Source organism: Pseudonocardia sp. TRM90224, from assembly GCF_021245725.1.
Taxonomy (GTDB): domain Bacteria; phylum Actinomycetota; class Actinomycetes; order Mycobacteriales; family Pseudonocardiaceae; genus Pseudonocardia.
The window spans coordinates 1-57,671 of sequence record NZ_JAJGSX010000005.1 but is presented as its reverse complement, the minus strand read 5'-3'; the positions used below and the strand labels follow the sequence as shown (position 1 = coordinate 57,671).

Here is a 57,671-nt window from a genome sequence, read left to right as displayed (position 1 = left end):
CGCCACTTCGAGTGCTACTCCGAGGACCCGCTGCTGACCGGCGCCATCGCCGTCGCGCTGATCCGCGCCTCGCAGGACCGCGGGGTCGGCATGTCCGTCAAGCACTACGTCGCCAACGACTCCGAGACCGACCGCACCCGCTACCGGTCGATCGTCGACGAGCGCACGCTGCGCGAGTGCTACCTCGCGCCGTTCGAGCGCGCGGTGCACGACGCCGGCGTCTGGAGCGTCATGGGCGCCTACAGCGGCGTCGACGCGCTGGGTGCCGCCGCGCCGGTGCTCGAACACGCGCCGCTGCTCACGGGCCTGCTCAAGGACGAGTGGGGGTTCGACGGTGTGGTGGTGAGCGACTGGCTCGCCACCCGCTCGATCGGCGCGGCCGTGCGTGGCGGTCTCGACCTGCAGATGCCCGGCCCCGACGGACCGTGGGGCGAGGGGCTGCTGGCGTCGGTGCGGCTCGGTGCGATCCCGGTCGAGCTGCTCGACGACAAGGTGGCCCGGCTGTTGTTGCTGGCCAGGCGGGTCGGGGCGCTCGGGGATGCGCCTCGGCCCGAGCCGGGGACGCCCGAGCAGGCCGCCGTGTTCCTGCGTGAGATGACCGCGCGCTCGGTCGTCGTGCTCCGCGACGCGGCCGGCCAGCTGCCGCTCGCGGTGCCGGCCGACCGCCCGTTCACGGTGGCGCTGCTCGGTCCGGCCGCCACCGACCCGTTCATCCAGGGCGGCGGCTCCGCCTACGTCCGGCCGGACCACATCGCGCTGCCTGCCGATGCGCTGCGCGAAGCGCTCCCGGCGACCGCCGAGCTCGTGGTGCACCGCGGCGCGCGGGCGCGGCTGAAGCCGCCGCCGCTCGACGTCGCCGACCGCTGCACCGACCCCCTGACGGGGGAGCGCGGGATCCGCGTCGAGCTGCTCGACGCCGCCGGTGACCTGCTGGAGAGCTGCACCGCCGCGGAATGGAACGGGTGGCTGGCCACCCCGATCCGGACGGACGCGGCGACGGCCCGGCTGAGCACCACCGTGCACCTCACCGAAGCCGGCGACCACGAGCTGGGCTTCGGCACGGTCGGCCGCCACGAGGTCCTGATCGACGGGCGGGTCGCGTCGGCGTCCGACGGGCTCGTCGGCGCCGAGGTCATCCTCTCCTCGGTCTACAACCACCCGCCGATAGGCACCGTCACCGTCAAGGTCGACGAACCGGCCGACGTCGACATCCGCGCCGATCTGCAGGTCGTCCACCCCGTCGGGTACGCGTCGTTCGCCCGCGCGCTGATCACCCACCGCAGGCCGGGGCCGTCGGCGGAGAGCGAGCTGGCCGAGGCCGTCGCCGCCGCGGCCGCCGCGGACGTCGCCGTCGTGATGGTCGGCACGACGTCGGAGATCGAGTCGGAGGGCTTCGACCGGACCGGGCTCGGCCTGCCCGGCAACCAGGACGAGCTGGTCAGAAGGGTCGTCGGGGCGAACCCGCGCACGGTCGTCGTGGTCAACGCCGGTGCGCCGGTGCTGCTGCCGTGGCTGCCCGACACCGGCACGGTGCTGTGGGCGTGGCTGGCCGGGCAGGAGTGCGGGACGGCGCTGGCCGACGTGCTGCTCGGCGTCACGGAGCCGGCCGGCCGGCTCCCGTGGACGCTGCCCGCCCGCGCGGAGGACGTCCCCGTGCCCGACGCGGTGCCGCGCGACGGCGAGATCACCTACACCGAGGGCCCGCACATCGGCTACCGCGGCTGGGAGCGCTCCGGCGCCGAGCCCGCGGCCTGCTTCGGCCACGGCCTGGGCTGGACGACGTGGGAGCACGAGCAGGCCGAGGTGACCACCTCCCCGGACGGCGCGACGGTGCACGTCACCGTCCGCAACACCGGTGCCCGCGCCGGCCGCGAGGTCGTCCAGGTCTACGTCGAGCCGCCCGCGCCCGACCCGGAACGCCCGGTCCGCTGGCTCGGTGGCTTCGCCGTCGTCGAGGTCGAGCCCGGCGCCACCGCGACGGTCGCCGTGAACGTCCCGCGCCGCGCGTTCGAGGTCTGGGACACCGCCGCCCGCGACTGGGCACTGCCGCCGGGTGAGCACGTGCTCCGCATCGGCCGCTCCATCCGTGACCTGCGGCTGCGCCGCGCCTGCCCACGTTCGCCCCTGACCCGGCCTGACCCAGTCTGATCAGCCCCATCCCTCGCAAGGAGGCAAGGATGCGGTTCCGCACCTTCCGCGCCGCCGCCGTCGGTATCGCGGTAGCAGCGCTCGTTCTCACCGCGTGTTCCGGCGGTCCGCCGCGCCCGGCCGCACCGACGGGCGGTGGCCCGCTCACGATCGGCATGCCGAACGGGCCGCAGACCAACAACTCGAACCCGTTCCTGACGACGTCCTCCGCGCGCTCGCTCGGGTACGCCTACGCGATCTACGAGCCGCTCGCGCAGGTCAACGCGGTGCGCCCGGCCGACAAGCCGACACCGTGGCTGGCGTCGGAGTGGGCATGGAACCCCGAGTACACCTCGCTCTCCATCACCGCGCGCGACGGCGTGACCTGGTCGGACGGCAAGCCGTTCACGGCCGAGGACATCGCGTACTCGTTCCAGATCCGCAAGGACAACAAGGCGCTCAACGCCGACGCACTGCCCTTCGGCGACATCGTGACCGCCGGCAACAAGGTCACCGTGACCTTCTCGTCGGGGCAGTTCGTGAACCAGAACAAGGTCATCGACGACTTCATGGTGCCCAAGCACATCTGGTCGGCCTTCGCGAACCCGGCGACGGAGCTCAACCAGCAGCCGGTGGGCACCGGCCCGTACACGCTCAAGTCGTGGACGCCGCAGGCGGTGATCCTCACCCCGCGCCAGGGCTACTGGGGCGGCCAGCCGCAGGTCCCCGAGCTGCGCTACACGTCGTACAACGACAACAACGCGCTCACCAACGCGCTGGTCTCCGGCCAGGCGCAGTGGGGCTGGACGTTCATCGCCGACTTCGAGCGCGTCTACATCGCACCCGACCCGGCGAACAACCACTTCGTCGCACCCACCGGGCTCAGCGTCGACGCGCTGTTCCTCAACCACGAGAAGGCGCCGTTCAACAACGTCGCCGTGCGCAAGGCGCTCGACATGGTGATCAACCGGCAGGACGTCTCGACGCTCGCCACCGCGGGCGCGTTCAAGCCGCTGACCAACGTCACCGGCCTGCCCGAGCCCGCCGGCAAGGACTTCATCGCCGCGCCGTTCGCGGGCAAGGGCTACAACGTCGACGTCGAGGGCGCCAAGAAGGTGCTCGCCGATGCCGGCTACACGCTCGACGGCGCCGTGCTGAAGGACCCGGCGGGCGCCCCCGTCGAATTCACGCTCGTCGACCCGGCCGGGTGGTCGGACTACCTCACGACGCTGCAGTTGATCGCCGACGCCGTGAAGCCGCTCGGGATGAACGCCAAGGTCGAGACCATGACCACGGAGGCGTGGACGAACGCGGTCAACCAGGGCAACTTCCAGGCCACGCTGCACTGGACCAACGGCGGCAGCACGCCGTGGGACATGTACTCCAACATGTTCGACGGCGCGCAGTACCGCGCGATCGGGGAGAGCGCGACGTGGAACTTCGGCCGCTTCCGCGACGACGAGTCGACGAAGGCGTTCGAGACCTACGCGACGTCGTCCGACCCGGCCGCCCGTGAGGCCGCGCTCGCGACGCTGCAGAAGACGTTCGTCGAGAAGGTGCCCGCGATCGCGATCATCGCCCGGCCCAACGCCGCGGAGTACTCGACGAAAAACTACGTCGGCTGGCCGTCCGACCAGGACCTGTACTCGTCGCCGCAGCCCACGGGCATCCAGGCGTCGATGATCCTCATGAAGCTCCGGCCGGCGGGGTCGTAAGGCCATGTCCGCTCACGTTGTGGAACCGGTCGTCAAGCCGCCGGGCGAGGTGGTGCTGGAAGGCGTCGGGCTGACCAAGCACTTCCAGCTCGGGCGGGGCACCGCCGGCACCGTGCACGCCGTCGACGGGGTCGACGTCGCGCTGCGGGCCGGGCAGGTGGTCGCGCTCGTCGGCGAGTCCGGCTCGGGCAAGTCGACGGTCGCGCGGCTGCTCGCCAGGCTGCACCTCCCGACCGGCGGGCAGGTGCGCCTGCGCGGCGAGCAGGTGACCGCGCGGCGCGGCAGGGCGTTCCGGGCGTACTGCCGGCGGGTCCAGATGATCTTCCAGGACCCGTTCGCCTCGCTCAACCCGGTCCACACCGTGCGCTACACGCTCACCAGGTCGTTGCGGATCCACCAGCCGCGGCTGCGCGGGGTCGAGCTGGAGGCCGCGCTGCGGTCGCTGCTCGACCGCGTGCAGCTGCAGCCCGACCGGTACGTCGAGAAGTTCCCGCACGAGCTGTCGGGGGGCCAGCGCCAGCGTGTTGCGATCGCGCGGGCGCTGGCCGCCGACCCGGACGTGCTGCTGGCCGACGAGCCGATCTCCATGCTCGACGTGTCGATCCGGATCGGGATCCTCAACCTGCTGCAGGACCTTCGCGACCGGCTCGGCATCGCGATCCTCTACATCACCCACGACATCGCCTCGGCCCGCTACTTCGCCGACGTGATCCACGTGCTGTACGCGGGGCACGTCGTCGAGTCGGGCGACGGCGAGTCGCTCACGCAGCAGCCCGCGCACCCGTACACGCAGCTGCTCGTCCGGTCGGCCCCCGACCCGGAGCAGCTCGGATCGACCGCGCCCACGGGCGCCCGCGGTGAGCCGCCGAGCATGGTGCGGCCGCCGTCGGGCTGCCGGTTCCACCCGCGCTGCCCGTTCGCGACCGACCTGTGCAGCGCGCGGGAGCCCGAGGCGTTCCCGATCGCGCCGGGCCGCAGCGCCGCCTGCTGGGGCTACGCGCCCGACGGCACGGCCGACCGTCCCGATCTCGGTGCCGCGAAGGTGGAGGTCGCGCCATGAGGTTCGTGCTGCGCCGCTGCATCTTCTACCTGGTCACGGCATGGGCCGCGGTCACGGTCAACTTCGTCATCCCGCGCGTGATGCCCGGCGACCCGGTGCAGGCGCTGATCAACCGCTACCAGGGGCAGCTGTCCACCGACGCCGTCGAGTCGCTGTACGCCCTGTTCGGCCTGGATCCGGATGCGAGCATCTGGAGCCAGTACGTCGACTACTGGGGGCGGCTCTTCGCGGGCGACCTCGGGCTCTCTTTCACGTTCTTCCCGACGCCGGTCGCGGACGTCATCCTGCAGTCGCTGCCGTGGACCGTCGCGCTGGTCGGTGTGGCCTCGGTGCTCAGCTTCGCGGTCGGGACGCTGATCGGGGTCATGATCGGCTGGCGGCGCGGCACGTGGGCCGACGGAATACTGCCGGTCACGGCCTTCCTCTCGGCCGTGCCGTACTTCTGGCTCGGCCTGATCGCGATCATGCTGCTGGCCGTCACGTGGCCGGTGTTCCCCACGTCCGGCGGTTACGACGGCGGGCTCGTCCCCGGGCTCTACCCGGAGTTCATCGGCTCGGCGCTCTGGCACTCGATCCTGCCTGCCGGGACCGTCGTGATCTCGTCGGTGGCCGGCTGGATCCTCGGCATGCGCAACATGATGGTGACCGTCTCCTCCGAGGACTACGTCACCGTCGCGCAGGCCAAGGGCCTGCCGGAGCGGCAGGTGATGTTCGGGTACGCCGCGCGCAACGCCGTGCTGCCGCAGGTCTCCGGGTTCGCGCTGTCGCTCGGCTTCATCGTCTCCGGGACGCTCGTCATGGAGATGGTCTTCTCCTACCCCGGCGTCGGGTTCGTGCTCTACCAGGCGACCGGCGGCCAGGACTACCCGCTCATGCAGGGCATCTTCCTGATCATCACGCTGGCGGTGCTCGTGGCGAACATGCTCGCCGACGTCGCGTACGTCCTGCTCGACCCGCGAACCCGACAGGAGGCGTGAGCCGTGTCCGTCATCCCCGTGGACGCCGCCGCGGCGCCCGTCGACCCGGCGGCCGTCGCCGCCACCCGGCGCAGGCTGCTGTTCCTGCGCAACGGCAAGTCCCGGCTCGGCATCGCGATCCTGCTCGGGTTCGCGGTGCTCGCCGTGATCGGGCCGTGGATCGCGCCGTACGACCCGAGCGCGCTCAGCCGCGACGTCCTCCAGGCGCCCAGCGGGGCGCACTGGATGGGCACCACGCACACCGGCCAGGACGTCTTCTCGCAAATCCTCGTCGGCACCCGCGGTGTGCTCGTCGTCGGCATGATCGCCGGCGTCGTCGCGACCGCGCTCGCCGTGCTCGTCGGGGTGAGCTCCGGCTTCCTCGGCGGGCTGGCCGACGAGATCCTCTCGGCGCTGGCGAACATCTTCCTAGTCATCCCCGCGCTGCCGCTGGTCATCATCATCACCGGACAGCTGCCCGACGCCGGTGGGATCACCGTCGCGCTGGTGCTGGCGTTCACCAGCTGGGGGTGGGGTGCGCGGGTGCTGCGCGCGCAGACGCTCTCGCTGCGCAAGCGCGACTTCGTCGAGGCCGCGCGGGCCAACGGCGAGTCGACGTGGCGGATCGTGTGGTTCGAGACGCTGCCCAACCTCACCGCCGTGATCGCGGCGAGCTTCGTCGGCACGGTGACGTTCGCGATCCTCTCGCAGGTCACGCTGGCGTTCATCGGCGTCACGTCGATCTCCGACTGGAACTGGGGGACGATCCTGTTCTGGGCGCAGTCCAACCAGGCGCTCGCCCGCGGCGCGTGGTGGTGGTTCGTGCCGGCGGGGCTGTGCATCGCCCTGCTCGGCACGGCGTTCACGCTCATCAACTTCGGGATCGACGAGTTCGTCAACCCGCGGCTGCGGCTGGCCGGGGCGAGCGCGCGCTCGCTGCGCAGGCGCGGGATCGTGCCTCGGATCGGGTTCACCGCCGTCGTCCGGGACACCGGGTGTCCTCCATCAGGGCCGGCGCTCGACCGCCCCGCGCTCGCGCTCTCGAAGGAGGCGACCCGATGACCCCCGAACCGGTGCTGGAGATCCGCGACCTCGCCGTCGACTACGGGTACGGCGCCAGCCCCGTGCACGCCCTGCGGGGTGTCTCGCTCACGCTGCACAAGGGTGAGGTGCTCGGCATCGCGGGGGAATCGGGGTGCGGCAAGTCGACGCTGGTGTACGCCGCGACCCGGCTGCTGCCGCCGCCCGGCGTGATCGTCGGGGGCGAGGTGCGCTTCCACGGCGACGATGGACCCGTCGACATCCTGCGGATGACCGACCAGGAGCTGCGCGCCGCGCGGTGGCAGGACACCGCGATCGTGTTCCAGGGCGCGATGAACTCGCTCAACCCCGTCTACCGGGTGGGCCGCCAGCTCACCGACGCGATCGCCGCGCACCGGCCCGGGTCGAGCCGCGCCGAGCGGGAGGAACGGGCCCGCGAGCTGCTCACGATGGTCGGGATCGCGCCGGAGCGGATCAGGGCGTTCCCGCACCAGCTCTCCGGCGGCATGCGGCAGCGCGTGATGATCGCGATGGCGATGGCTTTGGAACCGAAGGTGCTGATCCTCGACGAGCCGACCACAGCGCTGGACGTCGTCATGCAGCGCCAGATCCTCGAGCAGGTGATGGAGCTGCGCGACCGGCTCGGCTTCTCGGTCGTCTTCATCACCCACGACGTCTCGCTGCTGATCGAGGTCGCCGACCACATCGCGATCATGTACGCGGGGGAGATCGTGGAGCAGGCGCGGGCGTCGGAGGTGTACCGGCAGCCGCGGCACCCGTACTCGCACGGGCTGCTGCACTCGTTCCCGCCGCTGCACGGGCCGCGCCGGCCGCTCGCCGGCATCCCCGGCTCGCCGCCCGACCTGCAGGCGCTGCCGAGCGGGTGCCCGTTCAGCCCGCGGTGCCCGGAGGCGATGGACGTCTGCACCGACGTCCACCCCGACCTCGGCCCCACGGCCGCCGCCGAACCCGGCCGTCGCGTGGCGTGCCTCTTGCACACTGAGGGACGGACGCTCCCCGCGTCCCTCAGCGTGTAGCCGTGGTCAGGTGGGGCGGGGGACCAGTGCGACCAGCTTCTGCGGGGCGAGGGTGCAGTAGCTGTCGGTCAGCAGCTCGCGGACCTCGGTCCAGTCCGTGCCCTCGTCCAGCTGCATGCCGACGATGTCCGGCGCCCACGGCGGGCGGAAGAACGGGTGGCCGGAGCTGCCGAGCACGTCCAGCTCGGGTGGCTCCGAGCGGAACGTGATCACGCACGCCGGCCCGTCGGTGCCGGCGGCGCGCGCGTAGGCGGGCGGCCAGCCGGCGTCGATCACGACGGCGTGCGCGAACGTCTTCTTCCGCACGCACCAGCGGGTGCCCGTCCAGGCCTGCTCCTGGTACGCCTCCGGGAGGGCGAGGCAGATCGCCCGCAGCCGTTCCACGACGTCGGCGGGCACCTCGCGGCCGGTCATCGACCCAGTACGTGTGCGGCGTCGCGGACGGTCGTGCGGATCCGGTACAGGCTGGTGGTGGCCGTGACGTAGACCGTCCTGCCGTCCGGCCCGCCGAAGCACAGGTTGGCGATCGTCTCCGGCACCATCACGCGTTCGATCCGCTGCCCGGACGGGTCGAAGACCTGCACCGAATCGGCGCTGGAGGTCCAGACGTTGCCGTGCTCGTCGACGCGGAACCCGTCCGGCAGGCCCGGGTCGACCTCCACGAACTCGCGCCCGTTCTTGCACAGCCGCCCGTCGAACACGTCGTAGACGTGGATCGAGTGCCCGCCGGGGCGGTCGGGCGGCCGCACGCCGTCGGGCGGGGAGATGCCGGAGTCGGCGACGTAGAGCAGCGACTCGTCGGGGGAGAACGCGAGCCCGTTCGGCGTCTCGACGTCGATCACCACCGGCACGACGGAGCCGTCGCGCGGGTCGAACCGGAAGACGTAGTGGTCGCGGTACTCCAGGTCGCCGGGATGCCCCTCGGTGGGCTTCTTGATGCCGTAAGACGGGTCGGTGAACCAGATCGTCCCGTCGCTCTTGACGATGACGTCGTTGGGGGAGTTGAACCGCACGCCGTTCCAGCGGTCGACGAGCGTCTCCACCTCACCGTCGCGATCACGTTCGACGGACCGGCCGCCGTGCGAGCACTGGATCACCGATCCGTCCAGGTCGAGCGTGCGGCCGTTGGTGAAGTCGACGCCAGCCTGGTACGTCGTCAGCTCGCCGGTGGCCTCGCTGAACTGCAGGATCCGGTTGTTGGGGATGTCGCTGAACCGCAGCGTCGCGCTCGCGGCCACCCAGACCGGCCCCTCGGCCCAGATCGCGCCCGTCGCGACCTTCTCCAGCTGGGCGCCGGGTTCGAGCAGCTGCGTCATGGTGCCTTCTCCTTCACGACGGCGACCGTCTCGGTCATCCTGGACAGCGGGATCAGGCCGAGCAGGCAGATCGCGGCGAGCACGACGTAGTGCACGCCGAAGCCCCAGGTGTCGATGATCCACCCGGAGATTGGAGCCGCGAGCGCGCCGGAGACGCCCAGCGCCAGGCCGATCATGATGCCCATCGCGGTACCGGCCGACTTGGGGACCGAGTCGATCAGCAGCGCGTAGACGACCGGGAAGGGCGCGTTGCGGAACAGACCCCAGGCCAGCAGCACGATCCACGCGCTGCCCGGGCTGGTGATCAGGATCATCGCGAGCAGCGTGATCGACCACCCGATCACCAGGAACCGGATCGCGAACTTGCGCCCGGCGTGGTCGGACCACGCACCCCACACGACCTGCCCGAGCCAGCCGGTCAGCCCGGAGACGCCGGAGAGGAACGCAGCGAGGGCGAAGCTCATGTCGGCCTCGACGAGCTGCACGGTCAGGAACGTGACGGCGCCGGCCTCGGCCCAGAGGAACAGGAAGATCAGCACGACCGACCAGCGCACGTTCGCGTTGCTCAGCGCCTCCTTGACCGGCGCCAAGACGCTGCCCTCCAGCCGCGTCGAGAGCTCCGGGAGCGGGCGGGTGTAGCCGTTGCGGTCGATCCAGTCGTAGACCCTGGCCTGGTTGCGCGCGGTGCCGACGAACGCCTGCGCCACGATGATCGGGATGCCCAGCAGCGGGATCAGCAGGAACGCCTCGCGCCAGCCCGCGACGCCCAGGACGGCCGCGATGAGCGCCCCGGTGAGGAACTGGCCCAGCGGGAAGCCGGTGTGGTGCACGCCGATCGCGAAACCGCGGTACTCGCGCGGCCACCACTCGCCGACGAGCGCGACGTTCACCGGCTCCGACCCGCCGCGGCTCATCCCCATGGGGATCCGCAGCAGCAGGAACGCGACGAAGCTGCCGGCGAACCCGAACGTCAACGCGCCGCCGAGGATGCCGATCGCCATGGCGACGTTCCAGGTCCAGGTGCGCCGGTAGCCGGTGCCGATGCGGTCCGACAGCCAGCCGAAGAGCAGCGCACCGACGATCAAGCCGAGGAAGAACACCGTGTTGATCGAGCCGGCCTGCGCGGCGTTCAGCTCGAACTCCTGCTGGATGGCCGGCAGCACCGCGGGCAGGATGCCGCCGTCGACCGCCGTCATCAGGATCGCGCCGGTGGTGACGGCCAGCGTCACCCAGGACAGCGGGTGCGCTCGCGGCACCCAGGAGATCTTCGCCATCGTCGGCCCCCCATCGCTGGTGGCGCCATTCTTGGGGGCGGGACGACGAAGGTCAACAGCTCATCAGATATGTGTGCGGGGGTGGTGGCTGGGGGAGGGCAGGAAAGCCACTTTCCTGCCCTGTGAGGGCCGGAAAGTGGCTTTCCTGCCCCCCGGCGGAGCCGGACGAGCGGTCGCGCGCGTCAGCGCGGGTGGTCTCGCTCCCACTGGCGGAACGCCTCCACCGCCGTCGGGAGCGTCATGAACACCTTGTCCTCGCCGATCGTCGCCAGCAGGCCGGCGCGGACGAGCACGTCGCGCAGGTCCTGCTTGACCCGTGCCATCGCGAAGACGACCCCGCGGCGGCGCAGCTCGGCGATCAAGGCGTCGAGCGCGTCGGCCGCAGTGATGTCGATCTCGACGTTCGCCTCGGCGTTGAGCACGAACCAGCGCGGATGCTCGCCGCTCTCCAACGCGACGAGCGCGGAGCGGCGGAAGTCCTCGGCGTTGGCGAAGCACAGCGGCGCGTCGTAGCGGTAGACGACGAGGCCGTCGACCGGCTTCGCGTCGGGGTAGTCGGCGAGGTCGTGCATGCCGGCGACGTCCGGGACGAACCCGAGCACGGCGTCGTGCGGTCGCGCGAGGCGGCGCAGCAGCTCGACGACCGAGACCGCGATCGCGGCGAGCACGCCGTAGAGCACGCCGAAGACGAGCACCGCGACGGTTGTCGTCAGCGCGAGCACCAGCTCGGAGTTGCGGAAGCGCGCGATCCGCCGGAACGCGGCGATGTCGATCAGGCGCAGCGCCGCGTAGACGACGACGGCACCGAGCGCGGCGGCGGGGAACCCGGCGAGCACGTCGCGTCCGAACAGCAGGATCAGCACCACCAGCGCGACCGCGACCAGCGAGTGCAGCTGCGTCCGGCTGCCCTGCGCGTCGCCGATCGCGGTGCGGCTGCCGCTGCTGCTCACCGGGAACCCGCGCACGACCCCGGCGACGATGTTGGCCGCGCCGAGCGCGACCAGTTCGGTGTTGCCGTCGACGGTCTCGCCCTTGCGGCTCGCGAACGACCGCGCGGTGAGCATGTTGTCGGAGTAGCCGACCACCGCGATCCCCAGCGCCGGCAGCAGCAACGCGCTCCAGTCGGCGAGCCCGATCGTCGGGAGGGCGGGCGCCTGCAGACCGGTCGCGGCCTGTCCGACCACTGCGATCCCGAAGCGTTCCTGCATGTCGAAGAGCGCCACCGCGGCCGCGGCGAGCAGCATGCCGACGAGCGCCACCGGCCACCGCGGGAATAGTCGCGCCCCGACCAGCAGGAACGTCAGCAGCACGGCCGCGAGGATCGTCGTCGGGACGTGCAACGCGCCCAGGCCGCCGATGAACGACGCCACCTCGGCCGGCACCGAGTCGCCGTCCACCGGGACACCGGTGACCTTCTCCATCTGGCTGACGATCATGTTGAGCGCGACGCCCGTGAGGTAGCCGACGAGCACGGGCATGGAGAGGAGGTCGGCCAGCGCGCCCGCCCGCGCCACCCGCGCGAGCAGGCAGATCACACCGACCAGCACGGCGAGTCCGGCCGCGAGCATGCCGTACCGGGCCGGGTCGCCCGCCGCGAGTGGCGCCACCGCGACCGCCGTCATGAGCGCGGTGGTCGACTCGGGCCCGACCGACAGCTGCCGCGACGAGCCGATCACGGCGTAGACCAGCAGCGAAGCGCAGATGGCCGCGAGCCCGGCTGCCGCGGGCACCCCGGCGATCTCCGCGTACGCCATCACCTGCGGCACCAGGTACGCCGCGACGGCGACGCCGCCGAGCAGATCGCCGGTGAGCCACGAACGGTCGTAGCGGCGCAGCACTCCGATACCGGGCGCGACCCGATCGAGCGTCACCCGCGGACGCTACCGCGCCGGCGCGGCCCGACGTTTCGGCTCGCCGGGGTGCCTGGAAAGCCACTTTCCCAGCGCCAGGCGCCTGCAAAGTGGCTTTCCAGGCACTGGCGCCGCCGCAGCGAGCTGCTGGGTTTCATCGTGAGACCCGGTACTGTCGCCGCATGAGGCGCACCTCCTTCGCCCAGTGGCCCTGCTCCGTCGCGCGCACGATGGACCTGCTGGGCGACTGGTGGACGCCGCTCGTGCTGCGGGAGGCGTTCTACGGCATCCGCCGGTTCGACGAGTTCCAGAGCGGGCTCGGCATCGCCCGCAACACCCTCACCGACCGCCTCCGCCGCCTCGTCGAGGAGGGGTTGCTGGAGAAGCGGGAGTACCAGCGCGACCCCGTGCGCTACGACTACGTCCTCACCGACAAGGGCCGCGACTTCTTCCCCGTCCTCGTCGCGATGGCGCGCTGGGGCGACACGTGGCTCGCCGACGAGGCCGGCCCGCCGGTGACGTTCCGCCACGAGAGCTGCGGCCACGACACCCACGCCGAGGTCGTCTGCGCCCACTGCCGCGAGCCGCTGCAGGCCCGTGACACCCGTGCGCTCATGGGCCCCGGCTTCCCGCCGAAGCTCGTCGAGCGCCCCGACGTGAAGCGCCGCTTCGCCGTCTGAAACGCGCCACACGCCCGCCGAAACGCGCCACACGCCCGCGGAAACGTGGGACTCGCCCGCGGAAATGTGGGACTCGCGCGCTGGAACGTGGGACTCGCGGCCTCGGTGGGCGTGTCCCGCGTTTCGCCAGGCGAGTCCCGCGTTTCGGTGGACGAGTTCTGCGTTTCGGGCGTTGACAAGGTGGGTCTATCTACACAACTCTGGTGCTCAGAAGCCTGAGACGAGGAGTGTGGCCACGATGGAGTGGACCGGCGCCCGCTACGCCGACACCCCCACGGTCGAGGTGGAGACGTGGGTGGCTGCCAGTCCCGAGCAGGTCTGGGCGGTTGTGTCGGACGTCGAGCTGATGCCGTCGATGAGCGCCGAGGTGCAGCGGGTCGAGTGGCTGGACGGCGCCGCCGGGCCCGCGCAGGGCGCCCGGTTCGTCGGCTACAGCAAGCACGACGCGTTCGGCGAGTGGTCCACCACCTCGCACATCGTCGAGTGCGAGGAGCCCAAGGTCTTCGCCTGGGCCGTCGCCGACGTCGAGCACCCCAGCTCGGTCTGGCGCTTCACCCTCGAACCCCGCGACGGCGGCACCGCGCTGCGCCAGTGGATGCAGATGGGGCCGGGCCGCTCCGGCTTGAGCTACGCGATCGACCGCATGCCCGAGAAGGAAGAGAAGATCGTCTTCGTCCGGCTGCGCGAGTTCGAGCAGGCGATCACCGGCACGCTGGCCGCGATCAAGCAGCGGGTCGAGGGCGCCTGATGCGCACGGCCACCACGATCGAGGCGTCGGGGCGCACCTGGCGCGAGACCGTCGACTTCGTCGTGGAGGCCGAGAAGCTGGGCCTCGACGTCTGCTGGGTCGCCGAGGCCTGGGGTTCCGACGCGCCGTCGGCGCTGGGCTACCTCGCGGCCCGCACCGACCGGATCCTGCTCGGCTCCGGGGTGATCCAGCTCGGCACCCGCACGCCCGTCGCCGTCGCGCAGGCCGCGCTCACCCTCGCCGACATGTCAGAGGGACGGTTCCTGCTCGGCCTCGGCCCGTCCGGCCCGCAGGTGATCGAGGGCCTGCACGGCGTGCCGTTCGCGCGACCGCTCGCGCGCACCCGGGAGACCGTCGAGATCGTCCGGCAGGCCTTCGCCGGGGAGAAGATCGCGCACGAGGGCGCCGCGTTCCGCATCCCGCTGCCCGGCGGCGGCGGCCGCCCGATGCGCCTGTCCACCCGAGCCAACCCGGACATCCCGATCTACCTGGCGACCATGTCGCCGAAGCTGCTGGAGCTCACCGGCCGGGTCGCCGACGGCTGGCTCGGCACGAGCTTCGTCCCCGAAGGCGCCGCCGCCTACTTCACCCACCTCGACGCCGGGCTCGCCGCTGCCGGCCGCACCCGCGCCGACCTCGACGTCTGCCAGGGCGCGGAGGTCGCGTTCGCCCGCGACGAGCACCACCTTGCCGCGATGGTCGCGAGCCGCAAGAAGGAGCTGGCGTTCAGCCTCGGCGGCATGGGCTCGGCCACCACGAACTTCTACAACAGCGCCTACAGCCGGCAGGGCTGGGCCGACGTCGCGGCGCAGGTCCGGGAGCGCTGGCAGGCGGGGGACCGCGAGGGCGCGGCCGCGCTCGTCACCGACGAGATGGTCCTCGCGACGACGCTGATCGGCAGCGAGGAGATGGTGCGGGCCCGGCTGCGGGTGTGGCGCCACGCCGGCGTCGACACCGTCCGGCTCTACCCGGCAGGCGAGACCCTCGACGAGCGGTTGACGACGCTCGCCCGTGCATTGGACCTGGTCAAGGAGTTGTCGTGAGTGAGTGGCACAAGACCGCGTGCAGCCTCTGCTACCTCAACTGCGGGCTGGAGGTGCAGCTCGACGGCCGAGCGATCACGCGCGTCCGCGGCGACAAATCGCATCCGCGGTCGGAGGGCTACCTGTGCCAGAAGGCGCAGCGCCTCACCTGGTACGGCAACCACGGCGACCGGCTGACGTCACCGCTGCGGCGCCGGCCCGACGGCACGCACGAGCCGATCAGCTGGGAGGACGCGCTCGCGGAGATCGCCGAGAAGCTGCACACGATCCGCGACGCCGACAACGCGGCCGGGCGGCCCGGCTCGTTCGCCTACGTCGGCGGCGGGGGACAGGGCAACCACTCCGGCGGCGCGTACGGCACGTCGCTGATGAAGTGGATGAACTCCACGCGCTACTTCAACGCGCTCTCCCAGGAGAAGACCGGCGACTTCTGGGTCAACGCGCAGATGTTCGGCTCGTCGATCTGCCACACCGCCGAAGGCATCGAGGACTGCGACCTGCTGCTGGTGATCGGCTGCAACCCGTGGCTCGCGCACGGCTTCACCAACGCGCGCAGCGCCCTCAACACGATCAAGAAAGATCCCGACCGCAAGATCGCCGTCATCGACCCGCGGCGCACCGAGACCGCGGACGTCGCCGACCTGCACCTCGCGCTGCGCCCCGGCACCGACGCGTTCCTGCTTGGCGCGATGCTCGCGATGATCGTCGAGCGCGGCGGGCAGGACGCGGAGTTCCTCGCCGAGCGCACGGAGGGCTTCGACGAGGTCGCGGCGGCACTCGCGGACGTCCCGGTCGACGAGTGGATCGCGCACGCCGAGGTCGAGCGGGCCGACGTCGAACGGCTCGTCGACATGATCCTCGAGGCCGACGCCGCGGTGGTGCGGGTCGAGCTGGGCATTCAGCAGGGCCGCCACTCGACCCTCAACAGCTACCTGGAGAAGCTGCTCTTCCTGATCACCGGGAACTTCGGTCGGCGAGGCACGAACAACCTGCACTCCTGGCTGCAGCCGCTGTGGGCGAACTCGAAGGGGCAGCGCTCGGAGATCAGCGGCTACGAGTACATCGGCGGCCTGCTGCCGTCGAACACGCTGGCCGAGGAGATCCTCGCCGATCACCCGCACCGGGTTCGCGCGCTGTGGGTCGAGTCGTCCAACCCGGCCAACACCTACGCCGACACCACCGCCGTCGAGGAGGCGATCCGGGCCTGCGAGCTGTCGGTCGTCGTCGACATCGCCTATACCGAGACGGCCGCGCTCGCCGAGTACGTGCTGCCCGCTGCGTCGCAGCACGAGAAGTGGGAGTTCACGCTCTTCAACCTGGAGTGGCCGACCAACTACTTCCACGTGCGGCGCCCGCTGTTCGAGCCGCTGCCCGGCACGCTCGTCGAGGCCGAGATCTACGCGCGCCTGTTCGAGGCGCTGGGTGCGCTGCCCGACGCCGCGACGCTGGCGGCGCTCACCGAGACCGCCCGGACCGATCGCGGGAACCTGCTCCGCGCGGCCGCACCGGTGCTGAAGGGCGCCCGCGAGCTCGCGCCGGTGCTGCTCTACCTGACGCTCGGCGCGACCCTGCCCGATGGCGCCGCGCCGATGGCGCCGCTGTGGGTCGCGTGCCACCGCGCGGCCGCCACGATGACCCGCGCCGTGCAGCGCGCGCTCGACACCTCCACGGAGCCGCCCCAGCTGGGTGAGCTGCTCTTCGAGCGGATCCTCGACGGCGAGAGCGGCACGGCGTTCACGGCGCACGCCGACGACGAGGTGTGGGAGCTGGTGCGGCGCGAGCGCGTGCAGCTGGCCGTTCCCGAGCTGCTGGAGTGGCTCGGCCGGCTCGACCCGGCCGCCGAACGGCCCGATCCGCGGTTCCCGTTCTCGCTGGTCAACGGGCAGCGGCGGAGCCACAACGCGAACCAGATCCTGCGCCCGCCCGCGTGGCGCAAGACCGACCCCGAGGGTGCGCTGCGGGTGCGGGCCGCGGATCTCGCGACGATCGGGGCCGATGCGGGCGAGTGGGTCGCGGTCGTCACGCCGACCGGCCGGATCGTCGCGCGCGCAGAAATCGACGAGAGCCTCCGGCCGATGCAGGCCGCGCTGCCGCACGGGTTCGGCATGTCCTATCCGGACGGCCGCGGCGGGCGGGTCGTCAACGGGCCGCGGATCAACCTGATCACCGCCGCGCGCGACCGCGACCCGATCGCCGGCACACCCCACCACAAGGACGTCCCGGTCCGCCTGGAGCCGGCGACGGAGGCCGAACGCCAGGCGGCCGAAGCGGCCGCCACCCGCACCCGCGAGACCGTCGACAACGACGTCATGGCTGTTGTGAGCGCTAACAAACGACCATGACGTCGTTGTCGACGGTGGCTACGTGAGGCGGACGTCCGTGCCGGCGGCGCGGTACGCCGCAAGCGTCGTGGGGTCGGCGCCGTCGTTGGTGATCAGGACGTCGACGGCGTCGGCGCCGCAGACGGGCAGCAGGCCGGTGCCGGGGAACTTGCCGCGGTCGGCGAGCACGACGGTCTGCTCGGCCGAGCCGATCATGGCGCGCTTCACGGGGACCTCGACGAGGGTGGAGTCCATGACCTGCCCGTCGACGCCGATGCCGCTGGTGCCGAGGAAGAGCCGGTGCGCGCGGACCTCGCGCAGCGCCTGCTCGGTGAGCATCCCGACGAACGAGAGGTAGTTGCGGCGCAGGATCCCGCCCAGCACCAGCAGCTCGACGGTGCTGTCGTGGCGCAGCTCGTCGACGACGGCGAGGCTGCTGGTGATCACGGTGATGCGGCGCCCGCGCAGCAGCCGGGCCAGCCGTGCGGTGGTGGTGCCGATGTCGAGCAGCACGACGTCGCCGTCGCGGACGAGCTCGGCGGCGCCGCGGGCCACCCGCTCCTTGTCGTCGGTGGCGACGGTGGCGACCTCGTCGAACGGCACCGGGTCGTCGTCGGCGATGCAGCCGGCCCCGCCGCGCACGCGCCGCAGGATGCCGCCCGCGTCGAGCGACTGCAGGTCGCGCCGGATCGTCGAGGGGCTCACCCCGAGCCCCTCCGCGAGCGCCTCCACCGACACGAGCCCGGATGAACGGACCATCCGGATGATCTCGCCGTGACGCCGAGCCGGGAGCACGTGCTCACGGTAACGCACCACTCGACTACCAACAATCACCTTCGAGCAGAACTGCGCAGGAACGCGCAGAATTGGTTGCAAAACGGGCGAGAGAGCGGGCACTATCCCCGGATAGTCCGGGGGATGGAGGGATGGCGTGTCCAGCGCACTACGGGAGGCCCAGGACCCGTTCGCGGTGCCGCACGAGGAAGTTCTGTGGGATCCGCTCGTCGATGTCCGCGACGAGAACTGGCCGTCGGTCGACGTGTTCATGTCCGGCACCGTGTTCCTCGACATCGTGTTCACCGGCCTGCCGAACCCGCCGTCGGCCGGCACCGAGGTGTGGGCCGCGGGCATGGCGTCCTGCCCCGGCGGCATCGCGAACCTTGCCGTCGCGGCGTCGCGTCTGGGTCTGCGGACCTCGCTCGCCGCCGGGTTCGGCGACGACGTCTACGCCGATTTCTGCTGGCAGACGCTCGAGGAGCAGGAGCACGTCGACCTCTCCCGCTCGCGCCGGTTCGCCCAATGGCATTCGCCGGTGACGGTCTCGATGGCGGTCGAGCGCGACCGGAGCATGGTCACCCACGGGCACGAGCTCCCGATCGGCGCCGACGAGCTGATCGGCACGCCGCCGTCGTCGCGCGCGGTGCTCACCAGCATCGGCGAGGGCGCCGCCGACCGGACGCTGCCGTCGTGGGTGGAGGGTGCGCGGTGCCGCGGCGCGCTGGTCTTCGCCGACGCAGGCTGGGACCCGACGGGCGCCTGGGACCGCAGCCTGCTCACCACGCTCGCCGGCTGCGACGCGTTCATGCCCAACGCCGTCGAGGCCATGAGCTACACCCGCACCGACAGCCCGCGCGCCGCGCTGCACGCGCTCGCCGAGCACGTCCCGCTCGCCGTCGTGACCTGCGGCGCCGACGGCGCGATGGCGATCGACGCGACGACCGGCGAGGAGGCCGACGTCTCCGCGCTCGTCGTCGACGCGCTCGACCCGACCGGGGCCGGCGACGTCTTCGGCGCGGCGCTGGTGCTCGGCACGATCGCCGGCTGGCCGCTGGAGCACCGGCTGCTGTTCGCGGGTGTCTCCGCCGGGCTCGCCGTGCACGAGTTCGGCGGCTCGCTGGCGGCCCCCGGCTGGGGCGACATCCGCGACTGGTGGCAGGGCGTGCGAGCGCGTGCCGCGGCGGGGGAGCCCGACGCCGCGGGGTTGCGCGGCCGCTACGGCTTCATCGACGATCTTGTTCCGCGGACGCACGTCTGCGGCGTCCGCAGGGCCGCCGCGACGATCGCTCGCCGCTCCGACCTCACCAGGCCGGCCTGAGCCCGCCACCTGCAAGAACCTGCCGAGCCAAGAACTGTCGAGGGAGCTCCTGATGCTTCGCCGTCCCGCTGTCGTGACGCTGGCACTGCTCGCCGTCCTGCTCGCGGCCTGCACACCCGGCTCGGAGAACGTCGGCGCCCCGCCGCCGGCCGACCGGACGGTCCAGACGGACATCGCCGCGCTCGGCCCGGTCACGCTGACCGTCTGGGACCAGGAGGTGCGCGGCGGGCAGAACGCGCAGATGGAGCGGCTGAACGCGGCGTTCCAGCAGAAGCACCCCAACGTCAAGATCGACAGGGTGTCGCGGTCGTTCGAGGACCTCGGCACCACGCTGCGGCTCGCGATCAGCGGCAACGAGGCCCCGGACGTCGTGCAGTCCAACAACGGCCGCTCCGACATGGGCAACTTCGTCGCGGCGAACCAGCTGCTGTCGCTGGAGCCCTGGGCGAAGGCCTACGGGTGGAAGGAGCGCTACCCGGCCGCGGTGGCGCAGTACGTCAGCTACACACCCGACGGCAAGACGTTCGGCGAAGGCAACCTGTACGGGTTGCCGCAGGTCGGTGAGGTCGTCGGAATCTACTACAACCAGGCGGAGCTGACCCGCCTCGGCATCGCCGTCCCGAAGACGTGGGAGGACTTCGAGGCGGCGCTGGCCACCGCGAAGGCCGCCGGCGCGACGCCGATGCAGCTGGGCAACGTCGAGAAGTGGCCGGCGCTGCACGTGCTCGGCATGGTGCAGGACCAGCTCGTCGCCCCCGAGCAGGTCACCACGCTCGCGTTCGGGCGCAAGGGCGCGGCCTGGACGACGCCGGAGAACACGCAGGCCGCGCAGAAGCTCGCAGAGTGGACGCGGGCGGGCTACTTCAACGAGGGCGTCAACGGCATCGACAACGACCAGGCGTGGCAGGCGTTCTCCCGCGGCGGCTCGCCGTTCCTGATCGGGGGCACCTGGCTGGCCGCGGACCTCGAAGCGGCGATGGGCCCGAACGTCCGGTTCATGGCCCCGCCGCCGCGCGCCGGGCAGCCGGTGTCGGCGACCGGTGGCACCGGCCTGCCGTTCACGATCACCAGCGGCAGCGACGCACCCGACGCCGCCGCTGCCTACCTGGACTTCATCACCAACGCCGACGCGATGAAGGTGCTCACCGAGACCGGCAACCTGCCCGTCGTCGAAACGGCCGCCCAGCAGCCCGCGCAGCAGCTGTCGAAGGACGTCTTCGCCGCGTTCTCCGCGGTGTCCGACGGCGGCGAGCTGCTGCCGTACCTCGACTACGCGACGCCGACGATGGGCGACACGATGGGCGCCGCGCTGCAGGACCTGCTGGCGGGCGTGCAGACGCCGGAGCAGTTCGTTGCTGCCGTGCAGGCCGACTACGCGGCGTTCGTCGAGAAGAATGGGTAGCGGGAGCCGCAGCCTGGGGCCTTCGCGGTGGACGGCGCTGGCGTACGTGCTGCCGGCGCTGGTGGTCTACGCGGCCTTCCTGCTCTACCCGCTCGGCCGGTCCGTGCACCTGTCGCTCTTCGACTGGGACGGGCTGAGCCTCGCAACGTTCGTCGGGCTCGCGAACTACGTCGAGGTGGTCACCGACGAGGGGCTGCGGGCCGCGTTCGGCCACGCACTCGTCCTGATCGTGTTCTTCGCCGGGCTGCCGACGGTGATCGGGCTGGCCGTCGCGGCCGTGCTGAACCGGGCGAAGGTGCGCGGCCTGCCGTTCTTCCGGACGGTCGTGTTCCTGCCGCAGGTGCTGGCGATGGTCGTCGTCGGGGTGGCGTGGCGGCGCATCTACGCGCCGGACGGCTCGGTCAACGCCGTGCTGAGCGCCGTCGGGCTCGGCGACCTCGGCCGGGCGTGGCTCGGCGACACCGTGCTCGCGCTGCCGGCGGTCGGCGTGATCGGCACGTGGGTGCAGACCGGGCTGGTCACGGTGCTGCTGCTGGCGGGGATGAGCCGGGTGCCCGGCGACCTGTACGAGGCGGCGCGGCTCGACGGCGCCGGCGCGGTGCGGGAGTTCTTCTCGATCACGCTGCCCGCGGTGCGCGGCGAGCTCGCCGTGGCGCTCACCTTGACGGTGATCGCCGCGCTCAAGACGTTCGACCTGGTCTACATCACCACCGGGGGCGGGCCGGGCAACCGCACGTCGGTGCCGGCGTTCGAGGTGTACAACCGGGCGTTCCGGCTGGGTGAGGTCGGTTCGGCGGCCGCCGTCGGGGTCACCCTCACGATCGTGATCTTCGTGATCAACCTCGCCGTCGCGCGGGTGGGGAGGCAACGCACGTGATCTCCCGGGTGGAACGCGGCGCCAACTACGTGCTGCTGCTCGTCTTCGCGACGTTCGCGCTGTGGCCGGTCGGCACGATCGTCGTGGCTGCGCTGGGCAGCGACGGCGCGCCGGGCGGCTTGGCGAACTTCGCCGCGGCGTGGGAGACGGGCCGGTTCGGCTCGTCGATGCTGACCAGCGTCGCGGTCTCGGCGTTCGTCGTGGTCGTCGCGGGGGTGTTCTCGCTGATGGCCGGCTACGCCTTCGGCACGATGACCGTGCCGGGCGGGACCGTGCTGTTCGCGCTGTTCCTGCTCGGGCTCACGGTGCCGACCGAGGTGATCGTCGTCCCGCTGTACTTCGACCTGCGCACGTTCGGGCTCACGAACACGTTCTGGGCGATCGCGCTGCCGCAGGTCGCGCAGTCGCTCGCGTTCGGGACGTTCTGGATGCGGGCCTACTTCCGCTCCAGCCCGACCTCGATCGTCGAGGCCGCGCGGCTCGACGGCGCCGGCACGTGGCGGATCCTCTGGCGGATCCTGGTGCCCGCCGGTCGGCCCGCGATCGTGACGATGATCGTGCTGACGTTCATGTGGACGTGGAACGAGTTCCTCATCCCGCTGGTGATGGCCAGCAACGGGCAGCTGCGCACCGCGCCGCTCGGGCTGGCGTTCTTCCAGGGGCAGTACAGCTCCGGCTTCGCGCTGCTCGCCGCCGGCGCCGTGATCGTCGCGTTGCCCGTCGTGGTGGTGTACCTGTTCCTGCAGCGCCACTTCCTGCGCGGGATGCTGGACGGCGCCGTCCGCGAGTGACTTCCCCACCGTTTTGCCAACCTGCACGCCCCTGCGGGTGTGCAAGTTGGCAAAACGGTGGGGAAGTTCGGGCTGCGTGGACCCGTGGGCGCGGGCGCCCGTCGTCCTGTCGGAGGTGATCGGTAGGACGGGACGTGCAAGGGTTCGTAGCGGGAGAACGGGGATGCGGATGAACGACCTGCGCGGTGTCCTGCAGGGCCACGTCGACAGCGGCATCGTGCCCGGCGCCGTGGCGTTGGTGGCCCGGGGCGATGACGTCGAGGTCGAGGCCGTCGGCAGCATGGACGTCGAAGGCAGCGCGCCGATGGCCCGCGACTCGATCTTCCGGATCGCGTCGACCACCAAACCGATCTGCGCGGCGGCGGTGATGGTCCTGGTCGAGGACGGCCGGATCGCGCTGGACGAGCCGGTGGACAGGTGGCTGCCGGAGCTCGCCGCACCGACGGTGGTGCGCACTCCGAGCAGTCCGGTCGACGACGTCGTTCCGGCCGAGCGGCCGATCACCGTGCTCGACCTGCTGACGTTCCGCTCGGGCTACGGCTTCCCGTCGAACTTCTCGTTCCCACAGGTCCAACAGCTGTTCACGGTGCAGACCGATGGGCGTGAGGTGCAGCTGCGGCCCGATCCGGACACCTGGATGGCCGCGCTGGGGCGGATTCCGCTGCTGCACCAGCCCGGTGCGGCGTGGCTGTACGACACGAGCGCCGATCTGCAGGGTGTTCTGATCGCCAGGGCGAGTGGCCGGTCGTTGCCGGAGTTCCTCGCCGAGCGCCTGTTCGAGCCGCTCGGCATGGTCGACACGGCGTTCGAGGTCCCGGCGAGCAAGCGGCACCGGTTCACCAGCTACTACAAGCCCGGCGCCGACGGTCGCCTGGAGCTGGCGGATGGGCCGGACGGGCAGTGGAGCAGCGTTCCGGCGTTCCCCGCCGGCTCGGGTGGGCTGGCGGGCACGGTCGACGATTGGCACCGGTTCGCGCGGATGCTGCTGGACGAGGGGATGGCCGCCGGTGGGAAGCGGGTGCTGTCCGCGGAGTCGGTGCGGCTGATGCTGACCGATCAGCTCACCGCCGCCCAGTGCGCCGCGAACCCGTTGTTCCTGGAGGGGCAGGGTTGGGGCTTCGGGGGCAGCGTGGACGTCGAGCCGACCAACCCGTGGAACGTCGTGGGCCGCTACGGGTGGACGGGCGGTACCGGCACGGCCGCGCACGTCGTCCCTTCCGAGCGTGCCGTCCACATCCTGTTCACGCAGCGCGGGGTGGTCAGTCCGGTCACTCCGCAGCCGACGCTGGACTTCTGGCGCCACGCCGCCGGCGGGGGAGCGGCGGAATAGCCCTGGTCACAGCCGGATCAGAGCCGGATCAGGTCGGCCACCTCTTCCGGCAGGCCGGGTGAGGTCAAGGCGTGGCCCATCCCGGGCACGACGTGCAGCTCCGCGCCCGGGATCGCGGCTGCCAGTGCTTCACCGTGGGCCAGCGGGTTGACCGGGTCCTGGTCGCCGTGCACGACCGAGGTCGGCGCGGTGATCGACGTCAGCGGGACGAGCAATGTCGGGTCCTCCAGCCAGACGGCCCGGTGGTGGTTGGCCGCGGCCGCGGGGTCGGTGGCCCGCGACTGCGCCAGCTCCAGCATCGCCCGGGCGGCGGGCTCGTCGAACGGCCGGACCGGCCCGTTGAAGACCCGGAACAAGGCCAGGTCGGACTCCACGCCCGGCGGCAGCCCGGCGGCGAGGTGCGCGAGGAACGCCGGTGCCGGCGGCGGCAGGTCGTCCGGGTCGGCCGGCTCCCCGGCGCGCGCCCGCGCCCAGGCCGGACCCGGATCGTGGTTCATCGGCGAGCTGGACAGCAGGGTGAGGGACCGGACCCGGTCCGGCGCATGCACGCCGAGCCATTGCGCGAGCATGCCGCCCAGCGACGCCCCGGCCACGTGCGCGGAGTCGAGCCCGTGCCCGTCCAGCACGGCCAGGCAGTCGCGGGCCATGTCCCCGATCGTGTACGGGTGGGCGTCGAAGTCGACGGCACCGGACCGGCCGGTGTCCCGATGGTCGTACCGGATCACGCTGACCCCGCGCTCAAGGAGCCGTCCGACCAGCGCGTCCGGGCAGCTCACACCTTGGGCGGCCGATCCCATGACCATGAGGACGGCGGGGCGACTGGCGTCCCCGATCCGTTCGGTCCAGATCCGCAGCGGCCCCGAATCCACGAAGAGCTCATGTGCATCCAACACGCGGGCACGGTAGCGGCGGCGGGCCGCCGGGCGCCGGTGCTTTTCGCCCGGCCCCGAGTTCCCCACCGTTTTGCCTACTTACACACCCAAAAGGGCGTGCAGGTTGGCAAACGGTGGGGAAGTTCGGGCTGCGTCGTGCTCCTAGACGGCGGCGCCGCGGAGCGAGCCGGTGAAGGGTGCGCCGCTGCGCTGCTCCGGCCGGCAGATGATCTCGCGGTCGCCGTCGGCCCACGTCGACTCCGACGGCCGCCACCAGGTGATGTCGAGCTTCGTCCGCGCGGCCGTGACACCGACGTACGCCTCGAACTCCGGCCCCGAGCAGAGCCGTTCGGCGGCGGTGTCCATGGCGTCGATACCCGGCCAGCTCGCCCCGGTATACCGCACCAGCGCGAAGACCTCGTCGTTGTGCGGCCCCGAGCACGGGACGACCGTGACGGTGGTGACGTCCGACTCGTCCGCATCGATCGTGCACTGGCCCACCGCGAGGTCGTCGACGTCGATGGTGACGCCGCTCGCGCATGCCGTCAGCCCCGCGGTGATCACCACCGTGATCGCCGTAGCAGCTACCACCGCGAGCGCGTGCCCCCTGCCGCGAACACCCACGGCCCCTCCTCAGGTCCGCGGTCCGGACCCGTCCGGACCGTCCGCGGACCACTGTCGGCGGGAACCGTTTCACCGGCGTCGCAGTGTCATCTCATGGGTCATCTCATGGGTCGTCTCACGGGTCATCTCACCGGCCGTCTTTCGGCTTGTCGGTGGTGATCGCGTGCCACTTCCCGCCCACGCCGTCGCCCTTCACGTCGGACGGCGCGGTGTCGGCGGCGTGCCGGTAGAGCGGCCAGCCGCCCAGCGTGAGCTGCTGGGTGCCGTCAGGCCGCCCGACGGTGCCGACGAGCTCCGGCGGCACCCCACGCAGCTCCGGCACCCCGTCGCCGACCAGCGGCGGCCACTGGCGAGCGCACTCGCCGGCGCACGTCGACCGCGACGGCTCGCGTGAGTCGCCGTCGAACCGGTAGACCGTGAAGCCGTCGCTGGTGATGACGGTGCCGATCGGGGTGACCTGCGTGGCCAGCCCGCCGGGCGAGAGCGGGACGGCCGCCGTGTAGCCGAGCGGGCGGGCCTGCGACGCCGGCACCAGGTTCATCGAGCTGCACGCCGCCGCGGCGCCGAGGACAGCAACCGCGGCGGCGGCTCGCAGCACGTTCGTGAGCCGGCGAGGCATCGACTTTCCCTTCGAACTGGCGATAGAGGACTGGGGGAACCGGATGCCGCCCACCGCGTCAGGGGGCAGTGCACGGCGGACGGCACCCGGCGATGGACAGTAAGGACGACCGCTCGCCGCCTATGCGTGCCTGAATGGTCACGCCGCTGTACGGCCGTGTGGGCGCGACGGGCGGTGCCCGTATCCGCTGATCAGCGCAGTGTGCTGGGCCGAATGCCGGCACCAGCTCTCAGCGCTGCACCGGAACCGTTCGCCCTCCCGTCGCCAGGTCACGTGCGGTGACCGGTCGCCGCCACTCTGGGTGATCTCCAGGAAACGTTCCGCCGATCGCCCAGTGGGCGTGGCGTACGGCTGACCGTGCCCGCTCGATCACTCCCTGAGTGGGCTCCAAGGGAGTTCGGCCGAAAAGCTGCTCTGAACGGCCTAAGAGCCGACCACTCGTCGCGTCAGCCATGGCTTCGGGCCCACGGAGCTCTCAGGTTCGCAACCCCCGCCTGACCCGGACTCTTACCGTCTCGGCCCATGAGTGAAGGGCTCCAACGAACCACATGGCTGGCCGTGCTCGGCGCAGCCATCGTCGGCCCCGCGCTGCTGTGGCTCGCCACCGCGCCGGCCGAACCCCTGTGGACCCGCCTCTCGGTCATCAGTGGGCTTTTCGCGCTTTCCGCGCTCGTCTGCGCCGCCGTGCTCCCCAGCAGGTTGCGGTCGCTCAACCGGGCGTTCGGCATCGAGAGTGTCATGGAGGTGCACAGGTTCCTCGGCATCATCGCCGCAGTGCTCGTACTCGCACACCTGGCCTGCGTCGTCGCGGCCGATCCCACCAACGTCGCACTGCTCGACGTGCCACGGGCCCCCGGCCGTGCCGTCGCCGCGGTCGGCGCCACCGTCGCGATCATGCTCCTGATCGGGGCCGCCATCCTGCGGCGCCGCCTGCGCCTCTCGTACGAGGCATGGCGGTGGACGCACATCTCGCTCGGCGGGTTGGTCGTCATCCTTTCCGCGGCCCACGTGTGGGGCCTCGACAACGTCGTCCGCAACGCCGTCATGAACCTCGTGCTCACCATCTTGATCGCGACGTTCCTCGGTGTGGTCGTCTACCGCTGGATCTGGCGGGCGCTGCTCGACCCGAGCACCGAGTTCTTCGTGCAGGAGGTCAGGGCGGAGAGCCCGACCGTCTCGACGCTCGTGCTCGCGCCGAAGGCCGTCGGCAGCGGCCGGCACAGCGACGGCGAGGCGTGGACGTTCGCGCCGGGCCAGTTCGCGTGGCTGCGGCTCGACCGGACGCTCACCGCGGAGGAACACCCGTTCACGATCGCGTCGAGCCCGCACATCGACCGGACCGAGTTCACCGTGCGCCACGACGGCGACTTCACCCGGGCGCTGCGGTCGCTCCCGCCGGGCAGCCCGGTGTGGGTCGACGGCCCGCACGGCGCGTTCACCAGCGACATCGGGCGCTGCGGCGGGTTCGTCCTGATCGCCGGCGGCGTGGGCATCACCCCGATGATGAGCATGCTGCGAGCCGCGGCCGACCGGGGTGACCGGCGCCCGTACCGCATGATCGTGGTGGCCCGCTCGCCGGAGGACCTGCTGTTCCGCGAGGAGCTGGGCTTCCTGCGCCAGAGCATGGACCTCGCCGTCACGGAGGTGCTGCGCCGTCCGGCCGACGGGTGGGACGGGCACACCGGCGACCTCGGCGTGAGCCTCCTGTCGCTGGTGCTGCGGTCCGTCGCGCACCCCGACGATCTCGATTACTTCATCTGCGGCGCCCCTCGACTCGTCGAGGACGCGCTGGACGTGTTGGACGTCCTCGAGGTCCCCCCGGCCCGCGTCCACACCGAGCTCTTCGACTTCGTGTGAAAGAGGTACCCGTTCCATGCTCCGCCGGATCCCCAGGTTCCTGCGATTCTCCGTACTCGTCGTCGTAGCGCTTGCTGTGAGCATCTCCGTCTTCCAATCGTGGGCCTCCGGCACACCCGGGACCGGCGGCTGGGTGCAGACGCAGTGGGGCCCGCTCGGCCCGGCCGACCGCGACCTCCTCGTGAAGGTCCGGTTGGCCGGGCTGTGGGAAGGCCCCACCGGGCAGCAAGCGATGCAGCAAGCCAGCAGTGCCGAGGTGAAGGAGATCGGCCGGATCATCTCCACCGAGCACGCCGCCCTCGACCTCGAAGTGCGCAATACGGCCGACCAGCTCGGTGTCCTGCTCCCCACCAGCCCCAGCACGCAACAGCTCGCCTGGATGAGCGAGATCTCTGCGAGCACCGGGCCCGACTACGACAGGATCTTCGTCCAACGCCTGCGTGAAGCGCACGGCATCGTGCTCCCCCTGATCGCGGAGGTCCGCGCGAGCACCCGCAACGAGCTCGTGCGCACCTTCGCAGCGACCGCCGACAGGTTCGTCACCGGCCACATCCAGCACCTCGAAGGCAGCGGCATGGTCAACTACGCCGAGCTGCCCGAGACCCCCGGCCCGGGACTGCTCTCCGGTGAACGCACCCCGACCGACCTGATCGTCCCGATCCTGGTCTTCATGGCGGCGGTCCTCGCCGCGCTCTGCCTCGTCACCGCTCTGCGGAAGAAGTCGACGGGACGTCCCCAGCGTCTCGCGTCGCCGGTCTCCGGCGGACCCGCCACGACCGCGGTGGCCATGCTCCCCGCTCCCCGCGCTCCCCGATCCGAAAGCACGGGATCACACCGGATCCCGACCGACGTCCGAACCACCCCGCCCGGTGAGACCACCGCACCACGGCACGTCTACGCGAAGGCCGGCGTCGCCCCAGGTGAGACGACCGGCCCGCGCCACTCGATCCGGCGCTGACCCCAGCCGCTCCCCGCGACACCGGATCCCCGCCGGTGGGAACCCCCAGCCCACCGGTCCGCTCCCCGAACCCCGATCGGAAGCCTCATGTCCCCCTCTCATCGAGACCGAACCGCGAAGGCGTCTGCCTTGCGCAGGCGCACCGTGATGGAACGGCTCGGCGCCGAGCAGCGTCAGCGCTCCTCCCGGCGCCAGCTCACGATCCTCGCGGTGGTGCTGCTCGCACTCGCCGTCCCCGCCGCCTATGCGTACGGGTCGACCGACGCACCCCGCGACAACAGCGGGCTCGTCGCCTCCCTGGCCGGGCACAGCTCGCACAACTCCGCACCGCAGCCGGACAACGGCGAGGGCGCCGACACCGGAGCGCCCCCGACCGAGAACCCCGGCACCGAGAATCCGGGCACAGAGAACCCCGGCACCGAGAACCCCGGCACCGAGAATCCCGGCGAGAACCCGCCCCAGAATCCCGGCGAGACCCCGGGTAACGAGAATCCCGGCAACGAGGGCGCCGGGAACGGTGACCCTGGTCAGCAGATCGACGCCAACCGGCGTGGGCGTGGGCGTGGCAACGGGAACAACGGCAACGGGAACGGCAACAACGGCGGTGGCCAGCAGAACAACGGTCTCGACGTGCTGGGCCGCGACTGCCGCAACAGCGACCTGGACCGCCACACCGGCTTCCAGGTGGCGCCCGCGTGCGTCGACACCGCGTTCGGCGAGGTGGCCGACGAGGACAAGAGCCCGTCGCTGCTGATCACCGAGTCGCCCGACCGCGTCGGGGTGGGCGAGGCGTTCAGGTTGCAGGTCAGCACGCGCAACCTCGTCCGCGACCGGTTCCTCGGTGCCGCGGCCGGCGGCTACTACCTGGAGAGCTCGTTCCTCAACGATCAAGGGCTGCAGCGCGGCCACTTCCACACGGCCTGCCGCATGCTGCCCAACGCCAACGAGGCGCCCGACTCCGCGCCGGCACCCGAGTTCTTCCTCGCCACCCAGGACAACCGCGGTGGCGCCGAGCCCGACACCGTCACCATCGATGTCACCGGGATGCCGTCCGCCGGCCAGGCGCAGTGCACCGTGTGGGCCGGTGACGGGTCGCACCGCCTCCCGATGATGCAGCGCGCCAACCAGACCCCCGCCGTCGACTCCGTCCGGATCGATGTCGGATGAGCACCGCCGCTCCGGAGGCGGGCGCCGCGGCCGCGCTCGCCCCGATGGTCGAGGTGTGGTTCCGGATGCTCGAGGAGCACGTCCCCGACGCCGACAACCGCTGCACGGCCTGCACCGGGGTGCGCAACACCCCGTGGCCGTGCGCGCTGCACGCCGTCGCCGAGCAGGCGAGGCAGTGGCACGCGTCGCGCACGATCCCGATGCCGCGCCGGTCACCGGAGGGACAGCGGGATGCAAGCCCGCGACGGCCGCGGTGGCTGCGTGGCAACCGCCGCCTCCCACGCCCGCTGACCCCGCGCGAGCAGGAGTTCCTCCAGCTCGCCGCGAACGGTTACGGCGACACCGAGATCGCGGCGCGGCTCGACGTGCCCGAGCGGACGGTCGGCACCAGCCTGCGCCGCATCGGGCACGCGCTGGGCGCGCCACAACGGTCGGATCTCATCGTGCTCGCGATCCGGGAGGGGGTGATCATCTAGGAGCCGGCAACAGACGCGGGTGATCGTTCAGTAGGGCGGCCCGCTCGTCTCACGGGGGACGAGCGGGCCGTCCGCATGCCAACTTCCCCACCGTTTTGCCAACCTGCAGACCTCCGGGGCCGTGCAAGTTGGCAAAACGGTGGGGAAGTTCGGGTGGAGCGCCGGGTTAGTGTGGCGGCGTGGAGGAGTTGATCGGCAGGTTGCGGGCTCGGGTGCGTGCGGAGGAGCGGCTGCTCGTCGCGTTCTCCGGCGGGGTCGACTCGGCGCTCGTCGCGGCGGTCGCCGCGCAGGAGCTGGGGGAGCGGGCGGTTGCGGTCACGGCCGTCTCGGCGAGCCTCGGCGCCGCGGAGCGGGCTGCCGCGCGTGCGTTCACCCGCGAGCGCGGCATCGCGCACGTCGAGGTGAGCACCGACGAACTGGAGCGCCCCGAGTACGTCGCCAACGCGGGGGACCGCTGCTACCACTGCAAGTCGGCGCTGTTCGACGCCGTCGCACCGCTGGCAGCGATGAGCGGGGCCCGGATCGCGCTCGGCACGAACACCGACGACCTCGGCGACCACCGCCCCGGCCAGCGCGCCGCGGCCGAGCGGGGCGCGATCGCCCCGCTGCTCGACGTCGGGTTCGGCAAGGCCGAGGTGCGGGCGGCCAGCGCCGCGCTCGGGCTCTCGGTCGCGGAGAAGCCCGCGGCGGCCTGCCTGGCGTCGCGCGTCGCGTACGGCGACCCGGTCACGGCGGAGGTGCTGCGCCGCATCGAGCTGGCCGAGGACGCCGTGAAGGCGCTCGGCTTCCCGGTGTGTCGGGTGCGGGCGCACGGCGGCGGGACGGTCGCGCGCGTCGAGGTCCCCGCCGCCGACGTCGCCCGCGCGGCCGATCTGCGCAGCGAGCTGGACGCCGCCGTCCGCGGCGCCGGGTTCAACTTCGCGGCCCTTGACCTGCAGGGATTCGCGAGCGGCCGGATGAACGTGATGCTCGGGATCCCGGCCCCGCGCTGACCCGTAGGCGGACGAGAAGGATTCCGTAAGGGCCGCGCCGCACGCTCTGCGGCATGAAGAAGCTCATCGCCGCACTCGCCCTCACCGCGACCCTCCTGGCCCCTACTGGCTGCGCGGCCGCGAGCGAACCGGCCGCCGCGCCGTCGCCCGGCCGTTACGCCGACGTCAACGGGCTGCACATGTACTACGAAGTGCACGGTCCCGACCAAGGCAGACCGCTCGTGCTCCTGCACGGCGCGCTCTCCGGCATCAACACCGACTTCGGCGAGCTGCTCCCCGAGCTCGCGAAGACCCGCCGCGTGATCGCGATCGAGCAGCAGGCGCACGGCCACACCGCCGACATCGACCGCCCGTTGCGCATGCAGCAGATGGCCGCCGACACCGTCGCGCTGCTGCGCTCGATCGGCGTGCAGCAGGCCGACTTCTTCGGCTACAGCCTCGGCGCCGGGATCGCGTTCGAGATCGGCGTGACCAACCCAGACCTCGTGCACAAGCTCGTGCTGACCTCGCTGACCTTCTCGACCGACGGTCTGCACCCCGGCCTGCTCGACGGCCTGCAGTCCGTCACTCCCGAGATGATGCACGGCTCGCCGTTCCACGAGGGCTACCTGGCCACCGCCCCGCGCCCGCAGGACTTCCCGAAGCTGATCGAGAAGAACAAGGACATGCAGCTCAACCTGCCGTCGTGGTCGCCCGAGGTGGTCAAGGCGCTCGCCGCGCCGGCGCTGATCGTGATCGGCGACTCCGACATCGTCCGCCCCGAGCACTCCGTCGAGTTCTTCCGCCTGCTCGGCGGCGGGGTCGTCGGCGACATGGTGGGGCTGCCGAAATCGCGGCTGGCGATCGTCCCCGGCGCAACGCACGTCACGGTCGTGCACCAGCCGGCCGTCCTGCTGGCGATCATCCCGCCGTTCCTCGAGGCGGCGTAGGCCGGCGCACCCGGCGAGACCCATCGCCTTCCTGACGTCCCCGACCGGACCACCGCAAAGAGCGACCTACAGTGACGTCCGTGCGCGGTGGCGATCATCCAGGGTTCGAGGATCTCGGGTACGCGATGCCCGACACCGATCGGGAGCGCCGTCTCGGTGTTCCCGAGGTCGTCTACGGGCCGGGCAAGACGGTCGAGCAGATCGTCGGGGTCGTTCGGTCGCTGCTCGCGGCGAACGAGGGGCCGGTGCTGGTCACGCGGGTCGGGCCGGACACGGCCGGCGCGGTGGCGGCCGAGGTGCCCGGTGGCAGTTACGACGCGACGGCGCGGCTGATCGTCTGGCGGCCCGCGGCGCAGCGGATCTTCGAGGTGGCGGTCGTTTCTGCTGGCACGTCCGACGCGCCGGTCGCCGCGGAGGCCGCCGCGGTCGCGTCGGCGCTCGGCCTGGTGGTGCGTGAGGTCCGGGACGTCGGGGTGGCCGGCATCCACCGCCTGCTCGCGCGGGTCGACGAGCTGCGCTCCGCCGACGCCGTCATCTGCATCGCCGGGATGGAAGGCGCGCTGCCGAGCGTCGTGGGCGGGCTGGTCGGCTGCCCGGTGATCGCCGTGCCGACGTCCGTCGGGTACGGCGCGACGCTGGAGGGTGTGACGCCGCTGCTGGCGATGCTCAGCTCGTGCGCCGCGGGGGTGGTCGTGGTCAACATCGACTCCGGCTTCGGCGCCGCCGTCGCCGCGCACCGGATGGCTCCCCGATGACGCACAAGCTCTGGCTCAACCCGTTCAGTGGCATCTCCGGCGACATGTTCCTCGGCGCGCTGCTCGACCTCGGCGCCCCGCTGGACGACGTGCGCGCCGCCGTCGCGAGCACCGGGCTCACCGGCTGGAGCCTCGACGCGCAGCGCGTCACCAGGGCCGGGATCAGCGCGACCCGCGCCGTCGTCACGGTCGAGGACACCGCGACCGAACGGCGCGCGGCCGAGCTGCTCGCCCACATCGAAGGCTCTCCCGACGCGACGCTCGCCGCTGCCGCGGTCCGCGCGATCGCCGAGGTCGAGGCCGCGATCCACGGCAGCGACCCGGCCGAGGTGCACCTGCACGAGATCGGCGGGCTGGACACCGTCGTCGACACGGTCGGGGTCGCCGCGGCGCTGCGGCTGCTCGACGTCACCGAGGTCGGCAGCGGGCCGCTCGCGCTCGGCACGGGCACCGTCGAGACCCGCCACGGGACGCTGCCGCTGCCGGCCCCGGCCACCGCCGCGCTGCTGGCCTCGGCCGGCGCGCCCGTGACCGGCGCGGGGGAGGGCGAGACGGTGACGCCTACCGGTGCCGCGCTGCTCGTCGCCGCCCGCACGACGTTCGGCCCGGTGCCGGCGATGACGCTGCACCGGGTCGGCTACGGCGCCGGCGGGCGCGATCCGGCCGGGCGGGCCAATGTGTTGCAGGCGCTCATCGGCGAGCCGCTCGCCGCATCCGCAGGCATGACGCTGCTGGAGACCAACGTCGACGACGTGACCGGCGAGGTGCTCGGCCACCTCGTCGAGCGGCTGCTCGCGGCCGGTGCCGGCGACGCCTGGCTCACGCCGATCGTGATGAAGAAGGGCCGGCCCGCACACACCGTGCACGTGCTGGCGGCCCCCGAGCACGCGGCCGCCTGCGAGCGGATCGTGCTCGCCGAGACGGGCAGCCTCGGCATCCGCCGCAGCCACGTCGACCGGCTCGCCCTGCCCCGCCACCACACGACCGTCCAGGTCGACGGCCACGAGATCCGGGTCAAGCACGGTCCGTGGGGCGCGAAGCCGGAGCACGACGACGTCGCCGCTGCCGCCGCGGCGCTGGGCCTCCCCCTCCGCGAGGTCGCCCGCCGTGCGGTGGGAGGGCAGGAAAGCCACTTTCCGGCCCTGTGAGGGCAGCAAAGTGGCTTTCCTGCCCTCCCCGGCACCCTCTTGGAGCAGACATCTGATGAGCCGTTGACACCAGCTCACGCCCGCTCCTAGCCTCGATGGCGTTCCCGCCAATCATCGGAGGTCTCCGGTCGCCGTGCCACGCGCCTCCCTCCGCCGGCTCGCCGTTGTCGCCGACGACCTCACCGGCGCCGCCGACGCGGCCGCGCCGTTCGCGGCGCGCGGGCTCGCCGTCTCGGTCGCGCTCGACGGGCCGCCGCCGCAGGTCGACGTGCTGGCGGTGCTCACCGACAACCGCTGGCGCCCCGCCGACGAGGCCGCGCGGCGGATGCGGGCCGCCGTCGAGGCCACCCGGGCGTGGGGCGCGGAGTCGCTCTTCATCAAGATCGACTCGACGCTGCGCGGCCGCGTCCACGACGACGTCGCGACGGCGCTGTCCGCGTGGCCGGGCAAGGCGGTCGCGACGCCGGCCTTCCCCGCGCAGGGCCGGGTCGTGCGCGGCGGTGCGCTGCTCGTGCACGGCGAGCCGACCGTTGCGTTGGTCGCCGAGTGCTTCCCGCCGCATGTCGACGTGCTCGACGCCGCCACGCACGACGAGCTGCTGGCGATCGCGGCACAGGTCGTCGCGGACGACCAGGTGGCGATCGGCTCGGGCGGGCTGTCGCGTGCGCTCGCCGAGGTGCTCGTCCCGCAGCCACGGCTGCCTGACCAGCGTGAACCGTCGACCGCAGGCGTGCTGGTCGTCGCCGGAACGCCGCATCCCGTCACGCGGGAGCAGGTGCATCGACTCGCCGCCGGGACCGACCCCGCCGCGCTGCGGGCCGGCCGCCGGGTCGTAGTCACGACTGACCTCGACGGCGAGCTCGACCCGGACGGCCCGGAGGCCGCCGCGCACGCCGCCGAGCTGGCGGCGACGGTTCGTGGCATCGTCGACGAGGTACCCGGGGTGCGGCTCGTGCTCACCGGCGGGGCGACCGCGTTGGCGGTCGCGAACGCGCTCGGCGCCACCGAGCTGCGGCTGCACGGCGAGGTGGCGCCCGGCCTGCCGATCGGTGAGCTGCTGACCGCGGACCGGGCGATCCCGGTCGTGACCAAATCGGGCGGGTTCGGCGCTCCCGATGCGCTGTGCCGCGCCGTCGAGGCCTTGGAGGTCCACGCATGACGCCCCTGCTGGCGCTGACCGTCGGTGATCCCGCCGGCATCGGTCCCGAGATCACCGTGAAGGCCGCGCGCGACCCCAGGGTCGACGTCGCGCGCCTGCTCGCGATCGGCAGCGTCGAGGCGTTGCGCGCCGCCACCCGCCTCGTCGACGATCCGCCTGCGCTGCGCGAGGTCGGCTCGCCGGCCGAGGCGCGCTTCGAGAAGGGCACGCTCGACGTGCTCCCGGTGCCGTCCGATGTCGCCGTCCCCACGGGGAAGCTCTCCGCCGAGGCCGGGCAGATCGCGTTCGAGGGCGTCGAGCGGGCGGTGGCGCTGGCGCTCGCCGGCGAGGTCGACGGGATCGTCACCGCGCCGCTCAACAAGGAGGCCATCGCGCTGGCCGGGCACCGCTACCCCGGCCACACCGAGATCCTCGCCGAGCTGACCGGCACCAAGGACTTCGCCATGATGCTCACCGCCCTGAAGCTGCGGGTGGTGCATGTGACCACGCACGTCGGGATCAGGGCGATGCTCGACAAGGTCACCGAGGAGCGGGTGCTGACGACGATCCGCCTGGCCCACAATGCGCTGCGGGACATGGGCTTCGACGAGCCGAGCGTGGGGGTCGCCGGCCTCAACCCGCACGCGGGGGAGGGCGGGCTCTTCGGCGACGAGGAGCAGCGCGTGATCACCCCCGCGATCGAGCGGGCCAAGGCGGAGGGCATCGCGGCGAGCGGACCGTGGCCCGCCGACACGCTCTTCGGCCGCGCGGTCGCGGGCGACTTCGACGTCGCGATCGCGATGTTCCACGACCAGGGCCACATCGCGGTGAAGGTCCTCGGGTTCGAGACCGGCGTCAACGCGACGATCGGGCTGCCGATCGTGCGCACGAGCGTCGACCACGGCACGGCGTTCGACATCGCGGGCACGGGCAAGGCCGGGCACGACAGTCTCGTCGAGGCGATCACGGTGGGGGCGGCGATGGCGCAGGCCCGTCGCGTGGCGAAGGAGCAGACATGAGTTTGGGCCCGTTCGAAGGTGTCCGGGAGCTGCGGTACGACGCGCCGTTCCCGGCGCTGGTGCCGGTGCGCCAGAAGCTCGACGCGAGCCGGATCCCCGACGTCGCCGCCGCCACCGCGCAGGCGCTGGAACGGCTGCGCGGGCGGATCACGCCCGGCATGACCGTGGCGATCACCGCGGGCAGCCGCGGCATCCACGACAAGCCCGACGTCGTGCGCGCGGCGGGGGAGTGGCTGCGCGCGGCCGGCGCCGAGCCGTTCGTGGTGCCGGCGATGGGTTCGCACGGCGGCGCGACCGCGGAGGGCCAGGTCGAGCTGCTCGCCGACCTCGGCATGACCGAGGCGTCGCTCGGCATGCCGATCAAGGCGACGATGGACACGGTCGAGCTCGGCACCGTGCCCAACGGGCCGGCCGTGCACCTCGACGCCAACGCCGCCGCGGCCGACGGCATCCTCGCGATCAACCGGGTGAAGGCGCACACCGACTTCCAGGCCGGCGTCGAGAGCGGCCTCGGCAAGATCATCGCGATCGGTCTCGGCAAGCAGCGCGGCGCGGAGGGCATCCACCGGTACGGGCCGGCCAACCTCGGCGTCTGGATCCCGCAGGTCGCGCGCACGACCATCGGCACCGGCAAGATCCTCGGCGGGCTCGCGATCATCGAGAACGCCTACGACCGCGCGGCGCGGATCGAGCTGGTCGAGTCGGACGACATCGCCGGGCCCGTCGAGGAGGAGCTGCTGCTCGACGCGAAGAGCCGGATGGCCCGGCTGCCGTTCGAGGACATCGACGTCGCCGTGATCGACGTGATGGGCAAGAACTTCTCCGGGTGCGGCATCGACACCAACGTCATCGGCCGGATGATGATCCGCGGCAGCGCCGAGTTCGAGCGCCCGCGCATCCGCAACATCGCCGTGCTCGACGTCAGCGACGCCTCCCACGGCAACGCGGTGGGCCTCGGCCTCGCCGACTTCGTCCCGTTCCGGATGCTCGACAAGATCGACATGCGCGCCGTCTACATCAACGCGATGACGTCGGGGCTGGGCGGGCCGCAACGCGCGCAGATCCCGATCGCGCTGGTCGACGACCGCAGCACGATCGCCGCGGCGATCCTCACCTGCGGGCGCGCCGACCCCACCACGATCTCGCTGGTGCGCATGCGCAACACGCTCGACCTGGAGCACCTGCTGGTCTCGGAGTCGCTGCGCGACCAGATCGTCGAGAACCCGACGCTGGAGATCACCGGCGAGGCCGTGCCCATGACGTTCGACGAGCAGGGGCAGCTGACCGGGTGGGAGGGCTGAGATGACGGACTTCGTGCGGCTGCATGCCGATGACAACGTGGTGGTCGCCTCGCGCGACCTCGACCAGGGTGCCGACGTCGCGGGCGTGACGCTCGGCCAGGCCGTCCCGAGCGGGCACAAGATCGCGACCGAGGCGGTCGACGTCGGCGGCCCGGTGCGCAAGTACAACCAGATCATCGGGTTCGCGACCGTCCCGATCGCGGCCGGCGACCACGTGCACACCCACAACATCGAGTTCAAGACGTTCGAGCGCGAGTACGCCGTCGGCGCCGACGCGCACGAGATCCCGATGGTGCCCGAGCCGGAGCGGGCGACGTTCCAGGGCATCGTCCGCGCCGACGGGCGGGTCGCGACCCGCAACTACATCGGCATCCTGACCTCGGTGAACTGCTCGGCCACCGCCGCCAAGTTCATTGCCGAGCAGTTCCGGCGGCCGGGGCTGCTCGACGACTTCCCGAACGTCGACGGCGTCGTCGCGCTGACCCACTCGACGGGCTGCGGCATGGCGGGCGACGGCGACGGCATGGCGGTGCTGCAGCGCACCCTGACCGGCTACGCCGAGCACCCCAACTTCGCCGGGTTCCTGCTGCTCGGGCTGGGCTGCGAGGTCAACCAGATCAGCGGGCTCACCGACGGCTGGAAGCTCGACCCGGAGACGATCGTCGAGACGATGACGATCCAGGAGCAGGGCGGTACCGCGGCCACCGTGCGCGCGGGCGTCGCCGCGATCCAGGAGATGCTGCCCGTCGCCGACCAGGTCGAGCGGGTCCCGGTGCCGGTCAGCGAGCTGGTGCTGGGCCTCAACTGCGGCGGGTCCGACGCCTACTCCGGCATCACCGCCAACCCGGCGCTCGGCGCGGCCGTCGACCTGCTGGTGGCGCACGGCGGCACCGCCGTGCTCGGCGAGACCCCGGAGATCTACGGCGCGGAGCACCTGCTCACCCGGCGTGCGGTGAGCCAGCAGGTGGCCGACAAGCTGATCGAGCGGATCAAGTGGTGGGAGAAGTACACCGCCGACAACAACGGCTCGATGGACAACAACCCGTCGCCGGGCAACAAAGCCGGCGGGCTCACCACGATCCTGGAGAAGTCGCTCGGCGCCGTCGCGAAGGGCGGCACCACCAACCTGACCGGCGTGTACGCGTACGCCGAGAAGGTCACCGCCAAGGGCTTCACGTTCATGGACACGCCCGGGTACGACCCGGTCTCGGTCACCGGGATCGTCGCGGGCGGCGCGACCGTCATGTGCTTCACCACCGGCCGCGGCTCGGTGCTGGGCTGCAAGCCGACGCCCAGCGTCAAGCTCGCCACCAACACCGAGATGTACACGCGGATGGCCGGCGACATGGACCTCAACTGCGGCGTGATCATCGACGGCACGTCGACCGTCGCGGAGGTCGGTCAGGAGCTGTTCCAACTGATCATCGACACCGCGTCGGGACGCAAGACCTTCAGCGAGGAGCTCGGGATCGGACAGGAAGAGTTCGTGCCCTGGCAGCTCGGGGCCGTGATGTGAACGGGAATGTGATGGGAGCGGATTTGCTGGACTTCAGCGGTCAGGTCGTGCTGGTCACCGGCGGTGGGACGGGCATCGGTGCCGCCGTCGCGCGGGGCTTCGCCGCCTGCGGGGCGCAGGTCGTCGTGCACTACAACCGCAGTCGTGAGGCGGCGGAGAAGGTGGTGGCCGCGATCGTCGAGGCCGGCGGGAACGCGTCGAGCGTTTCGGCCGACCTGACGCAGCCCGGCGCGGCCGACACGCTCGTCGACGGCGTCGTCGCGCAGCACGGGCGGCTCGACGTGCTGGTCAACAACGCCGGCGACCTGCTGCGGCGCACCCCGACCACCGAGATGACCGACGAGCAGTTCGCGTCGGTGCTGAACCTCAACATGACGTCGGTGTTCGCGATGTGCCGCCGCGTGGTGCCCGTCATGCGCGGGCAGGGCGGCGGCGCGATCGTCAACGTCACCTCGATCGCCGCGCGCACCGGCGGCGCGGGCGGCTCGGTCGTCTACGCCACCTCGAAGGGCGCGGTCAGCACGTTCACGCACGGGTTGGCGAAGGAGGTCGCGCCCGACGGGATCAGGGTGAACGCGATCTCGCCCGGCGTGATCAGCACGCCGTTCCACGAGCGGCACACGAGCGAACCGATGATGGACGCGATGGTCGCGACCATCCCGATGGGTCGCACCGGGCTGCCGGAGGAGTGCGTCGGCGCGACGCTGTTCCTCGCCTCGCCCGCGATGAGCGGGTACATCACCGGGCAGGTCTTGGAGATCAACGGCGGGCAGCTGACGCCATGACCCGCCTTCGCAGCCAGGAGTGGTTCGACAACCCCGAGAACCCCGGCATGACCGCCCTCTACATCGAGCGGTACATGAACTGGGGCCTGACCCGCGAGGAGCTGCAGTCGGGCAAGCCGATCATCGGGATCGCGCAGACCGGCTCCGACCTCTCGCCGTGCAACCGCCACCACATCGAGCTGGCGAACCGCACGCGGGAGGGGATCAGGGAAAAGGGAGCGATCGCGTTCGAGTTCCCCGTGCACCCGATCCAGGAGACCGGTAAGCGCCCGACCGCCGCGTTGGACCGCAACCTGGCCTACCTCGGGCTCGTCGAGACGCTCTACGGCTACCCGCTCGACGGCGTCGTCCTGACCACCGGCTGCGACAAGACCACCCCCGCGTGCCTGATGGCGGCCGCGACCGTCAACATCCCGGCGATCGTGCTCTCCGGCGGGCCGATGCTCAACGGCTGGTACAACGGCGAGCGCACGGGCTCCGGGACGATCGTGTGGAAGGCCCGCGAGATGCTCGCGGCGGGTGAGATCGACCAGGCCGAGTTCGTCGAGATGGTGGCGTCCTCGGCGCCCTCACCCGGGCACTGCAACACCATGGGCACGGCGTCCACGATGAACGCGCTGGCCGAGGCGCTGGGGATGTCGCTGCCCGGTTGCGCGGCGATCCCGGCGCCGCACCGCGACCGCGCGCGCATCGCGTACGAGACGGGGCGGCGGATCGTCGAGATGGTCCACGAGGACCTCAAGCCGTCCGACGTGCTGACGCGGGAGGCGTTCGAGAACGCGATCGTCGTCAACTCGGCGATCGGCGGCTCGACGAACGCGCCGATCCACCTCACGGCGGTGGCCCGGCACATGGGCGTCGACGTGCCGCTGACCGAATGGGAGCGGATCGGGCACCGGGTGCCGCTGATCGTCGACCTGCAGCCGGCCGGGAAGTACCTCGGCGAGGAGTTCCACCGCGCCGGCGGCGTGCCCGCCGTCGTCCACGAGCTGCTGCGGCACGGGCTGGTGCACGGGGACGCGCGGACGGTGAACGGGCGCACGATCGGCGAGAACTGCAGCGCGGCCGAGGCGAGCGACCGCGACGTGATCCGCACGTTCGAGGACGCGCTGGTCGACGACGCCGGGTTCATCGTGCTGAGCGGCAACCTGTTCGACCAGGCGATCATGAAGACCAGTGTGATCTCGGACGAGTTCCGCGAGCGCTACCTGTCCGACCCCGACCACCCGAACGTCCTGGAGGGGCGCGCGATCGTCTTCGACGGGCCGGAGGACTACCACCACCGCATCGACGACCCAGGGCTGAAGATCGACGAGCACTGCCTGCTGTTCATCCGGGGCGCGGGGCCGCTCGGCTACCCCGGCGCGGCCGAGGTGGTGAACATGCAGCCGCCGGCGGCGCTGATCAAGCAGGGCGTGCACGCGCTGCCGTGCGTGGGGGACGGGCGGCAGTCCGGGACGTCCGGCTCGCCGTCGATCCTGAACGCCTCACCCGAGGCCGCGGCCGGCGGCGGGCTCGCGATCCTGCACACCGGCGACCGCGTGCGCATCGACCTCAACACCGGCAGCGCCGACATCATGGTCGACGACGCCGAGCTGGCGGCGCGGCGCGAGGCCCTGGAGGCGGCCGGCGGCTACCCGACCCCCGCCTCCCAGACCCCGTGGCAGGAGATCCAGCGCTCGATGGTGGAGCAGCTGAACGCGGGCATGGTCCTCGGGCCGGCGGTGGCGTACCAGCGCGTTGCGCAGTCGAAGGGGATACCGAGGGACAACCACTAGCGTTTGCGGGGCTTCATGCCCTGGCGAGGGGCGGAGGAGGGCAGGAAAGCCACTTTCCTGCCCTGTGAGGGCCGGAAAGTGGCTTTCCTGCCCATGCGTGCCGAACGCACGTAACTCCGTCCGCGGGATCCCGGTCATGCACTGGGGGCGGGTAGGAGCCGGGACGCAGAGGCACCTCCGCTCGCCGGCTGGTGCCAGCTCAGTTCACCGGCGTCCGCGCGCTGCCCGTCTCGAACCACGTCTCCAGGTTCGCGACCACCAGCTCGCCCATGCGCCGCCTGGTGGGTTTGCTGGCGGACCCGACGTGGGGGAACAGGACCGTGTTCTCCAGGTCGATGAGCTCCTGCGGCACGCGGGGTTCGTCCTCGAACACGTCCAGCCCGGCCGAGCGGATCGTGCCGTCGCGCAGCGCGGCGATGAGTGCCTGCTCGTCCACGACGGTCCCGCGGCCCACGTTGACCACCACCCCGTCGGGCCCCAGCGCCCGCAGCACCTCGGCGTCGACGAGGTGGTGGGTGGCCGCGCCGCCGGGCACGACGATCATCAGGGTGTCGACGTCGGCAGCCATCTCCAGCAGCGTCGGGTAGTAGCGGTACGGGACGTCCTTCTGGCTGCGGTTGTGGTAGCCGACGGTCATCCCGAACAGCTCCGCGCGCTGCGCGATGGTCTCACCGATCCGGCCCAGCCCCAGCACGCCGAGCTTGCGGCCCTCGACGGTCGACGCCGTCAGCGGGTAGGCGCCCTCGGCCGGCCAGCGCCCGGCACGCAGGTAGCGCTCGGCGCGGTTCAGCTCGCGCACGGACATGAGCAGCAGCGCCATCGCGGTGTCGGCGACCTCGTTGTCGAGCACGCCCGGCGTGTTGGTGACGACGATCCCGCGCTCCGTGGCCGCCGTGACGTCGACGCTGTCGTACCCGACGCCGAAGTTCGCGATGATCTGCAGCTTCGGCAGCCGGTCCATGAGCGCACCGTCGAGCTTGCGTTGCCCGCCGGTGGCGACGCCGAGCACCTCGGGGCCACGCTCGGCGAGGAGGGCGTCCTCGTCGTCGGCGAGCCACAGTTTCACGAGGTCGAACCGCTCCTCGCAGCCTTTGATCACCACCTCGTGCATCGGGGCGGGCATCAACACGGTGGGACGCATAAGAACTATCTCCGATTCGTTGTTGACGGCACGGCATGGGCACCCTTGACTGTCCGAACTCTGCCCGAGTGACCCAGGTCATGCCGAGAAGGGCCAATGATGGCAACTCCCCCGAGCAGCGGCTTCACCCTCTCTACGAAGATCCTCCCTGCCGCGGAGGTCCGCGAACTCCCCGAGCCCCCGCACCAGACCTGGAAGATCATCGGACCCGGTGTCGTTGGCGCCGGGGTAGGGCTCGCGTCCGGCGAGTTCATCCTCTGGCCCTACATCGCGACGCAGATCGGGCTCGCGTTCCTCTGGGGCGCGGTGCTGGGTGTGTTCACCCAGTGGTTCATCAACATGGAGATCGAGCGCTACACCCTCGCGACGGGGGAGACCGCGCTCACCGGCTTCAGCCGCATGTGGCGGCACTGGGGTCTGGTCTTCGTGGTGATGACGTACTTCGCGAACCTGTGGCCGGGGTGGGTGACCAGCTCGGCCACGTTGCTGACGTTCCTGTTCGGCGGCGGCAGCGCCAGCCTCATCGCAGTGATCATGCTCATCGTGATCGGCATCTCGCTCACCCTGGCCCCGGTGATCTACAGCGCGGTCGAGCGGATCATCTTCATCAAGGTCGCCGCGATCGTGCTGTTCGTCTTGGTCGCCGCCTTCGCCGCCATCAGCGCGTCGACGTGGGCCGACCTGTCCAGCGCCGTGACGACCTTCGGGCAGGTGCCCGTCGATCTCGGTTGGTCGCTCGTGCTCGGCGCGGTGGTGTTCGCCGGCGCGGGTGGCGGTCAGAACCTCTGCCAGAGCAACTGGATCAGGGACAAGGGATTCGGCATGGGCGCGCACGTCCCGCGCCTGGTCAGCCCGGTGACCGGCCACGAGGAGGCCGCGCCGTCGACCGGCTACGTCTTCGAGCTCACCGAGACCAACATGGACCGCTGGAAGCGGTGGTGGAAGTTCGCGAACTGGGAGCAGATGCTCACGGTCCCGCTGATCACCATCGTGACCATCACGTTCATGTCGATGCTCGCGGCCTCCACCGTGCAGGGGCGGGAGGGGCTGAGCAACAGCATCGCGTTCCTCCGCGTCGAGGCGGAGGCGCTCGGCGCGTCGGTCGGGCCGTGGTTCGGGGCGTTCTTCCTGATCATCGGCGCGTTCTCGCTCTTCGCCGCGGCGATCGGCATCGTCGACTACACCAGCCGGCTCGCCGCCGACCAGCTCAAGACCGTCTACTTCCGCTCCTCGACGATCAGCGAGAACAAGATCTACTTCGCGCTGGTGTGGGGACTGGTCGTGCTCGGCATCCTCGTCCTGCTCGTCGGGCTCAACCAGCCGCTCGTGCTGCTGGTGCTCTCGGCGTGCGTCGGCGGGGTGATGATGTTCATCTACTCGATCCTGCTGCTCGTCCTGAACCGCAAGACGCTCCCGGGGCCGCTCAAGGTCAAGTCCTACCGGATCGCCGCCCTCATCTGGTCGATCCTGCTGTTCGGCGTGCTGTCCGTGATCACCGTCATCGAGCAGGGGGCGAAGCTCTTCGGCGGGTCGTGACGCGGGGCCGTCTTGCGTGCGATCCTGCCCTCACCGCCGCTGCCGTCCCGTGCCGGAACGCGCGACTCACCGCCCTGGAACGCGTGACTCACCGCTCTGGAACGTGGGACTCGCCGTGCCGGAAGTGTCGACTCACCGTGTTGCGGGTGGCGACTCACCTGGAGAGCCAGCCGCCGTCGACGGCGAGGACGTGGCCCGTCACGTAGTCGGCGGCGGGGGAGGCGAGGAACACCGCCGCCCCGCTGACGTCCTGCGGTGTGCCCCAGCGTCCGGCGGGGATGCGGGAGAGTATCTCGGCGTCGCGGGCGGGGTCGGCGCGCAGCGGGTCGGTGGTGCGCGTGGTGATGTATCCGGGGGCGATGGCGTTCACCTGCACGCCCCGCGCCGCCCACTCGTTCGCCAGGGCCTTGGTGAGCCCGACGAGCCCGTGCTTGCTCGCCGCGTACGACGTCACGAGCGCCCCGCCCTGGAAGCTCAGCATCGACGCGATGTTGATGATCTTGCCGTGGCCGCGGGCCAGCATCGGCCCGCCGAGCAGCTTGCTCAGCGTGAACGCCGCGGTCAGGTTGACGTCCAGCACCGACTGCCAGTTCTCCGCGCTGAACTCCGCAGCGGGCTGGCGCCGGATGATGCCGGCGGCGTTGACGAGGATGTCGAGCTGCGTCCGGGCCAGCAGCGGCGCGACGGCGGGCTCGATCTCGGACGTCCGCGCGAGGTCGAGCACGATCGCCTCGGCCCGCCGCCCGCGCTTCTCGACCATCTCGATCGACTCGTCCATCGACGGCACGTCCGAGAGCAGCACGATGTCGGCGCCCGCCGCGGCGAGTCCGTCGGCGATGGCCTGCCCGATCCCGCTGCTGCCACCGGTCACCAAAGCGGTGCGGCCCGTCAGATCGAACGGCCCGGCCATCAGTACGCCACGTCGGGACCCGTGATGCCGAGCTCGGCGCAGTGGTCGAGATAGCGGCGCAGCTTCGTCTCGGCCGTCTCGACGTAGCGCAGGTCGCCGTTCTCCTCGACGTACTCGATCGAGCCGTGGATGGAGAACAGCGTGAGCATCGGGTTCTCCTCGTCGGCGTCGTCGGCGACGAGCGTGTGCACGTCGCCCGGCGGCTCGAAGACGAAATCGCCCGGCCCCGCCGACCAGTCGTGCTCGATGTAGTGCCACCGCCCCTGCAGCACCCAGCCCTCGACCTCGGCCAGGTGGCGGTGGCGGTTGACCACCCCGCCCGCGGTGACCTTGAGGATGTTGACCCAGCGGTTCTGCGCGACGGAGATCCGCAGGGGCTTGAACCACACGCCGCCCGAGCCCTGCGGCACCCAGGGGATGTCCGCGGAACGCGCGACGACGTCGCTGACGGGATGCGTTGTGTCACTCACGCTTGGCGACGTTAGGTCGCTCAGCAGGGATTTGTGAATCGCGCTCTGCGCATGGGCGTCATCCGCGCACCGGATGAACTGCCGTATATGCGAGGCGGATAGAGAGTAGTCGAATTCCGTGTTTGACCCGCTTTGTCTGCACTGCCCATCATCGGGCACCCGCCGATCACCCAGGAGACTGGAGCCACATCGATGCTGATGTCCCGGCGCGCTCGCATGGCAATACTTCCCGCCGTGCTGGCGCTGGTCGTCGCCGGGTGCGGCGGCGGGGGTGGGACCGGTTCGGCGCCGCAGGCCGCTGGGGCGGGCTGTGATGCGGCGCCGAACTACCCGCGCGGGCCCGTCGAGATGATCGTGCCCTGGGCCGCGGGCGGCGGGACGGACAGCGTCGCCCGTTTCGTCGGCGACCAGCTCGCCAAGAAGCTCGACACCCAGGTCAACGTCGTCAACCGGACCGGCGGCAGCGGCGTCGTGGGGCACAGCGCGATCGCCGCCGGCCGCAAGGACGGCTCGGTGATCGGCATGGCCACCGTCGAGCTGACGATGATGCACTGGCAGGGCCTGACCGACCTCACCTACGAGAAGTTCACCGCCATCGGCATGGTCAACTCCGATCCGGCGGGGCTCACCGTCCGCGCCGACGCGCCGTGGCCCGACGCGCAGGCGCTGCTCGGGCACGTCCGCGCCAACCCCGGCGCCACCAGGGCGTCCGGCACCGGCCGCGGCGGGATCTGGGACCTCGCCCGCGCCGGCGCCTCGATCGCGGCGGGCCTGCCGCCCGACTCCATCCGCTGGGTGCCGAGCGAGGGCGCGGCGCCCGCACTCCAAGAGCTGGTCGCGGGCGGTATCGAGCTCTCGACGGCGAGCCTCGTGGAGAACCAGACGATGATCCACGCTGGCCGCGCGAAGGCGCTCGCCGTGATGGCCGACGAGCGGCTCGCGAAGTTCCCCGACGTGCCGACGCTCAAGGAGCAGGGCGTCGACTTCACGATGTCCGCGTGGCGCGGGATCGCAGGCCCGGCCGGGATGCCGGAACCGGTGGTCAAGGAGCTGTCCTGCCACCTCGATGCGATCGTGCACAGCCCGGAGTACGCCGAGTTCCTCGCCAAGACCGGCTTCGGCCTGGCGTGGCGCGACGCCGCGGGCTTCGGCGCGTTCATGGCCGAGCAGGACGCGCAGAAGGGCCAGATCATGAAGGCCGCCGGTCTGACGCCGTGACGGCCGAGAACGCGCCTGCGACCGGGGCCGCGGATGGGCCCGGGTCCGGGATCGGGCCTACGAACCGGCCCGACCTGGTCGCCGGCCTGCTCGCGACCGCGCTGGGCGTTGCGGTCGTGCTGCACGTGCGCACGTTCCCCGGGCTGCCGGACGGCCAGCCGGGGCCCGCCCTGTTCCCCGGCCTCGTCGGCGGGCTGCTCGTCCTGTTCGGGCTGGTCCTGGCCGTGCGCAGCGCGGTCCGGCGGCGGGAGGACGCGGCCGGGGCGCAGGACGTCCCGCCGGACAGCACGCCGCGCAGCCGGTTGAACGCGCTGGCGGTGCTCGGCTACATCGTCGCCTACCTGCTGCTCGCCGACCTGCTCGGCTTCGCGCTGACGACGGCGCCGCTGCTGTTCCTGCTGATGTGGCTGCTGGGCGTCCGGCCGTGGGTGGCGGCGCTCAGCGCGGTCGCGACGACGGTGCTGGTGGTGCTGATGTTCCAGCAGCTGCTGCTGGTGCCGTTGCCGACCGGCCCGCTGGGCGTCTGATGGGCCAGGACCTCTGATGGCCCAGGACCTCGCCGCCGCGCTGGCGTCGCTAGCCGACCCCACGCTGCTGCTCGTCGTGCTCGCCTGCGGCGTGTACGGGCTGTTCATCGGCGCGATCCCGGGGCTGACGGCAACGCTCGCGACCGCGCTGCTGGTGCCGTTCGCGTACTTCCTCGACCCGCTCCCGGCAGTCGCGTCGATCATCACGATGTCCGCGATGGCGATCTTCGCGGGTGACCTGCCCTCGGCGCTGGTCCGGATGCCCGGTACCCCCGCCAGTGCTGCCTACACCGAGGACGCCTACCGCCAGACCCAGGCCGGGCACGGCGCGCTGGTGCTCGGGGTGGGTCTTGTCGGCTCGGCGATCGGCGGCATCGTCGGGGCCGTCGTGCTGATCGTGGCAGCGCCGGCGCTCGCCGAGTTCGCGCTGACCTTCACGTCGTACGAGTACTTCTGGGTGGCCGTGCTCGGCCTCACCGCCTCGGTGATCATCTCGCAGGGCTCGCAGGTCAAGGGCGCGATCGCGCTGCTGCTCGGGCTGCTGTTCTCGACGGTCGGGATCGACGTCGCGCTGGGGTACTCGCGGTTCACGTTCGGCAGCGAGCTGCTGCTGGCGGGGATCAGCTTCATCCCGGCGATGATCGGGCTCTTCGGGCTCTCCGAGGTGCTGCGCAACGTGCTGCACCCGACGGGGCGGCTGCGGGTTGCCCGGATCCGCACCGCAGGCATGTTCCGCGACACCTTCCGCACGTTGTGGCGCTACCGCAAGGGTGTGGTCAGCGGCAACCTGATCGGCGGCGCGATCGGCGTGCTGCCGGGCGCGGGCGGGGACATCGCGGCATGGGTGTCCTACGCCGCGACGAAGAACGCGTCGCGGGAGGGGCACCTCTTCGGCAAGGGCGAGGGGCACGTCGAGCCGGTCGTCTCCGCGGGCTCGGCGAACAACTCCGCGCTGGCCTCGGCCTACGTCCCGACGCTGGTGTTCGGCATCCCCGGCGACACGATCACGGCGATCCTGCTCGGCGTGCTGCTGGTGAAGGGCGTGCAGCCGGGGCCGGAGCTGTTCTCGACGCAGGCACCGCTGCTCTACGGCATCTACCTGATCTTCATCGTGGCCAACCTGCTCATGCTCCCGCTGGGCTACCTGGCGATCCGCGGGAGCGGTCAGCTGTTGCGGGTGCCGCCCGGGGTGTTGATGCCGATCATCATCGCGTTCTGCGTGGTCGGCGCGTTCGCCATCAACAACGGCTGGTTCGAGATCGTCGTCATGCTGGCGTTCGGGCTGCTCGGCTACCTGCTGGAGCGCTACGGTTTCCCGCTCGCGCCGGTCGTGCTGGGGCTCGTGCTCGGACCGATCGTCGAGAAGAACTTCATGCAGAGCGTCATCAAGACCGACTGGGACCTGTTGCAGTTCCTCACCCGGCCGGTCAGCGCGATCCTGATGATCGTGACGGTTCTGGTACTCGTGTATCCGATGCTGCGCTCGGTGTGGCCGCGACGAAGGAGGGGTACCGGTGCAGGTGCTGGTGTGGAACGGGCCGTGGGACCTGACGGTCGAGACGAAGCCTGACCCCGTCGCCGCTGCCGGCGAGGTGCTCGTCACCGTCGCCGCGACCGGCATCTGCGGCTCCGACGTGCACGGCTTCACCGGCGAGAACGGGCGCCGGCACCCCGGGCAGGTGATGGGCCACGAGACGGTGGGGCGTGTCGCGGGTGTCGGCGAGGGCGTGGTCGGGTTCACCGAGGGCGACGTCGTCACGGTGAACCCGCTGATCGCGTGCGGCGCCTGCACGGCGTGCGCGGCCGGCGCCGAGCAGAGCTGCGCGCGGCGACGCGTGATCGGCGTGCACCCGGAGATCGTCGCGGCCTTCGCCGAGACGATGGCCGTGCCCGCGACGAACGTCGTCGCGCTGCCGGCCGGCTTGCCGCTGGAGTACGGAGCGCTCGTCGAGCCGCTCTCCGTCGGCTACCACGCGGCGCGCCGCGGCGGCTGCGGGCCGGACGACCGCGTGCTCGTCATCGGCGGCGGACCCATCGGACAGGCGTGCATCCTCGCGGCGCGGCGGCTGGGCGCGCACGCCGTCGCCGTCACCGAACCCGCCGAGCACCGCCGTGAGCTGGCCGGATCGCTCGGGGCCACCGCGCACGCGCCCGACGGTGATGTCGCCGGTGCGCTCGGCGGCCCGGCGACGCTCGTGCTCGACGCGGTCGGCTCGACGGCCTCGATCGCCGGCGCGGTCGCCCACTCGGCGTTGGGGGCGCGGATCGTCCTCGTCGGCATGAACGCGCCCCGCATCGACCTGCCCGCCTACGCCGTGAGCACCGAGGAGCGCACGCTCATCGGCAGCTTCTGCTATTCGGCGCAGGAGTTCCGTGAGACGGCGCAGTGGGTGGGTACCCGCCCGGCAGGGCTGGAGCGGCTCGTCGACGGGCGGGTCGACATGGCAGGTGCGCCCGGCGCCTTCACGTCGCTGGCCGACGGGTCGGCGCTGAACAGCAAGGTCCTGGTCTATCCGCACGGAGTACCCGACATCGACCGGTGAGGGAGCCATGGCAACGACGCCAGAAGCCGAGAAGGCCGATCCGTACACGCTGACCCCGGAGGGGATCAAGGAACCGCCGGTCGGCTGGAAGGCCAGCTTCCGGTACCTCGGACCGGGGCTGATCCTCAGCGCGTCGATCGTGGGTTCCGGCGAGCTGATCGCCACCACGACCCTCGGCGCGCAGGCCGGGTTCGTGCTGCTCTGGATGGTGATCATCAGCACCCTGGTGAAGGTCGCCGTGCAGGTCGAGCTGGCCCGCTGGACGATCGCGACCGGCAAGCCCGCGCTCACCGGCTACAACGACGTCCCGCCGAAGCTCGGCCGGCTGGGCTGGGTGAACGTGCTGTGGCTGTTGCTGGCCCTGAGCAAGTTGCTGCAGGTCGCCGGGATCATCGGCGGCACCGCGGTCGCGTTCAGCATCATGATCCCGATCGGCGGTGATCCGCTCGGGTTCGTCTCGCTCGTGAGCTGGACGCTGTTCCTCGTCGTCGCCAGCATCGCCTTGCTCTACTCGAACAAGTACTCCTTGATCGAGCGCGGCGCCGTGCTGCTGGTCGTGGTCTTCACGTTCGTCACGGTGCTGATCGCGCTCGGGCTGCCGTTCACACCGTTCGCCTACGGCGGCGACGACGTGCTCACCGGCCTCACGTTCCTGATCCCCGCCGGGACGGTGGGCGCTGCCGTCGCGATGTTCGGCATCACCGGCGTCGGCGCCGACGAGATCACCTTCTACACCTACTGGTGCCTGGAGAAGGGCTACGCGCGCTGGACCGGCCCGAACGACGGCAGCGAGGAGTGGGCGCGCCGGGCCCGCGGGTGGATCAGGGTGATGTACAAGGACGTGTTCGTGTCCTGGGTGATCTACACCTTCGGGACGCTCGCGTTCTACCTGATGGGCGCGGCGGTCCTGGCGCCGCAGGGGCTGGTGCCGCAGGGCAACAGCATGATCACCACGCTCTCCCGGATCTACACCGACACGCTCGGCGAGTGGGCGAGCATCCTGTTCCTGATCGGCGCGATCGCCGTGCTCGGCTCGACGATGTGGGCCGCGATCCCCAGCTGGGCGCGGATGTACACGAACCTGCTCGCGATGTTGGGCGTGCTCGACTGGCACGACCAGGACGCGCGGCTGCGCTGGATCCGGATCTTCACCGTGGCGCTGCCGATCGTGTGGGGCGTGCTGTACCTGACCATCCAGTCGCCGGTGGTGATGGTGCAGATCGGCGGCGTGATGACGGGCATCTTCCTGCTCGCCGTCGTCGTGGCGGTCTGGTACCTGCGCCGCACCGAGACCGACCCGCGCCTCTACGGCGGCAACGCGTACACGACCACGCTCGTCGTCAGCAGCATCGCCATCGGGCTGCTGGGGGTGTACACGATCCTCCAGGTCTTCGGGGTGAAGATCGCCTGAGCGAGGGCACCCCCGGGCACGCCGGGGGTTGCCAGGAAAGTGGCTTTCCTGTCCTGTGGCGCCAGGAAAGTGGCTTTCCTGGCAACGCGTGCGGGACGCACGCGTGGGGGGTGCGGGTGCCGGGGGCGCTTCTACGGGTGCGTGGAGGTGGTCCGGAAGTACTGCTCCAGGTCCTCCTCCGTCTGCACGAGGTGGGCCTGCATCGCCGTGCGGGCGAGCTGCGGGTCGCCGGCCTCGACGGCGCGCAGGATCGCGGCGTGCCGGTCGAGGGCGTGGCTGCGGAACTCCGGCACCGACGACGTCTCGCGGCGCAGGCTGCGCAGCACCGACGACAGCGGCTCGAACAGCGCGTCGAGGAACACGTTGTCGGCGGCCTCGAACAGGAGGTTGTGGAAGGCTAGGTCGGCCTCGGCGGTCGCGGGGACGTCGCCGCGCGCGTCGCCCTCGACCATCTCCTGGTGCAGCGCCCGCATCCGCTCCAGGTGCTCCGGCGTGCGGCGCAGGGCGGCGAGCTCGACGATCGCGATCTCCACCGCCCGCCGCGCCTCCAGCAAACGGCGGGGCAGCAGCAGCGGGTCGGCCTCGGCGCGGCTGCGGGCCAGCAGCAGCCGCCCGTCGAGCGCCGACCACTTGTGCGCCGGGTTGACCAGGCTCGACCGCCCCTGCTGGACGTCGATGACGCGGGAGGGGGCGAGCGAGCGCATGGCCTCCCGCACGGTGAGGCGGCTGACGCCGAACCGCACCGCGAGCTCCGTTTCGCTCGGCAACGGTTCGCCGATCGGGAACGTGCCGTCGAGAATCAGGCCGAGCAACTGCTCGGCCACGTCATCGGCCCGGCCTCGGCGCATGTGATCAGCTTAGCCGCACCTTGCTTGCCCTCACGCCGCCCGGTTACCCGGGAGGTTCGTACCGGCCGTCGACGGCCGTCCAGCCGCCGTCCACGGTCAGCACGCTGCCGGTGACGAAGCTCGCCGCGTCCGAGGCCAGGTAGACGACGGCGCCGGCCATCTCGTGCGGCTGCGCCCACCGCCGCAGCGCGCTCTTGGCGGCGTACGCGCCGTGCCAGGCCGGGTCGGCCTTGATCTGCGCGGTCAGCGGCGTCTCGACGACCCCCGGCGCGACGGCGTTCACCCGCACCCCGCGTGGCCCCAGCTCGGCGGCGGCGGTGCGCAGCAGCTGCACCAGCCCGGCCTTGGTGGCCGCGTAGACGCCCTGCCCCGGCTCGACGGTGACGGCGCGGATCGAGGAGAACCCGATGATCGAGCCGCGCCCGCGTTCGGCCATCGGCCCGCCGAACGCCCTGACCAGGTCGAACGATGCCCGCAGGTTGAGGTCGACCACCCGGTCGAACTCGTCGTCGCCGTAGTCGAGCAGCCGCTTGCGCACGTTGGTCGCCGCCGTGAACACCAGCACGTCGACGGGCCCGAGCTGCACCGCCGCCGCGCGGACGGCGGCCCGGTCGAGCACGTCCAGCTCGAACGACGTCGCGGGGACGTCGGTTTCTATGCCGGCCGCGGTGTCCGTCGCCGCGTCCGCGTCGCGGTCGGCGCACACGACCGTTGCGCCCTGCGCGGCCAGCGCGCGTGCGGCCTCGCGCCCGATGCCGCTCCCGGCGCCGACGACGACGGCCCGCTTGCCGTCGAGCCGGAACAGCCGCCGGTAGTCGATCTCCCCAACCGTCACGGCCGGATCACCGCCATCCGCGTCACCGTCAGCTCCTCGACCGCGAACCGCGGCCCCTCACGGCCCGCCCCCGAGTCCTTCACCCCGCCGTACGGCATGGTGTCGGACCGGAAGCCGGGCACCTCGTTGATCACGACCCCGCCCACGTCGAGCCGGTCGACAGCACGGAACGCCGAGGCCAGCGAGCGCGTGAACACGCTGGCGTGCAGGCCGTAGCGCGACGCGTTGACCTGGTCGAACGCCGTCTCCAGGTCGGGCACCGAGCGAACGCACACGACCGGCCCGAAGATCTCCTCGTCCCACGCGAGCACGCCGTCGGGCACGTCGACAAGGACTGCGGGGACGTCGCCGATGCGCCGGGCGCCCGCCGCGACGGCCTCGTCCACCCACGCCGCCACCCGGTCCTGCGCGGCGGTGTCGATCAACGCCGAGACGCGCGTCGCCGGGTCCCGCGGGTCGCCGACCACCACCTCGGCGAGCCCCTTCTCCAGCCGCGCGACCAGCTCGTCGGCGACCGGCTCCTCGACCAGCACCCGCTGCACCGAGATGCACGCCTGCCCGGAGGCGTAGAAGCCGCCGCGCAGGATCGCGGCGGCCGCGGCGTCGAGGTCGGCGTCGGCCGCGACGCACAGCGCCGCGTTCGACCCCAGCTCCAGCAGCACCTTGCGCGGGGCGGCGTCGCGGGCGATCCGGTGTCCGACGGCTGCCGAGCCGGTGAACGACACCGCGCCGATCCGCGGGTCCGTGACCAGCGCCGACCCGACGTCGGCCGCCCCGGTGACCAGCTGCACCATGGCTCGCGGAGCTCCGAGCGCGGCCGCGGCCTCGCGCAGCTCGTGCACGAGCCACAGCGTCGCGAGCGGGGTCTGCGGCGCCGGCTTGACGATCACCGGGCAGCCCGCGGCGATCGAGGGCGCGACCTTGTGCGCCGCGAGCAGCAGCGGGTAGTTGAAGCCGGTGATCCCGACGACCACCCCGATCGGGCGCCGCGTCCAGAACCCGATCAGCCCGTCGCCGGAGGGCAACAGGTCGAGCGGCACCGTCTCGCCGTGCAGCCGCGCCACCTCCTCGGCCGCTGCCGCCAGCGTGACGAGCGAGCGGTCCACCTCGACCCGGCAGTCGACCAGCGGCTTGCCCGTCTCCCGCACGAGCAGCTGCTCCAGCTCATCGCGGTGCGCGGCGAGGGTGTCGCGGGTGCGCAGCAGGACGTCCCGCCGCGTGCGCGACGGCAACGCCGCCACCTGCGCCTTGACCGCCAGCGCGGCCTCCAGCGCGGCGTGGGCGTCGGCGACGGTGCCGACGGGCGCCTGCGCGACGACCGAGCCGTCGTACGGGAAGCGCACGTCGGCCTTCGCCGCGGGCGTCCAACCCTCGCCGATCGGAAGCCCTTCCGGGAAGGCGTTCACGACGACAGGAAGCGGTAGGCGGCTTCGGCGTAGACGTGGGTGCAGCGCACGATGTCGTCGACCTCGACGAACTCGTCGGCCTGGTGCGCGATCCACTTCCCGCCCGGCCCGTAGACGACGGTCGGGATGCCGGCGTCGCGGGTGAGGATCGTGCCGTCGGTCGCCCCTGGCACACCGCCGTAGCGGGCAGGCTCGCCGGCGACCTTCTCGTGCGCCCCGGCCAGCGCCACCACCAGCGGGTGGTCCTGCGCGATCTCGACGACCGGCCGGTCGTCGACCACCGTGAGCTCGGCGGTCACCCCGTCGGGCCGGCCGGCCTCGACGGCGAGCTCGCGCACCCGCTCGACCAGCGCGGTGTGCTCGACGCCGGGGATCGTGCGGATGTCGATCGCGACGGTCGCCCGCGCGGGGATGACGTTGATCTGGCTGAGCGAGCCGGCCACGGCGACCGTCGGCGTGATGTAGAAGTCGCCGAGGTGCTCGTGCGTGCCGTGCCGGGCCTGCAGGCTCGCCTGCTCCTCGGCGAGCGCGGCGAGCAGGCGCCCGGCCGCGACCACCGGGTTGCGGCCGTGCTGGGGCATCGCGCCGTGCGCCATCGCGCCGAGCAGGTCGACCCTGATCCGCACCGCGCCCTTCGCGGAGGTGCAGATCTCGCCCTCCTCCGGCTCACAGATGATCGCGCCGTCGACGCCGGCCGCCTGCGCGGTCGTGGCGAAGTGCTTGGCGCCGAGCATCATCCCTTCCTCGTCGACCAGCGCGCCGACCAGCACCTTCCCCGGGAACGGGCCGGCGAGCTGCAGCGCCCTGGTCGCGTGGATCATGGCCGCGACCCCGGACTTCATGTCGGCCGAGCCGCGCCCGTACAGCTTCCCGTCGCGGATCTCGGCGCCGTACGGGTCGACGGACCAGCGGTCGAGGTCGCCCTCGGTGACGACGTCGGTGTGGCCCTCGAACATCAGCGTCGGGCCGGGGAGACCGCCGTCGACGACGGCGACCACATTGGGCCGGCCGGGGGCCACCTCGGTGACCTCCGGCGACCAGCCGAACCCGCGCATCGTCTCGGCGACCAGCTCGGCCGCGGCGACCTCGCCGGCGCCCGGCTCGTTGACGGTGCGCAGGCGGACCAGCGCGCGGGTCAGCTCGACGACGCCCTGCTCGTCGACGGGGAACGTCACGACTTCTCGACCTCCAGGTGTCCGCGGGCGAGGTCGGCGGCCGTGCGGCCGGCGAGCGCGCCTCGGATCGTGGGAACGGCGGCGACCAGCCGCCGGGTGTAGGGGTGCTCCGGTGCGTCCGCGATGCGGGCCGCGTCGCCGAGCTCGACTATCTCGCCGTCGTGCATCACCGCGACGGTGTCGCAGACGTGGCGCACCACGGCGAGGTCGTGCGAGACGAACACGAGCGTGAGCGAGTAGGCGTCGACGAGGTCGGCGAGGAGGTTGAGGATCTGCGCGCGAACCGACACGTCCAGGGCGCTCACCGGCTCGTCCGCGACCAGCACCGACGGGCGCGGCGACAGCGCGCGGGCGATCGAGATCCGCTGCCGCTGGCCGCCGGAGAACTGGTGCGGGTAGCGACCCGCGGCGTCCGGGGGCAGCCCGACGGCGTCGAGCAGCTCGCGCACGCGCGCCGGCACGTCGACGCCGGTGGCGCCCGCGAGCGGCTCGGCGACGATGTCGCGCACCCGCATCCGCGGGTCGAGCGAGCCCATCGGGTCCTGGAACACCACCTGCAGCTGCTCGCGCAGGAACCGCAGCCGGCGCTCCGGCTGCCCGCCGACGTCGCGGCCGCCGAGCGTGATCGTGCCGGCGGTGGGGGAGTCGAGGCCGGCGAGCAGGCGGATCAACGTCGACTTGCCCGAACCCGACTCGCCGACGATCCCGAACCGCTGACCAGCGGCGATGTCGAACGAGACACCGCGTAGGGCATGCACCTCGGGGCGTGGGCCGAAGAGCGTGGCGCGCGGGCGGCGATAGATGCGTTGCAGGTCGCGGACGCGGATGAGGGGCTCGCCGGTCCCGTGGTCGGGAAGGGCAGGAAAGCCACTTTCAGGCCCTGTGGGGGCAGGAAAGTGGCTTTCCTGCCCTCCCGGCGCCGACGGGGGTGCGTGGTCGGAGGTCATGCCGCGCCCTCCGGGTGCCAGCACGCGTAGCCGCCGCCGTCGTGCTCCGTCCACGCCGGCAGCTGCTCGCACTGCGCCGTCGCCTTCGGGCAGCGGTTGCGGAAGACGCACCCCGCCGGGAAGCGGCCGGCGGCCGGGACCGTGCCGGCGATCGTGCGCAGCCGCCCGCCGTCGGTGAGCTCGGCCAGGTCGGACGTCTCCAGCAGCCCGCGCGTGTACGGGTGCCGCGGCCGGGTGAAGACCTCCTGCACGCTGCCGGCCTCGACCACCCGCCCGCCGTACATCACCAGCACGCGCTCGCAGACGGTCGCGACCACCGCGAGGTCGTGCGTGATGAACAGCAGCGCCGACGAGCGCTCGGCGACGCCCGCGAGGATCAGCTCCAGCACCTGCGCCTGCACGGTGACGTCCAGCGCGGTCGTCGGCTCGTCGCACAGCAGCACCGCCGGGTCGTTCGCCAGCGCGATCGCGATCATCACCCGCTGCCGCTGCCCACCGGAGAGCTGGTGCGGGTAGGCCCGCGCCGCTCGCGCCGGCTCCGGCAGCCGCACCCGCTCGAGCAGCTCGACGGCCGCTGCGCGGGCGGCCCGCCGGTCGGGCCGCGTGCCGTGCAGCAGCATCACCTCGGCGACCTGGTCGCCGACCCGCATCACGGGGTTGAGCGCGGTCATCGGCTCCTGGAAGACCATGGTCATCGCCGCGCCGCGGACGTCGGCCATCCGCCGCTCGCTCGCGCCCACCAGCTCGTGCCCGACCTTGTCCAGCCGCACCGACCCGGTCGCGCGAACGCCCTCGGGCAGCAGCCCGACCAGCGCCAACGCCGTCAGCGACTTGCCCGACCCCGACTCGCCGATCAGCCCGACCCGCTCGCCCGGCGCAATGCCGAACGAGACATCGGAGACCAGCGCGAGATCGGCGGTCGACACCGAGAGGCCCTCGACGGTGAGCACGTCGGTGCTGTGCCGATGATTCGCTCGCTGCCGCTCGCTCATCGCTCGTCCTCGCTGGCGCTCGGCCGGCGCTTCGCGCAGGTGCTGTGCCGATGATTCGCTCGCTGCCGCTCGCTCATCGCTCGTCCTCGCTGGCGCTCGGCCGGCGCTTCGCGCA

At 71.9% G+C, this 57,671-nt stretch carries 52 protein-coding genes (1 of these 52 running past the window's edge); 35 read left to right on the top strand and 17 right to left on the bottom strand.

From position 1 onward, the window contains the following. The 6 genes in view from LL648_RS09535 to LL648_RS09510 are tightly spaced (at most 29 nt apart) and all read left to right on the top strand, a layout consistent with a single transcriptional unit that may run on beyond the window. Positions 1–2,148 carry the 3' portion of a beta-glucosidase family protein gene (locus LL648_RS09535; protein WP_232662100.1) on the top strand. It extends 309 nt beyond the left edge of the window, so only the last 2,148 of its 2,457 coding nucleotides appear in the window; its start codon lies beyond the left edge, outside the window; the stop codon is at positions 2,146–2,148. Between the two features lie 29 nt (positions 2,149–2,177). After that, the gene (locus tag LL648_RS09530) at positions 2,178–3,842 is read left to right on the top strand and encodes an ABC transporter substrate-binding protein (protein WP_232662099.1); all 1,665 of its coding nucleotides are present in this window, start codon (positions 2,178–2,180) and stop codon (positions 3,840–3,842) included. Between the two features lie 4 nt (positions 3,843–3,846). Beyond that, complete coding sequence (locus tag LL648_RS09525; protein ID WP_232662098.1) at positions 3,847–4,902, top strand: ABC transporter ATP-binding protein; 1,056 nt, start codon at positions 3,847–3,849, stop codon at positions 4,900–4,902. Next, complete coding sequence (locus LL648_RS09520) at positions 4,899–5,879, top strand: ABC transporter permease (protein ID WP_232662097.1); 981 nt, start codon at positions 4,899–4,901, stop codon at positions 5,877–5,879. Before LL648_RS09525 ends, LL648_RS09520 begins: the two co-directional genes overlap by 4 nt. Positions 5,880–5,882: 3 nt before the next feature. Then, positions 5,883–6,920: an ABC transporter permease gene (locus LL648_RS09515; RefSeq protein ID WP_232662096.1), complete on the top strand. Its 1,038-nt coding sequence runs from the start codon at positions 5,883–5,885 to the stop codon at positions 6,918–6,920. Further along, complete coding sequence (locus tag LL648_RS09510) at positions 6,917–7,936, top strand: ABC transporter ATP-binding protein (RefSeq protein WP_232662095.1); 1,020 nt, start codon at positions 6,917–6,919, stop codon at positions 7,934–7,936. Before LL648_RS09515 ends, LL648_RS09510 begins: the two co-directional genes overlap by 4 nt. 6 nt (positions 7,937–7,942) lie before the next feature. On the opposite strand, the gene LL648_RS09505 is transcribed toward LL648_RS09510, so the two are convergent. From LL648_RS09505 to LL648_RS09490, 4 genes are all read right to left on the bottom strand, one after another. Next, on the bottom strand, positions 7,943–8,350 hold the full coding sequence (locus tag LL648_RS09505; protein ID WP_232662094.1) for an MmcQ/YjbR family DNA-binding protein: 408 nt from the start codon (positions 8,348–8,350) through the stop codon (positions 7,943–7,945). Then, on the bottom strand, positions 8,347–9,252 hold the full coding sequence (locus LL648_RS09500) for an SMP-30/gluconolactonase/LRE family protein (RefSeq protein ID WP_232662093.1): 906 nt from the start codon (positions 9,250–9,252) through the stop codon (positions 8,347–8,349). Before LL648_RS09500 ends, LL648_RS09505 begins: the two co-directional genes overlap by 4 nt. After that, positions 9,249–10,526, bottom strand: coding sequence for an MFS transporter (locus LL648_RS09495; RefSeq protein WP_232662092.1), 1,278 nt, complete (start codon positions 10,524–10,526; stop codon positions 9,249–9,251). Before LL648_RS09495 ends, LL648_RS09500 begins: the two co-directional genes overlap by 4 nt. Positions 10,527–10,708: 182 nt before the next feature. Then, entirely contained in the window at positions 10,709–12,397 is a 1,689-nt protein-coding gene (locus tag LL648_RS09490) for a SulP family inorganic anion transporter (RefSeq protein WP_232662091.1), read from the bottom strand. 161 nt (positions 12,398–12,558) lie between these two features. On the opposite strand from LL648_RS09490, the gene LL648_RS09485 reads away from it, so the two are divergent. The 4 genes from LL648_RS09485 (at position 12,559) to LL648_RS45125 (ending at position 17,189) form a co-directional block, all read left to right on the top strand. Next, positions 12,559–13,056 carry a winged helix-turn-helix transcriptional regulator gene (locus tag LL648_RS09485; RefSeq protein WP_232662090.1) on the top strand — a complete coding sequence of 166 codons (498 nt, stop codon included), beginning with the start codon at positions 12,559–12,561 and terminating at the stop codon, positions 13,054–13,056. 238 nt (positions 13,057–13,294) lie between these two features. Beyond that, positions 13,295–13,804 (top strand): SRPBCC family protein, encoded by a 510-nt coding sequence (locus LL648_RS09480; RefSeq protein ID WP_232662089.1) that lies wholly within the window; start codon positions 13,295–13,297, stop codon positions 13,802–13,804. Further along, positions 13,804–14,847: an LLM class flavin-dependent oxidoreductase gene (locus tag LL648_RS09475; RefSeq protein WP_232662088.1), complete on the top strand. Its 1,044-nt coding sequence runs from the start codon at positions 13,804–13,806 to the stop codon at positions 14,845–14,847. Before LL648_RS09480 ends, LL648_RS09475 begins: the two co-directional genes overlap by 1 nt. Continuing rightward, positions 14,844–17,189: a molybdopterin-dependent oxidoreductase gene (locus LL648_RS45125; RefSeq protein ID WP_232662087.1), complete on the top strand. Its 2,346-nt coding sequence runs from the start codon at positions 14,844–14,846 to the stop codon at positions 17,187–17,189. Before LL648_RS09475 ends, LL648_RS45125 begins: the two co-directional genes overlap by 4 nt. 18 nt (positions 17,190–17,207) lie before the next feature. Here LL648_RS45125 and LL648_RS09465 read toward each other — a convergent pair whose 3' ends face one another. After that, positions 17,208–17,963: a DeoR/GlpR family DNA-binding transcription regulator gene (locus LL648_RS09465; protein WP_232662086.1), complete on the bottom strand. Its 756-nt coding sequence runs from the start codon at positions 17,961–17,963 to the stop codon at positions 17,208–17,210. Positions 17,964–18,213: 250 nt separating this feature from the next. Between LL648_RS09465 and LL648_RS09460 the strand changes: the two genes are divergently transcribed. The 5 genes from LL648_RS09460 to LL648_RS09440 all read left to right on the top strand — a co-directional run bounded on the left by LL648_RS09460 (position 18,214) and on the right by LL648_RS09440 (position 23,663). Further along, positions 18,214–19,263, top strand: a complete 1,050-nt coding sequence (locus tag LL648_RS09460; RefSeq protein ID WP_232662304.1) for a carbohydrate kinase family protein — start codon at positions 18,214–18,216, stop codon at positions 19,261–19,263. Between the two features lie 52 nt (positions 19,264–19,315). After that, a complete protein-coding gene (locus LL648_RS09455; protein ID WP_232662085.1) occupies positions 19,316–20,665 on the top strand; it encodes an extracellular solute-binding protein in 1,350 nt (449 codons plus the stop codon). Beyond that, positions 20,658–21,542, top strand: a complete 885-nt coding sequence (locus tag LL648_RS09450) for a carbohydrate ABC transporter permease (protein ID WP_232662084.1) — start codon at positions 20,658–20,660, stop codon at positions 21,540–21,542. The genes LL648_RS09455 and LL648_RS09450 overlap by 8 nt, the downstream gene beginning before the upstream one ends. Beyond that, positions 21,539–22,333: a carbohydrate ABC transporter permease gene (locus LL648_RS09445; protein WP_232662083.1), complete on the top strand. Its 795-nt coding sequence runs from the start codon at positions 21,539–21,541 to the stop codon at positions 22,331–22,333. Before LL648_RS09450 ends, LL648_RS09445 begins: the two co-directional genes overlap by 4 nt. A 163-nt stretch (positions 22,334–22,496) precedes the next feature. Further along, complete coding sequence (locus LL648_RS09440; protein ID WP_441344304.1) at positions 22,497–23,663, top strand: serine hydrolase domain-containing protein; 1,167 nt, start codon at positions 22,497–22,499, stop codon at positions 23,661–23,663. A 17-nt stretch (positions 23,664–23,680) separates the two neighbouring features. Here LL648_RS09440 and LL648_RS09435 read toward each other — a convergent pair whose 3' ends face one another. The 3 genes from LL648_RS09435 to LL648_RS09425 form a co-directional block, all read right to left on the bottom strand. Continuing rightward, complete coding sequence (locus tag LL648_RS09435; protein ID WP_232662082.1) at positions 23,681–24,556, bottom strand: alpha/beta fold hydrolase; 876 nt, start codon at positions 24,554–24,556, stop codon at positions 23,681–23,683. A gap of 141 nt (positions 24,557–24,697) precedes the next feature. Then, positions 24,698–25,159 carry a septum formation family protein gene (locus tag LL648_RS09430; protein ID WP_232662081.1) on the bottom strand — a complete coding sequence of 154 codons (462 nt, stop codon included), beginning with the start codon at positions 25,157–25,159 and terminating at the stop codon, positions 24,698–24,700. A gap of 127 nt (positions 25,160–25,286) precedes the next feature. Further along, positions 25,287–25,778, bottom strand: a complete 492-nt coding sequence (locus LL648_RS09425; protein ID WP_232662080.1) for a COG4315 family predicted lipoprotein — start codon at positions 25,776–25,778, stop codon at positions 25,287–25,289. Between the two features lie 522 nt (positions 25,779–26,300). Here LL648_RS09425 and LL648_RS09420 point away from each other — a divergent pair. From LL648_RS09420 to LL648_RS09355, 14 genes are all read left to right on the top strand, one after another. Beyond that, complete coding sequence (locus tag LL648_RS09420) at positions 26,301–27,635, top strand: ferredoxin reductase family protein (RefSeq protein ID WP_232662079.1); 1,335 nt, start codon at positions 26,301–26,303, stop codon at positions 27,633–27,635. A 16-nt stretch (positions 27,636–27,651) separates the two neighbouring features. Further along, positions 27,652–28,593, top strand: coding sequence for a DUF4142 domain-containing protein (locus LL648_RS09415; RefSeq protein ID WP_232662078.1), 942 nt, complete (start codon positions 27,652–27,654; stop codon positions 28,591–28,593). Between the two features lie 129 nt (positions 28,594–28,722). Continuing rightward, the gene (locus tag LL648_RS09410; protein WP_232662077.1) at positions 28,723–29,760 is read left to right on the top strand and encodes a hypothetical protein; all 1,038 of its coding nucleotides are present in this window, start codon (positions 28,723–28,725) and stop codon (positions 29,758–29,760) included. Further along, a complete protein-coding gene (locus LL648_RS09405) occupies positions 29,757–30,236 on the top strand; it encodes a helix-turn-helix transcriptional regulator (RefSeq protein ID WP_232662076.1) in 480 nt (159 codons plus the stop codon). The genes LL648_RS09410 and LL648_RS09405 overlap by 4 nt, the downstream gene beginning before the upstream one ends. Positions 30,237–30,415: 179 nt before the next feature. Continuing rightward, positions 30,416–31,228 carry an ATP-dependent sacrificial sulfur transferase LarE gene (gene larE / locus LL648_RS09400; protein WP_232662075.1) on the top strand — a complete coding sequence of 271 codons (813 nt, stop codon included), beginning with the start codon at positions 30,416–30,418 and terminating at the stop codon, positions 31,226–31,228. A 53-nt stretch (positions 31,229–31,281) separates the two neighbouring features. After that, positions 31,282–32,157 carry an alpha/beta fold hydrolase gene (locus tag LL648_RS09395; protein ID WP_232662074.1) on the top strand — a complete coding sequence of 292 codons (876 nt, stop codon included), beginning with the start codon at positions 31,282–31,284 and terminating at the stop codon, positions 32,155–32,157. 80 nt (positions 32,158–32,237) lie between these two features. Further along, entirely contained in the window at positions 32,238–32,912 is a 675-nt protein-coding gene (larB, locus tag LL648_RS09390) for a nickel pincer cofactor biosynthesis protein LarB (protein ID WP_232662073.1), read from the top strand. After that, positions 32,909–34,060, top strand: coding sequence for a nickel pincer cofactor biosynthesis protein LarC (larC, locus tag LL648_RS09385; protein ID WP_232662072.1), 1,152 nt, complete (start codon positions 32,909–32,911; stop codon positions 34,058–34,060). Before larB ends, larC begins: the two co-directional genes overlap by 4 nt. A gap of 133 nt (positions 34,061–34,193) precedes the next feature. Next, positions 34,194–35,219 carry a four-carbon acid sugar kinase family protein gene (locus LL648_RS45120; protein ID WP_232662071.1) on the top strand — a complete coding sequence of 342 codons (1,026 nt, stop codon included), beginning with the start codon at positions 34,194–34,196 and terminating at the stop codon, positions 35,217–35,219. Further along, on the top strand, positions 35,216–36,217 hold the full coding sequence (pdxA, locus tag LL648_RS09375) for a 4-hydroxythreonine-4-phosphate dehydrogenase PdxA (protein WP_232662070.1): 1,002 nt from the start codon (positions 35,216–35,218) through the stop codon (positions 36,215–36,217). The genes LL648_RS45120 and pdxA overlap by 4 nt, the downstream gene beginning before the upstream one ends. Continuing rightward, complete coding sequence (locus LL648_RS09370) at positions 36,214–37,518, top strand: DUF362 domain-containing protein (protein ID WP_232662069.1); 1,305 nt, start codon at positions 36,214–36,216, stop codon at positions 37,516–37,518. Before pdxA ends, LL648_RS09370 begins: the two co-directional genes overlap by 4 nt. Before the next feature lies 1 nt (position 37,519). Further along, entirely contained in the window at positions 37,520–39,034 is a 1,515-nt protein-coding gene (locus LL648_RS09365; protein WP_232662068.1) for a UxaA family hydrolase, read from the top strand. A gap of 11 nt (positions 39,035–39,045) precedes the next feature. Then, complete coding sequence (locus LL648_RS09360) at positions 39,046–39,819, top strand: SDR family NAD(P)-dependent oxidoreductase (RefSeq protein ID WP_232662067.1); 774 nt, start codon at positions 39,046–39,048, stop codon at positions 39,817–39,819. Further along, positions 39,816–41,597, top strand: coding sequence for an IlvD/Edd family dehydratase (locus tag LL648_RS09355; RefSeq protein ID WP_232662066.1), 1,782 nt, complete (start codon positions 39,816–39,818; stop codon positions 41,595–41,597). The genes LL648_RS09360 and LL648_RS09355 overlap by 4 nt, the downstream gene beginning before the upstream one ends. A gap of 199 nt (positions 41,598–41,796) precedes the next feature. On the opposite strand, the gene LL648_RS09350 is transcribed toward LL648_RS09355, so the two are convergent. Beyond that, positions 41,797–42,720, bottom strand: a complete 924-nt coding sequence (locus tag LL648_RS09350; protein WP_232662302.1) for a 2-hydroxyacid dehydrogenase — start codon at positions 42,718–42,720, stop codon at positions 41,797–41,799. 114 nt (positions 42,721–42,834) lie between these two features. Here LL648_RS09350 and LL648_RS09345 point away from each other — a divergent pair, with 114 nt between their 5' ends. Next, complete coding sequence (locus LL648_RS09345) at positions 42,835–44,274, top strand: Nramp family divalent metal transporter (protein ID WP_232662065.1); 1,440 nt, start codon at positions 42,835–42,837, stop codon at positions 44,272–44,274. Positions 44,275–44,428: 154 nt separating this feature from the next. On the opposite strand, the gene kduD is transcribed toward LL648_RS09345, so the two are convergent. Continuing rightward, entirely contained in the window at positions 44,429–45,184 is a 756-nt protein-coding gene (kduD, locus tag LL648_RS09340; RefSeq protein WP_255684996.1) for a 2-dehydro-3-deoxy-D-gluconate 5-dehydrogenase KduD, read from the bottom strand. Continuing rightward, positions 45,184–45,654: a 2,4'-dihydroxyacetophenone dioxygenase family protein gene (locus LL648_RS09335; protein WP_232662064.1), complete on the bottom strand. Its 471-nt coding sequence runs from the start codon at positions 45,652–45,654 to the stop codon at positions 45,184–45,186. The genes kduD and LL648_RS09335 overlap by 1 nt, the downstream gene beginning before the upstream one ends. Positions 45,655–45,888: 234 nt before the next feature. Between LL648_RS09335 and LL648_RS09330 the strand changes: the two genes are divergently transcribed. The 5 genes from LL648_RS09330 to LL648_RS09310 are packed head-to-tail and all read left to right on the top strand — an operon-like array spanning position 45,889 to position 51,353. After that, on the top strand, positions 45,889–46,872 hold the full coding sequence (locus LL648_RS09330; protein ID WP_232662063.1) for a tripartite tricarboxylate transporter substrate binding protein: 984 nt from the start codon (positions 45,889–45,891) through the stop codon (positions 46,870–46,872). Beyond that, complete coding sequence (locus LL648_RS09325) at positions 46,869–47,399, top strand: tripartite tricarboxylate transporter TctB family protein (RefSeq protein WP_232662062.1); 531 nt, start codon at positions 46,869–46,871, stop codon at positions 47,397–47,399. The genes LL648_RS09330 and LL648_RS09325 overlap by 4 nt, the downstream gene beginning before the upstream one ends. Positions 47,400–47,415: 16 nt before the next feature. Beyond that, complete coding sequence (locus tag LL648_RS09320) at positions 47,416–48,969, top strand: tripartite tricarboxylate transporter permease (protein ID WP_232662061.1); 1,554 nt, start codon at positions 47,416–47,418, stop codon at positions 48,967–48,969. Next, positions 48,914–49,942, top strand: coding sequence for a zinc-dependent alcohol dehydrogenase (locus tag LL648_RS09315; RefSeq protein ID WP_232662060.1), 1,029 nt, complete (start codon positions 48,914–48,916; stop codon positions 49,940–49,942). The genes LL648_RS09320 and LL648_RS09315 overlap by 56 nt, the downstream gene beginning before the upstream one ends. A 7-nt stretch (positions 49,943–49,949) precedes the next feature. Then, positions 49,950–51,353 carry an Nramp family divalent metal transporter gene (locus tag LL648_RS09310; RefSeq protein WP_232662059.1) on the top strand — a complete coding sequence of 468 codons (1,404 nt, stop codon included), beginning with the start codon at positions 49,950–49,952 and terminating at the stop codon, positions 51,351–51,353. Positions 51,354–51,484: 131 nt separating this feature from the next. On the opposite strand, the gene LL648_RS09305 is transcribed toward LL648_RS09310, so the two are convergent. From LL648_RS09305 to LL648_RS09280, 6 genes are read right to left on the bottom strand one after another with little or no spacing between them, the layout of a single operon-like run. Beyond that, positions 51,485–52,201 (bottom strand): FadR/GntR family transcriptional regulator, encoded by a 717-nt coding sequence (locus LL648_RS09305; RefSeq protein ID WP_232662058.1) that lies wholly within the window; start codon positions 52,199–52,201, stop codon positions 51,485–51,487. Positions 52,202–52,244: 43 nt separating this feature from the next. Beyond that, a complete protein-coding gene (locus tag LL648_RS09300) occupies positions 52,245–53,021 on the bottom strand; it encodes an SDR family NAD(P)-dependent oxidoreductase (RefSeq protein ID WP_232662300.1) in 777 nt (258 codons plus the stop codon). Between the two features lie 11 nt (positions 53,022–53,032). Further along, the gene (locus LL648_RS09295; protein ID WP_232662057.1) at positions 53,033–54,442 is read right to left on the bottom strand and encodes an aldehyde dehydrogenase family protein; all 1,410 of its coding nucleotides are present in this window, start codon (positions 54,440–54,442) and stop codon (positions 53,033–53,035) included. Beyond that, complete coding sequence (locus LL648_RS09290; protein WP_232662056.1) at positions 54,439–55,617, bottom strand: M20 family metallopeptidase; 1,179 nt, start codon at positions 55,615–55,617, stop codon at positions 54,439–54,441. Before LL648_RS09290 ends, LL648_RS09295 begins: the two co-directional genes overlap by 4 nt. After that, positions 55,614–56,564, bottom strand: a complete 951-nt coding sequence (locus tag LL648_RS09285; RefSeq protein WP_232662055.1) for an ABC transporter ATP-binding protein — start codon at positions 56,562–56,564, stop codon at positions 55,614–55,616. The genes LL648_RS09290 and LL648_RS09285 overlap by 4 nt, the downstream gene beginning before the upstream one ends. Further along, positions 56,561–57,556: an ABC transporter ATP-binding protein gene (locus LL648_RS09280; RefSeq protein ID WP_232662054.1), complete on the bottom strand. Its 996-nt coding sequence runs from the start codon at positions 57,554–57,556 to the stop codon at positions 56,561–56,563. Before LL648_RS09280 ends, LL648_RS09285 begins: the two co-directional genes overlap by 4 nt. Positions 57,557–57,671 lie beyond the last annotated feature (115 nt).

Coding starts and splice junctions, on each gene's coding strand:
- kduD (WP_255684996.1), bottom strand. CDS start 45,184: ATGGCCGGGCCGTTCGATCTGACGGGCCGCACCGCTTTGGTGACCGGT.
- LL648_RS09355 (WP_232662066.1), top strand. CDS start 39,816: ATGACCCGCCTTCGCAGCCAGGAGTGGTTCGACAACCCCGAGAACCCC.
- pdxA (WP_232662070.1), top strand. CDS start 35,216: ATGACGCCCCTGCTGGCGCTGACCGTCGGTGATCCCGCCGGCATCGGT.
- LL648_RS09425 (WP_232662080.1), bottom strand. CDS start 25,778: ATGCCTCGCCGGCTCACGAACGTGCTGCGAGCCGCCGCCGCGGTTGCT.
- LL648_RS09285 (WP_232662055.1), bottom strand. CDS start 56,564: ATGACCTCCGACCACGCACCCCCGTCGGCGCCGGGAGGGCAGGAAAGC.
- LL648_RS09475 (WP_232662088.1), top strand. CDS start 13,804: ATGCGCACGGCCACCACGATCGAGGCGTCGGGGCGCACCTGGCGCGAG.
- LL648_RS09370 (WP_232662069.1), top strand. CDS start 36,214: ATGAGTTTGGGCCCGTTCGAAGGTGTCCGGGAGCTGCGGTACGACGCG.
- LL648_RS09280 (WP_232662054.1), bottom strand. CDS start 57,556: ATGAGCGAGCGGCAGCGAGCGAATCATCGGCACAGCACCGACGTGCTC.
- larC (WP_232662072.1), top strand. CDS start 32,909: ATGACGCACAAGCTCTGGCTCAACCCGTTCAGTGGCATCTCCGGCGAC.
- LL648_RS09440 (WP_441344304.1), top strand. CDS start 22,497: ATGCGGATGAACGACCTGCGCGGTGTCCTGCAGGGCCACGTCGACAGC.
- LL648_RS09505 (WP_232662094.1), bottom strand. CDS start 8,350: ATGACCGGCCGCGAGGTGCCCGCCGACGTCGTGGAACGGCTGCGGGCG.
- LL648_RS09530 (WP_232662099.1), top strand. CDS start 2,178: ATGCGGTTCCGCACCTTCCGCGCCGCCGCCGTCGGTATCGCGGTAGCA.
- LL648_RS09365 (WP_232662068.1), top strand. CDS start 37,520: ATGACGGACTTCGTGCGGCTGCATGCCGATGACAACGTGGTGGTCGCC.
- LL648_RS09305 (WP_232662058.1), bottom strand. CDS start 52,201: ATGCGCCGAGGCCGGGCCGATGACGTGGCCGAGCAGTTGCTCGGCCTG.
- LL648_RS09510 (WP_232662095.1), top strand. CDS start 6,917: ATGACCCCCGAACCGGTGCTGGAGATCCGCGACCTCGCCGTCGACTAC.
- LL648_RS09500 (WP_232662093.1), bottom strand. CDS start 9,252: ATGACGCAGCTGCTCGAACCCGGCGCCCAGCTGGAGAAGGTCGCGACG.
- LL648_RS09450 (WP_232662084.1), top strand. CDS start 20,658: ATGGGTAGCGGGAGCCGCAGCCTGGGGCCTTCGCGGTGGACGGCGCTG.
- LL648_RS09495 (WP_232662092.1), bottom strand. CDS start 10,526: ATGGCGAAGATCTCCTGGGTGCCGCGAGCGCACCCGCTGTCCTGGGTG.
- LL648_RS09345 (WP_232662065.1), top strand. CDS start 42,835: ATGATGGCAACTCCCCCGAGCAGCGGCTTCACCCTCTCTACGAAGATC.
- LL648_RS09405 (WP_232662076.1), top strand. CDS start 29,757: ATGAGCACCGCCGCTCCGGAGGCGGGCGCCGCGGCCGCGCTCGCCCCG.
- LL648_RS09350 (WP_232662302.1), bottom strand. CDS start 42,720: ATGCCCGCCCCGATGCACGAGGTGGTGATCAAAGGCTGCGAGGAGCGG.
- LL648_RS09480 (WP_232662089.1), top strand. CDS start 13,295: ATGGAGTGGACCGGCGCCCGCTACGCCGACACCCCCACGGTCGAGGTG.
- LL648_RS09310 (WP_232662059.1), top strand. CDS start 49,950: ATGGCAACGACGCCAGAAGCCGAGAAGGCCGATCCGTACACGCTGACC.
- LL648_RS09395 (WP_232662074.1), top strand. CDS start 31,282: ATGAAGAAGCTCATCGCCGCACTCGCCCTCACCGCGACCCTCCTGGCC.
- LL648_RS09415 (WP_232662078.1), top strand. CDS start 27,652: ATGCTCCGCCGGATCCCCAGGTTCCTGCGATTCTCCGTACTCGTCGTC.
- LL648_RS09420 (WP_232662079.1), top strand. CDS start 26,301: ATGAGTGAAGGGCTCCAACGAACCACATGGCTGGCCGTGCTCGGCGCA.
- LL648_RS09455 (WP_232662085.1), top strand. CDS start 19,316: ATGCTTCGCCGTCCCGCTGTCGTGACGCTGGCACTGCTCGCCGTCCTG.
- LL648_RS09520 (WP_232662097.1), top strand. CDS start 4,899: ATGAGGTTCGTGCTGCGCCGCTGCATCTTCTACCTGGTCACGGCATGG.
- LL648_RS09320 (WP_232662061.1), top strand. CDS start 47,416: ATGGCCCAGGACCTCGCCGCCGCGCTGGCGTCGCTAGCCGACCCCACG.
- LL648_RS09525 (WP_232662098.1), top strand. CDS start 3,847: ATGTCCGCTCACGTTGTGGAACCGGTCGTCAAGCCGCCGGGCGAGGTG.
- LL648_RS09360 (WP_232662067.1), top strand. CDS start 39,046: ATGGGAGCGGATTTGCTGGACTTCAGCGGTCAGGTCGTGCTGGTCACC.
- LL648_RS09460 (WP_232662304.1), top strand. CDS start 18,214: ATGTCCGGCACCGTGTTCCTCGACATCGTGTTCACCGGCCTGCCGAAC.
- LL648_RS09485 (WP_232662090.1), top strand. CDS start 12,559: ATGAGGCGCACCTCCTTCGCCCAGTGGCCCTGCTCCGTCGCGCGCACG.